The 57,671-nt window shown below is 70.6% G+C and carries 51 protein-coding genes (1 of these 51 running past the window's edge); 18 read left to right on the forward strand and 33 right to left on the reverse strand.

From position 1 onward, the window contains the following. Positions 1-231 precede the first annotated feature (231 nt). The 10 genes from EHW97_RS12650 to EHW97_RS12695 all read right to left on the reverse strand — a co-directional run bounded on the left by EHW97_RS12650 (position 232) and on the right by EHW97_RS12695 (position 13,270). Complete coding sequence (locus EHW97_RS12650) at positions 232-480, reverse strand: hypothetical protein (RefSeq protein WP_124237541.1); 249 nt, start codon at positions 478-480, stop codon at positions 232-234. Further along, positions 422-985, reverse strand: a complete 564-nt coding sequence (locus EHW97_RS12655; RefSeq protein ID WP_124237542.1) for a hypothetical protein — start codon at positions 983-985, stop codon at positions 422-424. Before EHW97_RS12655 ends, EHW97_RS12650 begins: the two co-directional genes overlap by 59 nt. A 55-nt stretch (positions 986-1,040) precedes the next feature. Further along, entirely contained in the window at positions 1,041-2,606 is a 1,566-nt protein-coding gene (locus EHW97_RS12660) for a metallophosphoesterase family protein (protein ID WP_124237543.1), read from the reverse strand. Further along, positions 2,606-4,702: a HelD family protein gene (locus EHW97_RS12665; protein ID WP_124237544.1), complete on the reverse strand. Its 2,097-nt coding sequence runs from the start codon at positions 4,700-4,702 to the stop codon at positions 2,606-2,608. The genes EHW97_RS12660 and EHW97_RS12665 overlap by 1 nt, the downstream gene beginning before the upstream one ends. Positions 4,703-4,785: 83 nt before the next feature. Then, positions 4,786-5,532 (reverse strand): enoyl-CoA hydratase-related protein, encoded by a 747-nt coding sequence (locus tag EHW97_RS12670; RefSeq protein WP_124237545.1) that lies wholly within the window; start codon positions 5,530-5,532, stop codon positions 4,786-4,788. A gap of 23 nt (positions 5,533-5,555) precedes the next feature. Further along, complete coding sequence (locus EHW97_RS12675; protein WP_124237546.1) at positions 5,556-6,716, reverse strand: acyl-CoA dehydrogenase family protein; 1,161 nt, start codon at positions 6,714-6,716, stop codon at positions 5,556-5,558. Then, the gene (locus EHW97_RS12680; RefSeq protein ID WP_124237547.1) at positions 6,713-8,656 is read right to left on the reverse strand and encodes an acetyl/propionyl/methylcrotonyl-CoA carboxylase subunit alpha; all 1,944 of its coding nucleotides are present in this window, start codon (positions 8,654-8,656) and stop codon (positions 6,713-6,715) included. Before EHW97_RS12680 ends, EHW97_RS12675 begins: the two co-directional genes overlap by 4 nt. 67 nt (positions 8,657-8,723) lie before the next feature. Continuing rightward, entirely contained in the window at positions 8,724-10,313 is a 1,590-nt protein-coding gene (locus tag EHW97_RS12685) for an acyl-CoA carboxylase subunit beta (protein ID WP_124237548.1), read from the reverse strand. 40 nt (positions 10,314-10,353) lie between these two features. Continuing rightward, positions 10,354-11,511 (reverse strand): acyl-CoA dehydrogenase family protein, encoded by a 1,158-nt coding sequence (locus EHW97_RS12690; RefSeq protein WP_124237549.1) that lies wholly within the window; start codon positions 11,509-11,511, stop codon positions 10,354-10,356. A 16-nt stretch (positions 11,512-11,527) separates the two neighbouring features. Further along, positions 11,528-13,270: an acyclic terpene utilization AtuA family protein gene (locus tag EHW97_RS12695; protein WP_124237550.1), complete on the reverse strand. Its 1,743-nt coding sequence runs from the start codon at positions 13,268-13,270 to the stop codon at positions 11,528-11,530. Between the two features lie 192 nt (positions 13,271-13,462). Here EHW97_RS12695 and EHW97_RS12700 point away from each other — a divergent pair, with 192 nt between their 5' ends. The 6 genes from EHW97_RS12700 to EHW97_RS12725 all read left to right on the forward strand — a co-directional run bounded on the left by EHW97_RS12700 (position 13,463) and on the right by EHW97_RS12725 (position 18,919). Further along, positions 13,463-13,651: a hypothetical protein gene (locus tag EHW97_RS12700; protein ID WP_124237551.1), complete on the forward strand. Its 189-nt coding sequence runs from the start codon at positions 13,463-13,465 to the stop codon at positions 13,649-13,651. A 115-nt stretch (positions 13,652-13,766) separates the two neighbouring features. Then, positions 13,767-14,543, forward strand: coding sequence for an ABC transporter ATP-binding protein (locus tag EHW97_RS12705; protein ID WP_124237552.1), 777 nt, complete (start codon positions 13,767-13,769; stop codon positions 14,541-14,543). Continuing rightward, positions 14,543-16,939 carry an ABC transporter permease gene (locus EHW97_RS12710; protein ID WP_124237553.1) on the forward strand — a complete coding sequence of 799 codons (2,397 nt, stop codon included), beginning with the start codon at positions 14,543-14,545 and terminating at the stop codon, positions 16,937-16,939. Before EHW97_RS12705 ends, EHW97_RS12710 begins: the two co-directional genes overlap by 1 nt. Before the next feature lie 86 nt (positions 16,940-17,025). After that, a complete protein-coding gene (locus tag EHW97_RS12715) occupies positions 17,026-17,601 on the forward strand; it encodes an ABC transporter ATP-binding protein (protein WP_124237554.1) in 576 nt (191 codons plus the stop codon). 17 nt (positions 17,602-17,618) lie between these two features. Beyond that, positions 17,619-18,329: an ABC transporter permease gene (locus tag EHW97_RS12720; RefSeq protein WP_243696441.1), complete on the forward strand. Its 711-nt coding sequence runs from the start codon at positions 17,619-17,621 to the stop codon at positions 18,327-18,329. Continuing rightward, positions 18,326-18,919 (forward strand): TetR/AcrR family transcriptional regulator, encoded by a 594-nt coding sequence (locus tag EHW97_RS12725; RefSeq protein WP_124237556.1) that lies wholly within the window; start codon positions 18,326-18,328, stop codon positions 18,917-18,919. Before EHW97_RS12720 ends, EHW97_RS12725 begins: the two co-directional genes overlap by 4 nt. 72 nt (positions 18,920-18,991) lie before the next feature. On the opposite strand, the gene EHW97_RS12730 is transcribed toward EHW97_RS12725, so the two are convergent. From EHW97_RS12730 to EHW97_RS12760, 7 genes are read right to left on the reverse strand one after another with little or no spacing between them, the layout of a single operon-like run. Continuing rightward, positions 18,992-20,122: an XdhC family protein gene (locus EHW97_RS12730; protein ID WP_124237557.1), complete on the reverse strand. Its 1,131-nt coding sequence runs from the start codon at positions 20,120-20,122 to the stop codon at positions 18,992-18,994. 12 nt (positions 20,123-20,134) lie between these two features. Continuing rightward, positions 20,135-21,250, reverse strand: coding sequence for a vWA domain-containing protein (locus EHW97_RS12735; RefSeq protein WP_243696442.1), 1,116 nt, complete (start codon positions 21,248-21,250; stop codon positions 20,135-20,137). Next, a complete protein-coding gene (locus tag EHW97_RS12740; protein ID WP_124237558.1) occupies positions 21,243-22,121 on the reverse strand; it encodes an AAA family ATPase in 879 nt (292 codons plus the stop codon). Before EHW97_RS12740 ends, EHW97_RS12735 begins: the two co-directional genes overlap by 8 nt. Continuing rightward, positions 22,118-22,696 carry a nucleotidyltransferase family protein gene (locus EHW97_RS12745; protein ID WP_124237559.1) on the reverse strand — a complete coding sequence of 193 codons (579 nt, stop codon included), beginning with the start codon at positions 22,694-22,696 and terminating at the stop codon, positions 22,118-22,120. Before EHW97_RS12745 ends, EHW97_RS12740 begins: the two co-directional genes overlap by 4 nt. After that, on the reverse strand, positions 22,693-23,904 hold the full coding sequence (locus tag EHW97_RS12750) for a CaiB/BaiF CoA transferase family protein (RefSeq protein ID WP_279432319.1): 1,212 nt from the start codon (positions 23,902-23,904) through the stop codon (positions 22,693-22,695). Before EHW97_RS12750 ends, EHW97_RS12745 begins: the two co-directional genes overlap by 4 nt. Then, on the reverse strand, positions 23,901-25,013 hold the full coding sequence (gene bar / locus EHW97_RS12755) for a barbiturase (protein WP_124237560.1): 1,113 nt from the start codon (positions 25,011-25,013) through the stop codon (positions 23,901-23,903). Before bar ends, EHW97_RS12750 begins: the two co-directional genes overlap by 4 nt. Then, the gene (locus tag EHW97_RS12760) at positions 24,997-25,980 is read right to left on the reverse strand and encodes a carbamate kinase (protein WP_124237561.1); all 984 of its coding nucleotides are present in this window, start codon (positions 25,978-25,980) and stop codon (positions 24,997-24,999) included. Before EHW97_RS12760 ends, bar begins: the two co-directional genes overlap by 17 nt. 410 nt (positions 25,981-26,390) lie before the next feature. On the opposite strand from EHW97_RS12760, the gene EHW97_RS12765 reads away from it, so the two are divergent. The 4 genes from EHW97_RS12765 to EHW97_RS12780 are packed head-to-tail and all read left to right on the forward strand — an operon-like array spanning position 26,391 to position 29,681. Next, complete coding sequence (locus EHW97_RS12765) at positions 26,391-27,092, forward strand: TetR/AcrR family transcriptional regulator (RefSeq protein ID WP_166367501.1); 702 nt, start codon at positions 26,391-26,393, stop codon at positions 27,090-27,092. Beyond that, positions 27,085-28,029 (forward strand): ABC transporter ATP-binding protein, encoded by a 945-nt coding sequence (locus tag EHW97_RS12770; RefSeq protein ID WP_124237563.1) that lies wholly within the window; start codon positions 27,085-27,087, stop codon positions 28,027-28,029. Before EHW97_RS12765 ends, EHW97_RS12770 begins: the two co-directional genes overlap by 8 nt. After that, positions 28,026-28,982, forward strand: coding sequence for an ABC transporter permease (locus tag EHW97_RS12775; protein ID WP_124237564.1), 957 nt, complete (start codon positions 28,026-28,028; stop codon positions 28,980-28,982). Before EHW97_RS12770 ends, EHW97_RS12775 begins: the two co-directional genes overlap by 4 nt. A 12-nt stretch (positions 28,983-28,994) precedes the next feature. Further along, on the forward strand, positions 28,995-29,681 hold the full coding sequence (locus tag EHW97_RS12780) for a hypothetical protein (RefSeq protein WP_124237565.1): 687 nt from the start codon (positions 28,995-28,997) through the stop codon (positions 29,679-29,681). A gap of 31 nt (positions 29,682-29,712) precedes the next feature. Here the strand turns inward: EHW97_RS12780 and EHW97_RS12785 are convergent, their stop codons facing one another. Continuing rightward, complete coding sequence (locus tag EHW97_RS12785) at positions 29,713-30,063, reverse strand: ArsR/SmtB family transcription factor (RefSeq protein ID WP_124237566.1); 351 nt, start codon at positions 30,061-30,063, stop codon at positions 29,713-29,715. Between the two features lie 86 nt (positions 30,064-30,149). Between EHW97_RS12785 and arsM the strand changes: the two genes are divergently transcribed. From arsM to EHW97_RS12800, 3 genes are read left to right on the forward strand one after another with little or no spacing between them, the layout of a single operon-like run. Continuing rightward, positions 30,150-30,926, forward strand: coding sequence for an arsenite methyltransferase (arsM, locus tag EHW97_RS12790; RefSeq protein WP_124237567.1), 777 nt, complete (start codon positions 30,150-30,152; stop codon positions 30,924-30,926). Then, complete coding sequence (gene arsB / locus EHW97_RS12795) at positions 30,923-31,987, forward strand: ACR3 family arsenite efflux transporter (RefSeq protein WP_124237568.1); 1,065 nt, start codon at positions 30,923-30,925, stop codon at positions 31,985-31,987. The genes arsM and arsB overlap by 4 nt, the downstream gene beginning before the upstream one ends. Further along, positions 31,984-32,385 (forward strand): arsenate reductase ArsC, encoded by a 402-nt coding sequence (locus EHW97_RS12800; RefSeq protein WP_124237569.1) that lies wholly within the window; start codon positions 31,984-31,986, stop codon positions 32,383-32,385. The genes arsB and EHW97_RS12800 overlap by 4 nt, the downstream gene beginning before the upstream one ends. Before the next feature lie 172 nt (positions 32,386-32,557). Here the strand turns inward: EHW97_RS12800 and EHW97_RS12805 are convergent, their stop codons facing one another. The 9 genes from EHW97_RS12805 to EHW97_RS12845 form a co-directional block, all read right to left on the reverse strand. Then, entirely contained in the window at positions 32,558-35,344 is a 2,787-nt protein-coding gene (locus EHW97_RS12805; RefSeq protein WP_124237570.1) for a hydantoinase B/oxoprolinase family protein, read from the reverse strand. Next, on the reverse strand, positions 35,341-37,434 hold the full coding sequence (locus EHW97_RS12810; protein WP_243696443.1) for a hydantoinase/oxoprolinase family protein: 2,094 nt from the start codon (positions 37,432-37,434) through the stop codon (positions 35,341-35,343). The genes EHW97_RS12805 and EHW97_RS12810 overlap by 4 nt, the downstream gene beginning before the upstream one ends. Positions 37,435-37,663: 229 nt before the next feature. Further along, positions 37,664-39,082, reverse strand: a complete 1,419-nt coding sequence (locus EHW97_RS12815) for an amidase (protein ID WP_124237571.1) — start codon at positions 39,080-39,082, stop codon at positions 37,664-37,666. A gap of 12 nt (positions 39,083-39,094) precedes the next feature. Continuing rightward, positions 39,095-39,751 (reverse strand): SRPBCC family protein, encoded by a 657-nt coding sequence (locus EHW97_RS12820; RefSeq protein ID WP_124237572.1) that lies wholly within the window; start codon positions 39,749-39,751, stop codon positions 39,095-39,097. After that, positions 39,748-42,153, reverse strand: coding sequence for an aerobic carbon-monoxide dehydrogenase large subunit (gene cutA / locus EHW97_RS12825; RefSeq protein WP_124237573.1), 2,406 nt, complete (start codon positions 42,151-42,153; stop codon positions 39,748-39,750). The genes EHW97_RS12820 and cutA overlap by 4 nt, the downstream gene beginning before the upstream one ends. Beyond that, positions 42,150-42,677, reverse strand: coding sequence for a (2Fe-2S)-binding protein (locus EHW97_RS12830; protein WP_124237574.1), 528 nt, complete (start codon positions 42,675-42,677; stop codon positions 42,150-42,152). Before EHW97_RS12830 ends, cutA begins: the two co-directional genes overlap by 4 nt. Then, positions 42,674-43,564: an FAD binding domain-containing protein gene (locus EHW97_RS12835; protein WP_124237575.1), complete on the reverse strand. Its 891-nt coding sequence runs from the start codon at positions 43,562-43,564 to the stop codon at positions 42,674-42,676. Before EHW97_RS12835 ends, EHW97_RS12830 begins: the two co-directional genes overlap by 4 nt. Next, positions 43,561-44,940 carry a uracil-xanthine permease family protein gene (locus EHW97_RS12840; protein ID WP_208002031.1) on the reverse strand — a complete coding sequence of 460 codons (1,380 nt, stop codon included), beginning with the start codon at positions 44,938-44,940 and terminating at the stop codon, positions 43,561-43,563. The genes EHW97_RS12835 and EHW97_RS12840 overlap by 4 nt, the downstream gene beginning before the upstream one ends. Before the next feature lie 341 nt (positions 44,941-45,281). Further along, positions 45,282-46,961 carry a PucR family transcriptional regulator gene (locus EHW97_RS12845; RefSeq protein WP_124237576.1) on the reverse strand — a complete coding sequence of 560 codons (1,680 nt, stop codon included), beginning with the start codon at positions 46,959-46,961 and terminating at the stop codon, positions 45,282-45,284. A gap of 109 nt (positions 46,962-47,070) precedes the next feature. Between EHW97_RS12845 and EHW97_RS12850 the strand changes: the two genes are divergently transcribed. The 3 genes from EHW97_RS12850 to EHW97_RS12860 are packed head-to-tail and all read left to right on the forward strand — an operon-like array spanning position 47,071 to position 50,770. Next, positions 47,071-47,880, forward strand: a complete 810-nt coding sequence (locus EHW97_RS12850) for an oxamate carbamoyltransferase subunit AllH family protein (protein WP_124237577.1) — start codon at positions 47,071-47,073, stop codon at positions 47,878-47,880. After that, entirely contained in the window at positions 47,877-49,367 is a 1,491-nt protein-coding gene (locus EHW97_RS12855) for an FdrA family protein (RefSeq protein ID WP_124237578.1), read from the forward strand. The genes EHW97_RS12850 and EHW97_RS12855 overlap by 4 nt, the downstream gene beginning before the upstream one ends. Beyond that, on the forward strand, positions 49,364-50,770 hold the full coding sequence (locus EHW97_RS12860) for a YlbE family protein (RefSeq protein ID WP_124237579.1): 1,407 nt from the start codon (positions 49,364-49,366) through the stop codon (positions 50,768-50,770). The genes EHW97_RS12855 and EHW97_RS12860 overlap by 4 nt, the downstream gene beginning before the upstream one ends. Before the next feature lie 89 nt (positions 50,771-50,859). Here EHW97_RS12860 and EHW97_RS12865 read toward each other — a convergent pair whose 3' ends face one another. Beyond that, positions 50,860-51,492 carry a hypothetical protein gene (locus tag EHW97_RS12865; RefSeq protein WP_124237580.1) on the reverse strand — a complete coding sequence of 211 codons (633 nt, stop codon included), beginning with the start codon at positions 51,490-51,492 and terminating at the stop codon, positions 50,860-50,862. A 42-nt stretch (positions 51,493-51,534) separates the two neighbouring features. Between EHW97_RS12865 and EHW97_RS12870 the strand changes: the two genes are divergently transcribed. Then, positions 51,535-52,359, forward strand: a complete 825-nt coding sequence (locus EHW97_RS12870; protein WP_124237581.1) for an EamA family transporter — start codon at positions 51,535-51,537, stop codon at positions 52,357-52,359. 214 nt (positions 52,360-52,573) lie between these two features. On the opposite strand, the gene EHW97_RS12875 is transcribed toward EHW97_RS12870, so the two are convergent. The 3 genes from EHW97_RS12875 to EHW97_RS12880 are packed head-to-tail and all read right to left on the reverse strand — an operon-like array spanning position 52,574 to position 54,367. Beyond that, on the reverse strand, positions 52,574-53,434 hold the full coding sequence (locus EHW97_RS12875) for a DNA-formamidopyrimidine glycosylase family protein (RefSeq protein WP_124237582.1): 861 nt from the start codon (positions 53,432-53,434) through the stop codon (positions 52,574-52,576). Positions 53,435-53,447: 13 nt separating this feature from the next. After that, positions 53,448-53,591, reverse strand: coding sequence for a hypothetical protein (locus tag EHW97_RS15360; protein ID WP_166367502.1), 144 nt, complete (start codon positions 53,589-53,591; stop codon positions 53,448-53,450). Continuing rightward, a complete protein-coding gene (locus tag EHW97_RS12880) occupies positions 53,588-54,367 on the reverse strand; it encodes a DUF1648 domain-containing protein (protein ID WP_124237583.1) in 780 nt (259 codons plus the stop codon). The genes EHW97_RS15360 and EHW97_RS12880 overlap by 4 nt, the downstream gene beginning before the upstream one ends. Before the next feature lie 71 nt (positions 54,368-54,438). Here EHW97_RS12880 and EHW97_RS12885 point away from each other — a divergent pair, with 71 nt between their 5' ends. After that, entirely contained in the window at positions 54,439-55,050 is a 612-nt protein-coding gene (locus EHW97_RS12885) for a GyrI-like domain-containing protein (RefSeq protein ID WP_243696444.1), read from the forward strand. Here EHW97_RS12885 and EHW97_RS12890 read toward each other — a convergent pair. Further along, positions 55,040-57,517, reverse strand: a complete 2,478-nt coding sequence (locus EHW97_RS12890) for an ABC transporter permease (RefSeq protein WP_166367503.1) — start codon at positions 57,515-57,517, stop codon at positions 55,040-55,042. The genes EHW97_RS12885 and EHW97_RS12890 overlap by 11 nt on opposite strands. A gap of 26 nt (positions 57,518-57,543) precedes the next feature. After that, on the reverse strand, positions 57,544-57,671 hold the end of the coding sequence (locus EHW97_RS12895; RefSeq protein ID WP_243696445.1) for an ABC transporter ATP-binding protein. The gene runs 442 nt beyond the window's last position; only the last 128 of its 570 coding nucleotides appear in the window; its start codon lies beyond the right edge, outside the window; it ends in the stop codon at positions 57,544-57,546.

Genomic DNA, 57,671 nt, shown 5'->3' on the forward strand with positions numbered 1-57,671 from the left:
GATGAAACGACTCATCGCCCGAGAACTCCACGGAGCACTCAAAGCCGACCTCAAAGCACTTGACGCACTATAGGAACGTCCAGATCTCGGTAAGTGGTCGCTGAGCGACCTCCTACGGCCGCGATAGGTGGTCGAGTAGCGCGAGGAACGAGGGGCAATGGAGCCGTGGCAACGAGGGCGATGGCTCCATGTCGGTCGCTGACCACCTCTGCCCGGGTGAGTGACGGTCGGTCAGCTGACGAGTCGGGCGGCGGCGATCGCGAGGTCGATACGGGCGAGGGCGGTCCCGGGACGAGGATCGTCGATCGCCAGGATCACGACACGTCGGTCCCCGATCGTGAGGCTGAGCGGCAGATCCTTGTGCGCCTGCACGAGTTCGCGAACGGCGTTCGCCCAGGACGGCTCGCCCGTCGCGGACGGCTTACCGCGCGACCAGGCCGGCCTGACGGTGAGCGGATCGATCGTCGGGACGTTCGACACAGTGAATCGCTTGCCGGCGGCCTCGCAGCCGACGCTCACGATCTCGCGGCGCGTCGGACGACGACGAGACCCGAGGGCTGGGTGAAGCACCCACGTCTCCACGCGTGCTTCCGTTCGACGAATCCGGCAGTCGAGCCGCCCCCGCCGCACCCACGACCCGCCATCCCGCTGGCAGCGCCAACGCCACCTCAGTGGGATCGGCGTCGCCGTCTGGAACGACGCTCCATCCCCGCTGACGCGCCCATGCGGACCGGGACTCGGCCACCCGACGCTGCACCACCTCGGGCCCCGAGCGGGAGCGCAGCAGCCCGAGGGCGATGCCGACGGCGATGACCACCAGAATGATGCCCGCCTGCAGCGCGAAGTCCATCGACGACGTCACCGCCACCGCGGCGCACACGGCCGCGACGATGGCGACGCCGACGACGGGGAAGATCGCCTCCGAGCGGATCCAGGCGCGTTGCGGCAGCCGTGGAGCACCGGCGATCGTCTCGACCTCAGTCACGGGTTCATCATCCACCAACTCCCCGCTCACCGGACCTTCGGCCACCGGATCGAGGTCACTCCGTCGTGGAGGTGGCGCTGTCGTCGTCGGGAAGATCGCTGAGGGTGAGTTCGGTGTAGTCGCCGACCTCGATGATCGCGCCCGGTTTGAGCGTGACGATCTGCAGACCGACCGGCCGGCCGTCGTCGAACGTCACGAGCGTGACCTGCGCGTCCCGGCGCAGCTTGCTGCCCAGCGCGAAGGCGTACACGGCACCGCCGGTCGACGCCGTCGTCAGCGATGTGGTGATGCCGTCGTCGCCCTCCGTCTCGGTCGGGCCGACCTGCCGGTGCAGGTGGCCGGACAGCACGAGGTCGGCGCACCCGCGTTCGACCGTCTCGCGCGCCGAGGCGGAGCTGTGCACCATGAGCACGCCGACACGCTCGTCGGCCTCGCACGCCGTCTCGGCGAGCGCCGTGCTCTGCTCCCCGATCGCGTCGATGTTCTCGCCCTCGTTGCCGGTGTACCCGGCGGTCAGCCCCGAGCTGCGGGGGTCGCTGTCCCCGAGCAGCGCGATGCCCTCGAACTCCTCGATCTCCCCGTCGAGCACCGTGAACCCCGCGCGCTCCATCTCCTCGCGGATATAGGGCCCTTGGTCGTGATTGCCTGCGACGGCGTACACCGGATAGTCCTCGAAGGTCGTGGCGAGCGAGCGGATGCTGAAGTCCTCCCAGCTCGCGCCGTTGGACGTGTCGTCGCCGAGGTCCATGACGAACGAGATGTCGGCCCGATCGGCGATGGCCTTGGCGACCTGGTCCATCGTGATGTTGTCGTGCCGGTCAGTGACGACGAGAGCGGTGACCTCGTCGCCCTCGGGAGCGCGGATGCCGTCGACGTCCTCCACCTTCGCCGCGAGGTCGCCGTAGAACTCGACCGACTCGCTGTAGGTGGCGATGGCGCCGTCGAGCAGGGCCTTGCCGCCGGTGACCGCCGCACCCTTGGACACCTCGACGCCGCGCAGAGCGCTGGTGTCGGCGGGGATGTCGTCGAGTTCGGGGAATTCCGCTGCGATCGGCACCCATGTGACGTTGCGGCCGTCGGAGTCATGCGGCAACGCCACCCAGACCGAGGCGACGAGGACGACGGCGAGCGTGCCGCCGACCGTCGCGGTGCCGCGGCTGGGCGGCCAGGCGGCCGCCAGCTCGGCGCGGCGGTCGCGCCCGACGAGACGCCAGACCACCACGATCGCCGTCACGGCCGCGATCCCCGCGGCGAGGCCTCGCACCGCCGACTCGAGGGCCACGTCGCGCAGCTCCGCCTCGACTTTGGCGATCTCACCTTCGGGAGCCGCGGCGATCGCGGCGTCGCGCGCGAGGATCTCCTCGAAGTTCGTGATCGGGCTGTCGTGGAGCACGATCGTCGCACCGATCCCCAGGGGCGCGCCGCTGGGCAGGCGGAACTCGGGGAGCAGAGGGCCGGCCTGCACGGTGGCGTGGCCGTCGAACGTTCCACTCACGGTGGCCGCGTGGGCGCCGACCGTCACCGAACGATCGGTGTGCAGGAAGGAGGCGGCAGCGACCCAGAGGCCGACCACCAGCCCCACGAGGACGACGAGACCGATCCGCAGCGCACGACGCGCCATCACACCTCCTGCAGCCAGCGGTCGGTCGTGCCCAGTGTCGCGAGCCGTTGAGTGGCGCGGGTCAGGACGACGTAGAGGGTCCGCCAGCCGGCCGGGGACTCGGCGACGAAGGCGTCCGGCTCCACGACGAGGACACCGTCGAACTCCAGACCCTTGGTGTCGAGACCGGTCAATAGTCGGACGCGCTCGGGAGAGACGTCGCCGAGGGCGTCGCGCCACCGCCTGAGCGCTGCGTGCGGAACCACGACGGCGACCGTACCGGCGGTCTCGGCGAGCAGCCAGTCGAGCAGTTCGCGCGCGCGTCCATCCAGCTGGCCGCTCTGGACCCGCTCGTGGCGCGGGTCGACCCCTGTGCGCCGCACCGCCTCCGCGAGATCCGGACGTTCGATCGTGCGGCGAGCGACCCGGGCACCGAGCTCGTAGATCTCCGCGGAGTTGCGGTAGTTCGTGGAGAGGCGGAAGCGGTGGACGGGCTTGTCGCCGAGCGCCTCGGCGCGCGCCTGGGAGGCTTCCTCCGGCAGCGGCCAGGAGGCCTGGGCGTCGTCGCCGACGATCGTCCAGCTCGCCAGCCGGCCGCGACGGCCCAGCATGCGCCACTGCATGGGCGAGAGGTCCTGCGCCTCGTCGACGAGGATGTGCGCGAAGCTGTCGTCCTCGATGCTCGAGGTGGCGCGGAGCCGCTCCTCGGCCGCCTCGCGCTCGCGCCGCTCGAAGCTCATGAGCTGGCGTGGCGCCCCGGCGTCGAGGTCGATCTCCGGGGGGACCTCGCCGACGAGGTGGCGCAGCTCGTCGATGAGCGGCACGTCCTCGATGCGCGGAGCGCCGGTGCTCCACGTCGCGCGCAAGGTGGCGATCTCCTCGCCGCTGAGGAGGTCGCCGGCGAGCTCGCCGAGACGGTCGGGCAGCGACCGCCACAGCTCGACCGCGTCGACCTCGGGCCACCACGACTCGACGAAGTCGATGAACCGGGCGTCGCCGAGCATCGCGTCGATGAACGCGTCCTCGCCCTTCTCCAGCGCGCGCTCGGCCGTGACCTGCGACCAGAGCGCCTGGAGGACGACCCCGGGCGCTTGACGGTACACGCGGTTGTGCGGGCCCTGCTGCAGCAGCCTGCGGCGCAGCCGCTTGAGGTCAGCACCGGCGAGGTGGAGGCGCGCATCGCGGTAGAAACCGGTGAACTCGCGCGGCGCGTCCGCCACCGGTGAGCGGGACAACCGGCGCAGCACCGTGGCCATGCGGGCCGATCCCTTGACCGCCGCCGCCTCGGGCACGTCGTGCTCGTCGGCGCGGATGCCGTCGACGACCTCGCCGATCGCCCGCAGGGTCACGGCGGTCTCGCCGAGGCTCGGGAGCACGCGCTCGATGTAGTTCATGAACACCGCCGACGGTCCGACGACGAGCACGCCGCCGCGCTCGAACCGCCGGCGGTCGGTGTAGAGCAGGTAGGCGGCACGGTGCAGGGCCACGACGGTCTTACCTGTGCCCGGTCCGCCCGCGATGATCGTGGCGCCTCGGCTGGGAGCGCGGATCGCCTCGTCCTGCTCCTTCTGGATCGTCGCGACCACCGAGTGCATCGCGTCGTCGCGGGCTCGGCTGAGGCTGGCGAGCAGGGCGCCCTCGCCGGCGACCACCATGTCGTCGGGCGCGTGGTCGGCGTCGAGCAGGTCGTCCTCGATCCCGACGACACGGTCGCCGCGCGAACGGAGCACGCGACGGCGGACCACGCCGGACGGCTCCTGCGCGGTGGCGCGATAGAACAGCGAGGCGGCGGGGGCGCGCCAGTCGATCAGCAGCACCTCGCGGTCCTCGTCGCGCACGCCGATCCGGCCGATGTAACGCTTCTCGCCGTCACGGAGGTCCAGCCGACCGAAGACGAGGCCTTCATGCGCTGCGTTCAACGCCGAGAGCCGGCGCGTGGCCTGGTACACCATCGCGTCGCGCTCGACGAGGCCTCCTTCGTGACCGATGTGGCCGCGTGCCATGCCCTCGGTGACGAGGGCTCGTGCGGTGTCGGCAGAGACGTCGAGTCGCTCGTAGACGGTATCGACATAGGCCTGCTCGGCCGCGAGTTCCGCGCGCTCCTCAGGGCTGGGCAACCGATCTCCTCCACAGGGCAGTCCGAACGATCGATTGTACGCTGCCCCTCCCACACGGACCGGCTCCGAGCGCGTCGCGTCCGTTACTTCTTGCGGGTGAGGAACGCGGTCATCGCCGCTCGAGCCTCCTCGCTTCCGAACAGTTCGGCGGACTGCCGCGCCACCTGTTCCCCGTCGCGATCGATCCGGGCGACGAGGTCGGCGTTGAGCAGTCGCTTGGTCTCGCGCAGGCCCTGCGGTGATCCCTCGGCGAGTTCGCCCACCACGCCCCGTACGGCGTCCTCCAGCTCATCGTCCGGGACGGCCCGCGTGACCAGTCCGATCGTGGCCGCTTCGGCGGCTCCGAAGGTCCGCGCCGAGAGGAGAAGATCGCTCGCGGCACGCGGGGACAGGCGCGTGAGCAGGCTGAGGGAGATGACCGAGGGGGCGAGGCCGAGCCGGACCTCGGTGAGGGCGAAGTTCACCGACTCCGCCGCGACGACGACGTCGGCCGCGCCGACGAGACCCAGCCCGCCCGCGCGGACGGGTCCCGCGAGTACGACGACGACCGGCTTGGCCGAGGTGGCGATCTGTCGTTGCAGGGCGACGAGCCGCTGCGCGCCCTCCTCCATCGCGCCGTCCTTCGCCTCGGAGAGGTCGGCGCCGGAGCAGAACACCCGGTGGGCCGACCGCAGCACGACGACGCGCGCCGCATCGTCCTGCTCGGCGGCGGCAAGCCTCTCCCCCAGCTCGGTCACGAGCTGGCGACTGAGGGCGTTGCGGTTGTGCTCACTGTCGAGGGTGATCGTGGCGACCCGGTCCGCGACCTCGAGGTGGACGAGTTCGGTCATGACGCTCCTTCTTCCGCGGGCGGTCAGTAGGACTTCGGGAGGCCGAGTGAGAACTGGGCGACGAAGTTGAGGGCCATCTCGCGGCTGACGGGAGCGATGCGCGTCAGTCGCGATGCCACGAGGGACTGCACGAGACCGTACTCGGTCGCCAGTCCGTTGCCGCCGTGCGTCTGGATCGCCTGGTCCACGGCGGCGCACGCCGCCTCTCCCGCGGCGTACTTCGCCATGTTCGCCGCCTCGCCCGCCGCCAGCAGGTCGCCCTCGGCGTACAACGCGGCGGCTTTCTGGGTCAGCAGCCGGGCCATCTCGATCTCGACGTGCAGCTTGGCCAGCGGGTGCGCGATCGCCTGGTGCGCACCGATCGGCTTGCCCCACACGTCGCGCTCCTTGGCGTACGCGACCGCCTTGCGAAGCGCCCAGCGCGCCGTACCGGTCGCCATCGACGCCGCCATGATGCGCTCCGGGTTGAGGCCGGCGAACAGTTGATCGAGGCCCGCGTCCTCCTTGCCCACGAGCGCGTCCGCGGGGAGGCGGACATCGTCGAAGAACAGCGTGAACTGCTTCTCCGGGGACGTCAGCCCCATGTCGATCTCCTGCCAGGTGAACCCGCGGGCGTCGGTCGGCACCATGAACAGAGCGGGCTTGAGCTTGCCCGTCTTCGCGTCCTCGGTGCGCCCCACGACGAGCACGTGACTGGCCTCGTCGACGCCGCTGATGTAGGTCTTGCCGCCCTTGAGCACCCAGTCCGTCCCGTCGCGGCGCGCGGTCGTCGCGATGTTGTGGGAGTTGGAGCCGGCGTCGGGCTCGGTGATGCTGAACGCGTACGTCGCGCTGCCGTCGGCGAGCCCGGGGAGCCAGCGACGTCGCTGCTCCTCGGTGCCGTACTGGGCGATGACCGTGCCGACGATCGCCGGTGAGACGACCATCAGCAGCAGCGGGCAGCCGGCGGCGGCGAGTTCCTCGCAGACCGCCGCGAGGTCGCCGATCTCCCCGCCGCCACCGCCGTACTCCTCGGGGATCGAGACCCCGAGGTAGCCGAGCTTGCCGGCCTCGCTCCACAACTCGGTGGTCTTCCGCCCTTCGTTCGCGGCGGCGTAGAAGTACGACTCCCCGTACTTCCGGCCCAGGTCACGCACCGCCTGACGCAGCGCGCGGCGCTCCTCGGACTCGACGAAACCGCTCATGCCTCATCCTCCTCGATCACCGCGAGCACCGCGCCCGCTTCGACTTGCTGACCCGAACTCACCGCCAGCTCGGCGACGACGCCGTCCGTCGGCGCCGCGATGGTGTGCTGCATCTTCATGGCCTCCAGGACGACCACAGCATCGCCCTTGGCCACCTTGTCGCCGACGTCGACCGCGACCGCGGTGACCGAGGCGGGCATGGGAGCGAGCAGCGAGCCCTCCGCCACGACGTCGGCCGGGTCGACGAAGTCCGGGACGACCTCGAAGCCGAAGCCCCCGGCCGGGCCGTCGACGTCGACGACGCCGTCGCCCAGCGTCACCCGGTACGTCTCACGGACGCCACCGTCATCGAGGATCACCCGATCGCCGTGAGCGTCAGCCACAGCAACGCCGTGGAGCCAGTCCGAGACGAGGGCGCGCCCCTCGGCGCCATACGAGACCGCGAGCTCCGTGTCACCACGGCGGTAGGTGCGAATGCGCGGCTGACTCGGCACGTTCCGCCAGGCCGCGGGTATCCGCGACATCACCCTCGCCCGCGCGGCGGTCTGCGTCGCCTGACCGATGGCCGCGGCCAGAGCTGCCTTGCGGACGACACGGTCGTCGTTCGCGGCCGACCAGGTCTCGAGGCGTTCGTCGAGCAGCGCTGTACTGAGGCGCGCCGCCACGAAGTCCGCATCGTTGAGGATCGCGCGCAACAACTCGAGGTTGGTGGTGAGGCCGTGGACCCGGGCGCGGCGCAGGGCGCCGTCGAGCATGCGGAGCGCCGCCTGGCGGTCCGGGCCGTACGCGACGATCTTGGCGAGCATCGCGTCGTAGTGGATGCCGACCTGGCTGCCCGGCTCGACACCCGAGTCGATGCGCACACCGTGGCCCTCGGGCACGGTGAAGCGTGCCCCGTCGAGGTCGAAAGCCCGGATGGTCCCGGTCTGCGGCGCCCAGTCGTCGCCCGGGTCCTCCGCGTAGAGACGGACCTCGACCGCGTGCCCGGAGGACTCAGGGGCGTCACCGGGCAGGGGCTGACCTTCGGCGACCGCGATCTGCAGCGCCACCAGGTCCAGGCCGGTGACGCACTCGGTCACCGGATGTTCGACCTGCAGCCGGGTGTTCATCTCGAGGAAGAACACCCGGTCGCCGTCCACGAGGAACTCCACCGTGCCGGCGCCGCGGTAGCCGACCGCTTCCGCCGCCGCCCGGGCGGCGATGTGCAGCGTCGTGCGCGCCTTGTCCGAGAGGTCCGGCGCCGGAGCTTCCTCGACGACCTTCTGATGCCGCCGCTGGGTCGAGCAGTCCCGGTCGCCCACGACCCAGGTCCGTCCGTGCGTGTCGCTGAGCACCTGCACCTCGACGTGACGCGCCCGAGGCAGGTACGGCTCGACGAACACCGTGCCGTCGCCGAAGGCCGATCGCGCCTCGGCCTCCGCCGTGGCGAGTTCCGCGTCGAGCTCGTCGAGCGACTCCACGACGCGCATCCCTCGGCCACCGCCGCCTGCCGACGCCTTGACCAGGAGCGGGAACTCCGCCGGGGTGATGCCGTCCAGGTCGACGTCGAGGATCGGCACGCCCGCGCGAGCCATGATCTGCTTGGCCCGGATCTTGCTGCCCATCGCCTCGATCGACTCGGGTGTGGGGCCGATCCAGGTGAGGCCGGCGTCCTCGACCGCCCGCGCGAAGTCGGCGTTCTCGGACAGGAACCCGTACCCGGGGTGGATCGCGTCGGCACCGGCACGACGTGCGGCGTCGATGACGAGGTCACCGCGCAAGTAGGTGTCGGCGGGCGCGTCGCCGGGAAGCCGGACGGCCCGGTCGGCCTCGTGCACGAACGGCGCGTCAGCGTCGGCGTCGGAGTGGACGGCGACGGTCGCGATACCGAGGTCGCGGCAGGTGCGGAACACCCGGCGGGCGATCTCGCCGCGGTTGGCGACCAGCACGCTGCGGATCATCGTCGTCCTCCTCGTGAGGCGGTCTGGTGCGGAGAGAAGAGTGCGATCACTCGGCGGCTGCGACGGCTCATAGGCGGAACACCCCGTAGCCGCGGGCGCCCTCGACGGGCGCGTTGTGGATGGCCGAGAGGCAGATACCGAGGACCGTGCGGGTGTCCCGCGGGTCGATGACGCCGTCGTCGTAGCCGAGCCCGGACGTGAAGTACGCGAGCGACTCGTTCTCGATCTGCTGCTCGACGAAGGCGCGCATCTGCGCGTCGCCCTCCTCGTCGTACGGCTGTCCCTTGGCCTCGGCCGCCTGCCGAGCGACGATCGAGATGACGCCGGCGAGCTGCGCCGGGCCCATGACGGCGGACTTCGCGCCGGTCCAGCTGAACATGAACCGCGGGTCGTACGCGCGGCCGCTCATCCCGTAGTTGCCCGCGCCGTACGAGGCGCCGAGCACGACGGAGATGTGCGGGACCTGCGAGTTCGAGACCGCGTTGATCATCTGGGCGCCGTGCTTGATGATGCCGCCCTGCTCGTACTCCGCGCCGACCATGTAGCCGGTCGTGTTGTGCAGGAACAGCAGCGGAGTGTCGACCTGGTTCGCGAGCTGGATGAACTGCGCGGCCTTCTGGGCCTCCGCGCTGAACAGGACGCCCTGCGCGTTCGCGAGGATGCCCACCGGGTAGCCGTGCACCTGCGCGAAACCGGTCACCAGGCTCGGCCCGTACAGCGGTTTGAACTCGTCGAACTCGCTGCCGTCGACGAGGCGGGCGATGACCTCGCGCGGGTCGAAGGGGATCTTGAGGTCCGTGGGGACGATGCCGAGCAGCTCCTCCGGGTCGAACAGTGGCTCGGCGTAGTCGACGGCCGGTGCCGGCCCGTGCTTGCGCCAGTTGAGCCGCCGCACGATCTGGCGGCCGAGCCGGATGGCGTCCCGCTCGTCGACGGCGAGGTAGTCGGCGAGCCCGGACTGCCGTGCGTGCATCTCGGCGCCGCCGAGCGATTCGTCATCGGCTTCCTCACCGGTGGCCATTTTGACCAGCGGCGGGCCCCCGAGGAACACCTTCGCGCCCTCCTTGACCATCACGACGTAGTCGCTCATGCCCGGGATGTACGCGCCGCCGGCGGTGGAGTTGCCGAAGACGAGGGCGATCGTCGGGCGCCGGTCCGCGCTGGCCTCGGTGAGGTTGCGGAAGGACTTGCCGCCGGGGATGAAGATGTCCTTCTGAGTCGGCAGATCGGCCCCGCCGGATTCGACGAGGTTGATCGTCGGCAGGCGGTTCTCGGCGGCGATCTGCGCGGCGCGGAACCCTTTCTTGACGGTGACCGGATTGCTGGAACCACCCTTCACCGTCGGGTCGTTGGCGACGATCATGCACTCGACGCCCTCGACGACGCCGATGCCGGTGACGATCGATCCGCCGACCGCGAAGTCCGTGCCCCAACCGGCCAGCGCGCCCAGTTCGAGGAACGGCGAGTCGGGGTCGAGAAGGAGTTCGATGCGCTCGCGGGCGGTGAGTTTTCCTCGCCGGTGGTGGCGCTCGACGTACCGCTCTCCGCCGCCGGCGAGCGCTTTCGCGTGCTGCTCGGCGAGGTCGGCGACGCGTTCGAGCATCGCGCTGCGGTTCTCCTCGAACGCCGGTGACGTCGGCTCGATCGCGGTCTTCATGGCATCTCCTCCGTCGTCGGCTCGTGCTGTGTGCGCGGCATCAGTACCCCAGCAACTTCGCGGCCAGATCGTTGAGCACTTCGGTGGCACCGCCCCCGATGCCGAGCAGGCGGGCGTCGCGGTAGTGCCGGTCGATCTCCGACTCGCGCATGTAACCCATGCCGCCGAAGATCTGCACCGCCTCGTTCACCACCCATTCGACGGCTTCGACGGCCTGGTTCTTGGCGATCGCAGCGTCGAGGATGAGCTGCGGGTCGGTCGTGTCCCCGCTGTCGGCGGCTCGTTCGACCGCCCGGCGCGTCAAGGCGCGCGCGGCTTCGGTCCGCCGGTGCATGTCGACGAGCTTGTGCCGGATCACTTGTCGGCTGATGAGCGGACGGCCGAATGTCTCCCGCTCTCGGGCGTAGCCGACCGCGAGGTCGAGGGCGCGCTGGCAGGTGGCGTAGGCCTGCACCGCGAGCGACAGCCGCTCGGTGACGAACTGCTGCATCACGAGGTAGAAGCCGCCGTTCTCCTCGCCGACGAGGTTGGCGGCCGGGACCCGGACGTCGTCGAAGGCGAGTTCTCCGGTGTCCGAGCAGTGCCAGCCCATCTTGCGCAGGTTCCGGCTGACCGAGAAGCCCGGCGTGTCCGTGTCGATCACGATGAGGCTGATGCCACCGTGTCCCGGATCGCCCGTGCGGACCGCAGTCGTCACGAAGTCGGCGCGGACGCTGGAGGTGATGAAGGTCTTGGCGCCGTTGACGACGTAGTGGTCGCCGTCGCGTACCGCTCGGGTGCTGATGCCAGCGACGTTGGAGCCGCCTCCGGGCTCGGTGATGCCGAGCGACCCGATCAGTTGACCGGCGAGAGTGGGGCGCACGTACCGGTCGATGAGCTCGCGATCGCCTGTGTCGACGATGTGCGGGAGGGCGATGCCGTGCGTGTAGAGGGAGGCCAGCAGCCCCGTCGAGCCACCGTTCTCGACGATCGCCTCGGAGACGATCGAGATGTCGATGAGATCGCCGCCGTCGCCACCGACCGACTCGTCGAAGCCGATGCCGAGGAAGCCGGCTTCGGCCGTCTCGCGGTGCAACGACCGCGGCAGCTGACCGTCGTCTTCCCACTGCGGAAGGTGCGGGGCGATGCGGTCGCGGGTGAACGCCGCCACCGCTTGGCGCAGGGCGATCCGCTCCGGCGTAGCCCATCGATCGGTCATCGGATTCTCCTCACCCTCACACGAGGAGTTCGCGGGGAATGTCGACGAGCCGGGCGCGGAGCCACTCACCGACGGCCTTGGCCTGCGGATCGAAACGCGTCGACGACGCGACACCGTCGCCGAGCAGCCCGTCGATGACGACGTTGACGGCCGCGAGGTTCGGCAACGGGTGGACGGTCACGGGCAGCCCGGCAGCTTCGGGCAGCAGTTCGCGCACCCGAGCGGCGTCGAGCGTGTCGGCGAGCCAGGCGAAGGCATCGGCCCGGCGGGGGTGGTCGGCCGGGATCCAGACGCCCACGTTGGCCGCGCCGCCCTTGTCGCCGGAGCGCGCGTAGGCGAGCCGGCCCAACGCCTTGCGCACGGTCTCGCCGAGTGGTGCAGATTCGTGGCCCTCCGGGCTGCCGTACCGCGAATCTGCACCACTCGCGGGGGACGGCGAGGTGTCGGATGCGGCGTGTTCCGGGGGCGGGATGTCGATGCGGGTGCCGTCGGCGAGCACCACGACGTGCGGCACGTCCGACTGGGGCAGGTAGACCGCGCGATAGATGCCGAACGGCGACGCGGCACTGGGCGGGGCGGTGACATGGAAGCCCGGGTACGAGGCGAGGGCGAGTTCGACCGCCGCGCCGCTGAACGCCCTGCCCGCTGCCGCGGGATCGCTGCTCTTGACGTGGCAGCGCAGGAGAGCCGCGGCTTCGGGCTCGGTGGCGGGGTCGGGCCGGTCGGTGCGGACCAGTTCCCACGAGATCTCGTCGATCGCGACGCCGCGGAGCGCGTCCTCGAGTTGGGCGCGCACCCACGCTGCCTTCTGCTCGATGTCGAGGCCGGTGAGGACGAACTCGACCTGGTTGCGGAAGCCGCCGAGACTGTTGAGTGCGACCTTGGTCGTGGGCGGCGGAGCCTCTCCCCGGACGCCACTGATGCGCACCCGATCGTCGCCGTCCTGCTCGAGACGGATGGTGTCGAGGCGGGTCGCGACGTCGGGGTTGAGATAGACCGGACCGCCGATCTCGTACACGAGCTGGGCGGTGACGGTGTCGACGGTGACGGCTCCCCCGGTGCCCGGGTGCTTGGTGATGACGCTCGTGCCGTCCTCGGCCACCTCCGCGATCGGAAAACCGAGCGGGCGGCTCGTGTCGATGTCGGCGAACCCGGAGAAGTTGCCGCCGGTGGCCTGCGCCCCGCATTCGACGACGTGCCCGGCCACGACCGCCCCGGCCAGCCGGTCCACGTCCTCGCGGCCCCACCCGAACTCGGCGATCGCCGGGCCGACGACCACGGACGCATCGGTGACCCGGCCGGTCACGACGATGTCGGCACCGTGGCGCAGCGCCTCGGCGATGCCGAAGGCGCCGAGATAGGCGTTGGCGGTCAGCGCCCCGTCCCACCCGTACCCGCCGGCCTTCGCGACCAGGTCGTCGCCTTCGACATGCGCGACGACCACCTCGACGCCCTGCTCCGCCGCCACCTCGCGGACGCGCTGCGCGAGGCCGGCGGGATTGAGGCCGCCGGCGTTCGCGACGATGCGCACCCCGCGTACCTTGGCGAGGGCGAGGCAGTCGGACAGCTGACGCAGGAAAGTCCTGGCGTAGCCGAGGTCGGCGTCCTTCATCCGGTCCTTGCCGAGGATGAGCATCGTCAGCTCGGCCAGGTAGTCGCCAGTCAGGTAGTCCAACGGGCCGCCCTCGAGCATCTCGCGCATCGCCGACAGCCGGTCGCCGTAGAAGCCCGAACAGTTGCCCACGCGGATGGTTCGCACGCGCTCAGCCTTCCGCGGATCTCACAAACAGTCAACCCTGCTTGTTTTTTCTTAGCCCCCTACCGCGTGGACAAGCGCGCTCGGCCTGCCGCCGCTTCTCACCTAGCCTGGATTCATGAACGACGCGCAGACGTGGACCGTGATCGGCAGTCTCGTCACGCTCATGCTCGCGTTCACGGCCCTCAGGTCGGCATGTTCAGCCACCCGCTCGACGCTCGGTTCGACGCGCTCACCACGCTCGTGACTGTCAGGTTCGAGCAGGTCGATGGGCGCTTCGAGCACGTCGAGAAGCGCCTCGACCGCATCGAGCACCGGGTCGACAATCTCGACCGCGACGTCACCGCCATCACCCGTCGACTCATGGGCGGCGCGGAGGACTGATCGCCTGGAGTCATCCCGTGGGATGACTCCAGCACCGCTTCTCCTCCTCCGGAGGCACGCGGCTTCCACCTCATGGCCGACGAAGCGAGGGGTCCGGAATTTCTACGGTCGAGTTATGACTCAGACCTCTGCCACCCACTCCCCCTCGGCAACGGCCGACGGCATCGCCGCGCGCGCCCGGGCGCTGACCAAGACCTACGGCCGCGGCGCCACCGAAGTGCAGGCCCTGCGCGGGGTCGACCTCGACCTCCCGGCCGGTCGCTTCACCGCCATCATGGGCCCGTCCGGCTCCGGCAAGTCGACGCTCATGCACTGCCTGGCCGGACTGGACACGCCCACCTCCGGTGAGGTGACCGTCGGCGGCCAGCAGCTCGAGCGCCTCGACGACACCGCGCTCACCCGCTTCCGCCGCGACCACATCGGGTTCGTCTTCCAGGCGTTCAACCTGCTGCCGATGCTGACCGCCGAGCAGAACATCCTGCTCCCGATCGACCTCTCCGGACGCAAGCTGAACGCCTCGACCCAACATCGGTTCGACGACGTCGTCGACGTCCTGGGCATCCGTGAACGCCTCGGGCACCGGCCGAGCGAACTCTCCGGCGGGCAGCAGCAGCGCGTCGCCATCGCCCGCGCCCTGGTCACCGAGCCGGACATCGTCTTCGCCGACGAGCCCACCGGCAACCTCGACAGCGAGTCGTCACGCGAGGTGCTCGACTTCCTGCGTCGCTCGTGCCGCGAGTTCGGCCAGACGGTCGTCATGGTGACGCACGAGATCGACGCGGCATCGTACGCCGACGACGTCCTCGTGCTCGCCGACGGCCAGATCCGCGCACATCTGGAACGCCCGACGTCCGAGACCCTCGTGTCGGCGCTGCAGGGGGTGCGCGCCTGATGCGCACCGTCACGCTGGCGTCGCTGCGGCTCTACACGCGCCGCTATGTCGCTGCCTTCCTCGCGGTCGCCATCGGCGTCGCGTTCATCATCACCATCGGCGCCCTCAACGCCTCGGCCAAGGACGGTCTGACCGCCGGTGCGGGCCAGCCTTACCGCGGCTCGACCCTCGTGGCCTCGGACGTCTACGAGGTCGCGGACGCTCGCACGATCGTCGAAGCCGTCGAGGCCGACGGCGGGGCGGCCACCGTGCTCGGCTACGCGATGGAGCCCTTGCGGGCCGGCGCGTCCAACGGCGACTCGACGATCGGCGTCGTCGCCGACGACGCGGCGCTGCGATGGCAGGAACTGGTGGGCGGCTCCTGGCCGCGCGCACCGGGCGAGGTCCTGGTCGACGAACAGGCCGCGAAGAGCAACAACGTCTCAGCCGGTGACACCGTGCAGATCGGCGGACGAGAGTTCGACGTCGTCGGAGTCGCCAGCGCAGGCGAGGCCCTGACCAGTTCGGACTTCTATGGCCTGTGGGCGGACGTCAGCACCTTCGAGAAGAGCCTGTGGATCGACTCGCTTCCCCTGAGGGGCATCGAGGAGGGCGCTATCACCTCCGTGGCGCCTGAGGCCGTCGTGATGTCGACCGACGATCACGTGCGCGAACTGCAGGCCGAGATCACCCGGGGAGCGGACACGTTGACGCTCATGCTGCTGGTCTTCGTGACGGTGGCCCTCACTGTCGCGGCGATCGTCATCGCGAACACCTTCTCGATCCTCTTCGCTCAACGCACTTCCGACATCGCGATGTTGCGCTGCGTGGGTGCGACGCGGGCGCAGGTGCGTCGTTCGGTGCGCCTCGAGGCGTTGGCCATCGCGATCGCCTCCTCGGTCGTCGGACTGCTGGCCGGTGTCGGCTTCGGGTACGGGGTCGTGGCTGTCATCCGGTCGTTGTTCCCGGCCGTGGGTCTCGGCGACGCTGCCGTCGCACCGCTGTGGTTCGTCGCGGCCTTCGCGGTCGGGGTCATCGTCACCGTCGCCGCCGCGTGGCTTCCCACCCGCGCCACGACCCGCATCAGTCCGCTCGCCGCGATGCGACCGGCTGGAGACAGCGACGTCCGCACGACGGCAGGCAAGGTGCGCGTCGCGATCGGGGCGATACTGCTCGCGGCGGGCGCGGTGCTCCTCGCGCTCGCGGTCGCCGGGGCCAACGTGGTGGCCATGCTCGGCGGCGGCGTGCTCTTCTTCGTGAGCGTGCTCGTCCTCGGCCCGGTGATCGTCCCGCCGCTGATCCGCCTGGCCGGAAAAGTCGCCGGCCCGCTCACGGGAGCCACCGGACGGATCGCGACCGACAACGCGATCCGGAATCCGAAACGCACAGCCACGACCACCTCGGCGCTGCTCGTCGGCGTGACCCTGACGAGCGCCGTCGTGGTGGGAATGTCAAGCGCCGGGGCCGCTGTGGACGAGGAGAGCCGCGCGAGTTATCCGATCGACGCGGCGCTGACCTCACCGAGCCCGTTGCGCGCCGACGCCCTCGACCGGGTGCTCGCGGTGCCGGGTGTCGAGGAGGCGGTGGCGCTCGACGGAGTCACCGTCACCGTGGACGGAGTTGCCACGCCGGTCGTCGGGCTCCCACGCGACACCAGCGTGATCGATGGCGACCGCAGCACGTTGCCGGGCGAAGCGGAGATCGCCCTGCCGTTCGAGATCCTCGACGAGCTCGGCTGGCCCGAGACCGTGACCGTCGAAGCGGGCGGCCGGACGATCGAGCTGCGACCGACCGAGAGCTCCAGCCCCTGGGGCCCGACTCCCGTCGTGGACACCGGCACGCTGCGTTTCCTCACCGAGCGCGCTGAACCGCTCGCCCTGTGGATGCGCACGGACGACGGCACCGACGTCAACGACCTTGTCGGCGACCTCGAGGCCGTGGCCACGAGCCTGGACGCGACCCTGTTCTCCACCATCGAGAAGCAGGACTTCATCGCGACACAGTTGTCGGTGATGACCGCCGTCGTCGTCGGCCTGCTCGGCATCGCGGTGCTCATCGCGTTGGTCGGCATCGGCAGCACGCTGGGGTTGTCGGTGCTGGAACGCCGCCGTGAGAACGCGCTGCTTCGCGCGCTCGGCGTCACCCGACGTCAGCTGCGCGCCACGCTCGTGGTGGAAGCGCTCCTGCTCGCCGGAGCGGCGGCCGTGCTCGGGGTGGCGATCGGAACGTTCTTCGGCTGGATCGGCGTCAAGGTGATGATCGAGCAGATGGTCTCCTCGGGCTCCGTGCTCGCCATTCCCGTCGGCCAACTGGCCGCCATCGTCGCCATCGCGGCCGTGGCCGGGGTCTTCGCGTCGGTATTGCCCTCCCGCAAGGCGGCCCGCACGGCACCCGCCGCCGGTCTCACCCTCGAGTAGGCCCCAGATGTGCGCGCCATTCGTTGACGGGAGTACGGCTCCGTTGACGGATGGCGCGCACATCCCGATAATTCAACACGACGCTCATCCGGTGCATCGCGGGCGTTCAGATCACCCGGTCCGGGACCGTGCGCGTGCTCGGCGAGCCAGCCGGGACGCCGGCGAATCGCGCGCACGTCGGCTACGTGACCCAGGCAAGTTCGGTGTACCCCGATCTGACGGTCGAACAGAACCTGCGCTTCTTCGCCGACCTCGCGAGCGCCGACCGCGACCGCGTCGCCCAGGTCCTGAGCGCGGTCGACCTGACCGACCAGCGACGCGCACTCGTCGGCAACCTCTCGGGCGGACAGCGCACCCGCGTCTCGCTCGCCGCCGCCCTCGTCGCCCGGCCGCAGGTCTACCTCCTCGACGAACCCACCGTCGGGTTGGATCCGGTCCTGCGCCGCGACCTGTGGCAGCTGTTCGCCGAGCTCGCCCGCGACGATGCCACCTTGCTCGTGTCCAGCCACGTGATGGACGAGGCCGCGCGCTGCGACCGGGTCCTCCTCCTGCGCGAGGGCCGGCTCATCGCCGACGCCACACCGGGCGAGTTGCGCGCTGAAGCCGGCACCGACGACCTTGACGAAGCGTTCTTGCGGATCGCAGAACGGGAGGCGGCCTGATGTCCCGGACTTTCGCCATGACCCGGCGCGTCCTTCAGCAGCTGTCGCACGACGCACGCAGCATCGTGCTGATCCTCGCGATGCCGTCGGTGCTGCTGGTGGTCTTCCGGTATGTCTATGACAGCCAGCCGCAGGTCTTCGACCGCATCGGGCCGCAGATGATCGGCCTGTTCCCCTTCATCATCATGTTCCTCGTCACCTCGGTGACGATGGTGCGCGAGCGGACGTCCGGAACGCTCGAGCGACTGCTGACCACCCCGCTCGCCCGTGGGGAGCTGATCGGCGGTTACGCCCTCGCGTTCGCCGCCGCGGCACTCGTGCAGGCCTCCCTCACGAGTGCCTTCGCGCTCGGGGTGCTGGGGCTCGACATCGAACTGCCGTGGGCGCTGCTGGCGTTCGCGGTCCTCGGGGCCGTGGTGGGCACGGCACTCGGGCTGCTGGCCTCGGCGTTCGCTCGCACGGAGTTCCAGGCCGTGCAGTTCATGCCGCTCGTCATCGTGCCGCAGATCCTCCTGTGCGGCCTGCTCATCGCGCGCGATCAGATGCCCGACGTCCTCTACGGCCTCTCGTGGGCGCTCCCGATGAGCTACGCCACCGACGCGTTCACCGAGCTCACGACGTCGGACGCGTTCAGCGGCGAGCTGCTCGTGGATCTGCTGGCTCTCGTCGGGTTCGCGCTCGCGGCCGTGCTCGGCGCCTCGCTCACCCTGCGCCGGCGCTCCGCGTGAGCTCCCCACGGCGAAGGGGTCGGCCGCGCGCCGACGAGACGGTCGACCGCCGCGCCGCGATTCTCCAGGCCGCACGACGCAGGTTCGCCGTCCGGGGGTTCGCCGGGACGACGGTTCGAGCGATCGCGGCCGATGCCGGCGTCGATCCGAGTCTCGTCGCGCACTACTTCGGCACCAAGCAGCAGTTGCTCGTCGCATCGCTCGAACTGCCGGTCAATCCATTGGAGAAGCTGGCCGGCGTGGTCCATGACGGTGTGCCGGGCCTCGGCGAGCGCCTGGTGCGGACGTTCGTCAGCTCGTGGGACCCGCACCGGGAGGTCATTGCCACGCTGATCCGCGGAGCGATGGCCGGCGACGACGCCCACCCGCCGATCCTCCTGGTCCCGCGCGACGTGCTGATCGCGACCCTGAGCGAGGTCATCGACGGCACCGACCGCGAGGTGCGGGCGGAGTTGATCGCCTCACAGGTGGTCGGCCTGGCGACCCTGCGCTACGTCGTCGCTGTCGAGCCGCTGGCGTCCGCGCCCGTCGACGAGGTGGTGCGCTGGTACGCCCCCGCCATCCAGTCCGTCGCCGACAATCCCGCCTGAGGAGACCCCAGATTTGCGCGCCATCCGTCAACCGACGGGGGTCTGGGTCAGCGGATTGGGCGCAAATCTGGGTCAGCCCTCGGCGTGGATGGACTGGTCGGTGTCGGTGAGCGGCTTGCCGGTGCCTCCCCAGCGCAACGCGACGAGCTCGGCCGCCACCGCCACGGCCGTCTCCTCCGGGGTGCGTCCCCGCAGGTCGAGGCCGATCGGGCTGTGGAGGCGGGCGAGCAGATCCGGCCCGAGTCCGGCCTCGCGCAGCCGCTCCATGCGTTCGTCGTGCGTGCGGCGCGAGCCCATGGCGCCGATGTAGAAGGGGCGCTGCGACCCTTCCAACCGCAGAGCGACGTCGAGCAGCGGCACGTCGAACTTCGGGTCGTGGGTCAGTACGCAGATGACCGTGCGGTTGTCGATCCGGCCGGCGTCGACCTCGGCCTTGAGGTAGCGGTGCGGCCAGGCGACCACGACTTCCTCGGCGGCGGGGAAGCGCGCGTCGGTGGCGAAGACCGGCCGGGCGTCGCAGACCGTGACTCGGTAGCCGAGGAAGGCGCCCTGGCGGGCGACGGCGGCGGCGTAGTCGATGGCGCCGAAGACGATCATCCGCGGGCGCGGCTGGAAGGACGAGACGAACAGCTGCATCTCGGTCTCCATGCGCTGGCCCTCCGGCCCGTAGCGCAGCAGTTGCGAGCGCCCGGCTTCGAGCAGCCCGTGGGCGTCGTCGAGCACCGCATCATCAGCCCGCGCGGAGCCGAGCGACCCCTCCGCACCGTCAGGGCGGATCACGAGGTGGCGCCCGACGCGCTCGGGGTCCGGGTGGGCGACGACGGTGGCGACCGCGACCGGACGGCCCGCCGCGACGTCCTCCGCGATGCCGCCGAGCTCAGGGAAGGTGCGCTGGTCGACCGGCTCGACGAAGACGTCGACGATACCGCCGCAGGTCAGGCCGACGGCGAAGGCCTGATCATCGCTGTAGCCGTAGCGACGCAGGGCGGGACGGCGGTCGGCCACGACGGCCTGGGCGAGCTCGTAGACGTCGCCCTCCACACAACCACCGGATACGGAACCGACCACCGTCTCGTCCGGCAGCACCACCATCGCGGCGCCGGGTTGCCGCGGCGCCGACCGCGCCGTGCCCACCACGGTGGCGAGGCCGACCGTCGCGCCGGTCTCCCACGCCCGGACGAGGTCAGTGAGGATGTCGTGCATCGTTCTCCCTCCTCATGCTCGCGCCGCCAGCTCCAGGACCTCGGCGAGCGTCGCGAGCGAATGGCCCGCGACGAGCTGGTCCACGGACGGCAGCGCGGCCGCGATTCCCGACTGGATCGGCTCGTAGCCCGCCTTGCCCCGGTGCGGATTGGCCCAGACGACGCGGTGCGCGAGGCGGTGGAGCTGCGCGACCTGCTCGCCCAACAGCTGCGCGTCGCCGCGCTCCCACCCGTCGCTGGCGATGATGACGACAGCCCCGCGCGCGACGCCGCGCCGTCCCCACCGGTCGCCGAAGGCGCGCAGCATGTCGCCGAGTCGCGTGCCACCGGACCAGTCCGGGACGAGTTCCCCGGCGGCCGCGAGCGCGCGGTCCGGGTCCTGCAGGCGCAGCGCCGGGGTGATGCGCGTCAGCCGGGTGCCCATCGTGAACACCTCGGTGGTGCGCGGCGCCGACTGGAAGGACCGGTGGGCGAGTCGCAGGTAGCTGTCGGCGTACGGCTTCATCGAGCCCGAGACGTCGATGAGCCACACGACCCGCCGCGGGCGCGGGCGCCGCTCGCGGCGCAGGAGCGGCCCGGGCTCACCGCCGCGTCGCAACTGCTCGCGTGCGGTGCGGTTGAGGTCGATCGAGCCTCGATGACTCGGCGCGGTGCGGTGCCCGCGTCGTTGCGGCGGGCGGGCGGGCAACGCCGCGAAGGCGCGTGCCAGCTCCCGCCGTTCACGTGCGTCGAGGGCGGCGACGTCGCGATGCGCGAGCCGTTCGCGTGCCGAGGCGAGCGCCGGCGCGTCGGCGGCGTCGCCGTCGTCCCCGGACGCGGCGTCATCGGCGCCGAGACCGAGCGGCCGCTCGACCGTGACCGTCATCGGGTTCATCCGCTCCCCCACACCGGTCTCACCGAACCAGCGCGCGAACACGCGGTCGTAGACGGGGAGCTGGGCGGGGTCGTCGCAGAGCGTGGCGCGGCCCGCTCGGTACACGTCTTCGCGTGCGCCGACGTCGAGCAGCCCGACCGCCTCGATGAAGTCGGTGGAGGTGGCCGATCGGATTCCCGCCGACCGCAACGCACGGACGAAGCCGACGAGCCGGTCGATCTCGTCGCGCCGATCGGAGGCCAGCGACTCAGCCACGCACCGTCGCCTCCACGAACGCGCGGACTTGATCGCCGTCCTCGCGGTACTTGCAGACCACGCCGACGGTGGCGGCTGCTGCGTCCACGTCGAGGTCGTCGTGGCCGAGCTGGTGCAGAGCGCGCGCCCAGTCGAGCGTCTCGGCGACGCCCGGAGCGCGGATGAGACCGACTTCGGAGCGCAGACCTTGGACCACCTCGACGATCCGGGTGGCGAGCTTCTCGCTGACGTCAGGCATCCGCGCGCGGACGATGGCGATCTCGCGTTCGAGCGTGGGGTGCTCGAGCCAGTGGTAGAGGCAGCGGCGTTTGAGCGCGTCGTGCAGGTCGCGGGTGCGGTTGGAGGTCAGCACGACGATCGGCGGCTGGGGTGCGCTGATCGTGCCGAGCTCGGGGACCGAGACGCGGTAGGTCGACAGCACCTCGAGCAACAGCGCCTCGAACTCGTCGTCGGCGCGATCGACCTCGTCGACGAGCAGCACGGCGGGCGACTCGCGCAGCGCCCGCACGACCGGACGTGCCAGGAGGAAGCGCTCGTCGTAGAGGGAGTCCTCGACGGCCTGCGGATCGTCCACGCCGCCGGCGGCTTCCAGCGTGCGCAGGTGGAGGATCTGGCGAGCGAAGTCCCAGTCGTAGAGCGCCTGCCGGGCATCGATGCCCTCGTAGCACTGCAAGCGGATGAGCGGCAGCTCGAAGGCGTCGGCGAGCGCCTCGGCCAGCGCGGTCTTGCCGGTGCCGGGGTCGCCCTCGAGCAGCAGCGGGCGCTGCATCGTCAAGGCGAGGTAGCCGACGGTCGTCAGGTCGGTGTCGGCGAGATATCCGGTCGAGGCGAGCCGGTGCGCCAGCTCGGTCACGTCGTGTACCGCGGTCATGGCGCCAGCCTAGGGTCGAGGTCCTCCGGACCGTCCTTGTCGAGGCCGGTGGCGAGATCGCCGCACTCGATCAGCTCGACATCGTGCGAGGCGAGATAGCGGCGGGCGCCCTCGTCGCCATCACCGTCGGCGAGCTCGGGCCAGTGGTCGCGGCCGAGCAGCACCGGGTGCCCGGGCCGGTCGCGATAGGCGGCGCGGGCGAGGACGGAGGGCCCGGTGGCCCGGGCGAGCACCCGCGCGACGACGTCCGCACCCACGTCAGGCAGGTCGACGAGATGGACGAGCGCCGCGTCGACGGATTCTGTCTCGAGCGCGGCGAGTCCAGCGGCCAGCGAGGCGCCCATCCCGCGCTCCCAGGCGTCGGCGACCACGATACGGGCGTCCCCGACGAGGGGTCTCGCCGCGTCGGCCTCGGCTCCGAGGACCACGACGACGTCGTCGCAGCCGCCGTCGACGAGGGCTGCCCTGGCGGCGGCCACCCACGGGGTGCCGTCGGCCGTGCGCAGTAACGCCTTCGGCCCGCCCATGCGGCGTCCCGCACCGGCGGCCAGGAGCAGCCCCGTCACTCGGCTCATCGCGGCCCTGCGGCCTCCTCGTCGATCTCGTCCAGCCAGCGCCGGATCGAGTCGTTGTGCTGACCCAGCGTCGGCGGCGCGATGTTCTCGCGCCGGCCGCCGGCATAGTCGTTATCGTCGAGGCGCAGCACCGGACCGGGCAACCGAAGCCGACCCTGCGTGGCGTGGTCGACCTCGATGAGCAGCCCCTGCGACTGCACCTGCTCCCACGCGTAGACCTCGTCGAGCGTGCGGACCTTGCCCGACGGCACGCCCGCCTCGTCGAGCAGTGCGAGCCAGTGCTCGGCCGGCTGCGTCGCGAAGATGCCCTCGAGCTGCTCGATGAGCTCCTCGCGATGCGCGACGCGGTCGCCGTTGGTCGCGAACTGCGGGGTGGCCGGGTCGATGCCCACGGCGGGCGCGAACTTCTGCCACAGCGATTCCGATCCGCAGGACAGCTGGATCGGCGAGGTGGCCGTGTGGAACAGCCCGTACGGCGCGATCGAGGGGTGGTGCGAGCCCGAGAGCCCGGGCACCTCGCCCGCCACGGTCCACCGCGTGCCCTGGAAGGCGTGGATGCCGACGACGCTCGCGATGAGCGACGTGCGCACCACGCGCCCGCGGCCCGTGCGTTCACGCTCGTAGAGGGCCGCGACCGTGCCGAACGCGCCGTTCATGCCGGCGAGCAGGTCGGCGATCGGCACGCCGACCTTGGTCGGTTCCTCCGTGCCGGTCAGGCTCATCAACCCGGCCTCGCCCTGGGCGATTTGGTCGTAGCCCGCCCGGGTGGCCTCGGGGCCGTCGTGCCCGAAGCCGGTGATCGACAAGATCACGAGCCGCGGGTTGATCTCGTGCAGCCGGTCGAAACCGAACCCGAGCCGGTCGAGCACGCCGACCCGGAAGTTCTCCATGAGCACGTCGGCCTGGCGGACGAGCCGCGTCATGACCTCGCGGTCCGCGTCGTCCTTGAGGTCGAGGGTGATCGACTCCTTGTTGCGGTTGGCCGCCATGAAGTACGTCGATTCGCGTTCCTCGCCCTCGCCGACGAACGGCGGACCCCAGCCGCGGCTGTCGTCGCCGCCCTTGGGGCTCTCGATCTTGATGACGCGGGCACCGAGGTCGCCCAGCATCATCGCGGCGTGCGGGCCGGCGAGTGCCCGCGTCATGTCCAGGACCAGCGCCCCGTCGAGGGGCGCTGGTCCGTGGGACGCGGGAGTCGAGTCGGTCACTCGTTCCCCATGTCGACGATCGCGGCGACGGGTCCGCCACCCTCGGGGCCCTGGTGGGCGGCCGAGACGGAGACGAACACGGCCGGGTCCCCGGTGACCGCGGCGGTCACGCCACCGACGGCGGCCTTGATCTGGCGGTGCCAGTGGACGTCGGAGTCGTCCAGCATCGCGTTGCGGCGGCCGCGGACCTGGCCGTCCTGGCTGGCCTCGCACTTGAGGAACACGTTGACCAGGCGACCGTCGAGATCGGTGTGGTGCGGTCGCTCCGGCAGGTCGAGTCCGGCGTCGCGGATGGCGTTCCAGATGCCGTCCTGGTCGAGCGCGTCGTTCATGACCGAGTGGCCGATGCGGTAGCGGCCACCGATGCCGCGGGCGTTGCCCACCACGACGACCTGAGCCTGGTCGAGCTCCACGCCCGAGGAGCAGGAGGCGACGGCCGAGTAGAGGTCGCGGTTGTGCATGACGTCCTCGTCGGTCGGCATCTCGATCTCGCCGAGCGCGACGGCGATGCCGAGCGCGGTGACGCCGTTCGAGAGGTCCATCGACTCGTGCGTGTGCTCGGTCCAGACCGTCTTGCCGCGGCTCTTGGCGTCACGGATGGTGTGGATCGTCAGCAGCGGGGTCTTGGTCTGGACGTAGTGGACGTCGGCCGGGTCGGTGATGCCGGCGCGCTCCATGGCGACCTTGACGGCGTCGGCGACCTTCTCGATCATCGGCGTGCGGCCGATCTCCTCGGGAAGGAGCTGCTCGCTCATCGCGAAGCCGACGCTGAGGCGCGGCTCGTCGGTCTTCGGCGCCTTGTCCTCCGGGAGGGTCGCGAAGATCGTCGCGTGGGGGCTGATCACGCCGTCGGTGCCGCCGGACCACACGATCGGGACCTGACGGACCTCCTCGATCGACCGGGAGCCCTTCTCGACGAGCACCTCGCGGAAGGCACGGTCGGCGATGATGCGGGTGTAGTCGTTGACGCCGCCGTTGCCCTCGGTCTTGCCGATGATGGCGATGACGCGGTCGGCCTCCATGACCCCGTCGTCGATGAGCTTGGCCAGCTCGCTGGCGTCGGCGACCGAGTGGATCGGGACCTTGCGGACCTCAATTGCGGAGGGCATGTGACGTTTCCTTCCTGGTTGGGTTGCTGGGCTGATCGGGAACGACGCGCGTCCCGACGAGTCCTTGAGCGGCGGCCGCGATGCGGGCCAGTGAGGTGATGACTCCGACGCCGGTGCCGCTCTCGGCGAACGACGTGACGGCCTCGACCTTGGGCCCCATCGAGCCCGCGGCGAAGTCCTGGTCGGCCGCGATCGAGCGCATCTCCGCCGCGGTCACCTCGCCGATGGGCTTGGCGTAGGCCGTGCCCCAGTCGGCGATGACCGAGTCGACGTCGGTCGCGATGATCAGCATGTCGGCGTCGACCTGCTGAGCGATGAGCGACGCGGTGAGATCCTTGTCGATCACGGCGTCGGCGCCGACGAAGGCGCCGGTGCGGTCCTTGACCGTGGGGATGCCGCCGCCGCCGGAGCAGACGACGACGAAGCCGGCGTCCATCAGCGCGATGGCGGTGGGGCTGTCGAGGCATTCGCGCGGCGTGGGCGAGGCGACGACGCGACGCCAGCCGCGATCGGGCACCTCGACGAACTGCTGACCGCTGTCGATGAGCGGCTGCGCGTCCTCGCGGGTGAGGTAGCGGCCGATGGGCTTGGTGGGCGACGAGAAGCGCGGGTCGTCGGCGTCGACGAGCGTGCGCGAGACGACGGCGGCGGACCGGCGGTCGAGGCCGCGCTCGGCGAACTCCTCGTCCAGCGCGTTGATGATGAGCATGCCGATCGTGGCCTGCGTCTGGGCGCCGCACCAGTCGAGCGGAACCGGCGGGACCTGGCCGGCGGTCAGCTCGTTCTTGGTGAGCAGGTTGCCGACCTGGGGGCCGTTGCCGTGGGTGAGCAGCACGTCATGGCCGTCGGCGACGAGGTCGACGATCGGACGCGCCGCGAGGCGGATCGCGGCCCGCTGGTCTTCGGGGCGCGCGCTGCCGTCACTGGACGTCATGGCGTTGCCGCCGAGAGCGATCACGATGCGCATGCGTCGAGGCTAGGGGAGCAGCACTTTGGCATGCATGGTCAAAAAAGTCCGAGCTTGTCCGCCGATTCAGGCAAGAGCTGCCAAACCCCTGTGGCCCGCACCACCGGAGTTCGCGTAACGGGCGCGACAGCCGCCCCTCTCGCGACTTTTGTCCAGTTGCGGCCCTCCCCCGGCTTTTGGCCAGTTGCGGCCCTCACCGGGGCGTCGGCCGGGCCACAACTGGCCAAAAGTCGGTCGCCTGGGCCGGCGCGTCCGCATCACGACATGCCCGCGATCTAGACCCCCTCGATTGAACGGAACGCCCTCGGAATTCAGGCCTCTTGCCACCCCACTTCGGGGCGCTTACCGTGAGGATCCGAGCCACTGAACGCCCGTTCAGCCCTCGATCACGACGACGAAGAAGAAGGCCAGTGGATTACCGGTACGGCGGCTCACGGCGCGGAGTCACAGCAGTCACGGCGGAGGACGTCCCGGCATCCGAACGAATCCTCCATGCTGCGATCGGACTGTACGGCGAGCACGGCTTCGACGGCGTCACGTTGAAGCAGATCGCCGAGCAGGCCGGCGTCTCGACGCCGCTCATCCTCCACCACTTCGGCTCCAAGGCCGGGCTCCGCGTCGCGTGCGATCGACACGTCGCCGAGGAGTTCCAGCGGACCAAGACGGAGTCGGTCAGACAGGCCACGCCGATACCGCGCAACCGCTTCGTCGAGTTGATGCAGCAGAACCGACACCTCGTGAAGTACCTCCTCCGCGCCTTCCTCGCGGGAGGACCCGAGATGGATGAGCTCTTCGACCGGCTCGTCGAGGACTCGCTCCGCTACATGGCCGAAGCCGAAGCGATCGGCCTGATGTACCCGAGCCGCAACCGCCGGGACCGGGCCGTGATCCTGCTGCTGTCCTCCTTCGGCATGCTCCTGCTGCACGAGCAGGTCCGACGGCAGTTCGGCGCCAGCATCATCGACGACCCGCCCGAGAATCTGCTGCCGTACGTCGCAGCCCTGATCGAGCTCTACACGCAGCCCGTCTTCAACGCCGAGCTGTACGAGCAGCTCATGAACCAGGCCACTCCCCCTTCCACCTCTGCAGAAGAACGAGGGACTCATGACTGACACCACCCCGGTCATCCACACCCGCGACCTGGTCAAGGACTTCGGTCCGGTCCGGGCTCTGGATCATCTCGATCTCGAGATCGCCCCGGGCGAGGTGCACGGCTACCTCGGTCCGAACGGCGCCGGTAAGTCCACGACGATCCGCATCCTCCTGGGTCTGCTGCGGCCGGATGCCGGCACCGTCAGCGTCTTCGGGCGCGATCCCTGGCGCGATGCGGTCGAACTGCACCGGCGCCTCGCGTATGTTCCCGGCGACGTCGAACTGTGGCCGAACCTCAGCGGCGGTGAGGTCATCGACATGTTCCTCCGACTTCGCGGCTCCTATGACCGGCGTCGACGCGACGAGCTCATCGAACGCTTCGACCTCGATCCCCGGAAGAAGACACGCACCTACTCCAAGGGAAACCGGCAGAAGGTCGCGCTGATCGCGGCTCTCGCGGCCGACGTCGACCTCCTGCTCCTGGACGAACCGACAGCCGGCCTCGACCCGCTGATGGAGGTCGTCTTCCAGGACGTCATCAGGGAGGCGAAGTCGGCGGGGCGCGCCGTCCTGCTGTCGAGCCACATCCTCGCTCAGGTCGAAGCCCTGTCGGATCGGATCTCGATCGTGCGCGCCGGACGTATCGTCGAGTCCGGTTCCCTGTCGCAACTCCGGCACGTGACCCGGACGACCATCGAGGTCCACACGACGCAGCCCGCCGACGGGCTCGCCGAGATCACCGGGGTTCACGACATGCGGGTCCACGGCGAGCGCATCGCGTTCGACGTCGACGGCGAACATGTGGACGAGGTCATGCGACAGCTGGCGCCCTTGGGCGTGACCTCGATCGTCGCGCATCCGCCGACCCTCGAGCAGCTGCTCATGCGGTATTACGGCGACTCGATCGAACGGCCTACGACGCCGGCGGTCACGGCGACCCGAGGGCCGAGCCAGTGACCGCCTCGGCGACGCTGCCGCCGGCGCACCGACTGGTGGAGACCTCGGACGCATCGGCCACGGTCGGCGCGTGGACGTTGCTGCGCTTCATGCTGCGACGCGATCGCGTGCGTTTGAGCTCCTGGGTCGTCGGCATCGGGCTCCTGACGCTCTACTTCTCACTGGCGGTTCGGACAGTCGCACGTGATGAGGCCCAGCTCGCCCAGCTCGCCGGGATGCTGTCCGATCCGGTCGGCCGGCTCATGACCGGGCCGGCGTTCGGCATGGAGCAACCGACCTACGCGCGGTTCTTCTCCGCCGGCTACGCCTTGTTCCGCTACATCTTCATCGCGTTGATGAGCGCCTTCACCGTCGTGCGGCACACCCGGGCCGAGGAGCAGAGCGGCCGAGCCGAACTGATGCGCGCGAACGTCGTCGGCCGGCATGCGACCTTGACCGCGGCCTTCCTGCTCACCGCGATCGCGAACGTCGCCATCGGCGTCCTGATGCTCGCAGCGACCCTCGCTGCCGGCTTCGCCCCGGCCGGGTCGGCACTCGTGGCGACGGCCGGCGTCGCGGTCGGCGTGTTCTTCGCCGCCGTCGCGGCGGTCACCTCGCAGCTGAGCGAGTCCTCGCGAGGCGCGTCCGCGATGGCCGGCGGGCTGCTCGCGCTGGCGTACCTGATCCGCATGGGCGGCGACATGAGCGAGGCCGGAGGAAGCACCCTGTCGTGGTTCTCCCCACTGGGCTGGGCCCAGCAGACCGCACCCTACGTGGAAGATCGGTGGTGGCCGCTGCTCCTGCTGCTCGTCCTCGCGGCAGCACTCACCGGCGCGGGGTTCTGGCTCTCGACGACGCGTGACGTGGGAGCCGGCCTTCTCGCGCCTCGGCTCGGCCGGAGCGAGGCCAAGCCCGCGCTGGGGACTCCGCTCGGGCTTGCCGCGCGGGTCTTGCGAGGAGGTCTGCGCGGCTGAGGCATCGGCCTCGTGCTCGCCGCGCTCATGTTCGGAAGCTACGCCCAGGCGCTGGTCGACGCGGCGGACGATCTCCCCGAGGAGTTCCACCAGCTGTTCCCCGGTGACGCGATGGTGCTCGGCTACCTGGCCTTCAGGGGCCTCTTCCTCGCCATCTTCGTCGCAGCGGCCGGAGTGAGCGCCCTGGGGCAGCTTCGCAGCGAGGAGCTTCGCGGTCGCGCCGAACTCGCCCTGTCGGCCCCGGTGGGCCGTACGCGCTGGCTCGCCTCGCATCTGTGTGTACTGCTCGGCGGGCTCATGGCGATCCTCCTCGCGGTCGGGATCGGGACAGCCGTCGGCGCCGTCCTCGTCCTCACGGACGGCGGCCACTACGTCGACGAGCTCATCCTCGCCAGCGTCCATCAGGCGCCCGCCGTGCTGGCGGTGGTGGGGATCACCGCCGCCCTGTTCGGGTGGTTACCGCGCGCCGCGAGCCCGGTCGGCTGGCTGATCATCGGCTATGCCGCGTTCATGTCCAACTTCGGCCAGCTGCTGGACCTGCCGAAGTTCGCCGCCGAGTTCGACGTCTTCGGCCACCTGACGCGCTACCCCGTGGAGGACGTCGCTTGGACTCCCGTCTGGGCGTTGACCGCGGTCGGTGCCGCCGGCCTCGTCCTGGGGCTCGTCGGGTGGAGTCGGCGCGAGGTGAACCGAGTCTGACGTTGATGCGGCAAAGCCGAGCGCAGCGGCGTCAGCGCGGGGTGAGCGCCTCGGCGAGGTGGTCGAGGGCCCCGGGAACGACCCGGTAGAACGCCCAGCGTCCGCGCTGTTCGCGCTCCACGAGGCCGGCGTCGCCGAGCTTCTTCATGTGGTGCGAGACGGTCGGCTGGCTCAGCCCGACCGGTTCGGTCAGGTCGCAGATGCAGGCCTCACTGCCTTCAGCGGCAGCGATCAGTGACAGCAGCCGGACGCGCGTCGGGTCGCCGAGCGCCTTGAACATCGCCGCCAAGCGCACTGCCTCCTCCTCCGTCAACGACGGCGCGAGCACGGGAGCGCAGCACACGGACGACGAGTCGTCGAGGAGCGGCAGGTCGGCCTTCATGCCGACCATCCTGCCACACAGATTGACAAACGTCGATATATCGAAGAAGGTCGATGCATCGACAACCATCGATCGAAGGGGCCACGATGAACGCGGACGATGTCAAGGAACTGGTGCGGCAGCGATACGCGGCGGCGGCCGTGCGAGTCGCGGGCGGCGCGCCCAACGAGCACGTGCTCGACGCGACTGAGGACTCCTCGTGCTGCGGCGGCACCGATGTCCAGGTCGACGCCCGCTTCGGCGCCGGTCTCTACTCCGCGGACGAGGCGAGCACCCTCCCAGCCGAAGCGGTCGCCGCAAGCCTCGGCTGCGGCAATCCGCACGCGGTAGCGGCACTCAACCCCGGCGAGCGTGTCCTCGACCTCGGCTCCGGCGGCGGCATCGACGTCCTGCTTTCGGCCCGTCGCGTCGGCCCCACCGGCTTCGCCTACGGCGTGGACATGACCGACGAGATGCTCGATCTCGCCCGCACCAACGCGGACAAGGCCGGGGCGACGAACGTGGAGTTCCTCAAAGGCTCGATCGAGGACGTCCCCCTGCCCGACGCCTCGGTCGACGTCGTCATCTCCAACTGCGTCGTCAACCTGTCGACGGACAAGCCCGCGGTGCTCCGCGAGATGTACCGCGTCCTGGTTCCCGGCGGCCGCATCGGCATCTCCGACGTCGTGGCCGAGGACCATCTCAGCCCCGAGGAACGCGCCGCTCGAGGCTCGTATGCGGGATGCATCGCGGGTGCGCTCAGCCGCGCTGAGTACCTCACCGGGCTCGCGGCCGTAGGCTTCACCGACGTGGAGGTCGAATTCACGCACGAGGCGGTGCCGCAGATGCACGGCGCCATCATCCGGGCGGTCAAGTCCGCATGAGCGCAGCGCACACCGAGACGATCACGGCACGGCTCGGGACCGTCGACCGCTTCCTGCCCGTGTGGATCGGCGCGGCGATGGTGCTCGGGCTGCTGCTGGGCCGCACCGTCCCCGGCCTCGACGACGCACTCAGTGCGGTGGAGATCGGCTCGGTGAGCCTGCCGATCGCGATCGGTCTGCTGGTGATGATGTATCCCGTCCTCGCGAAGGTGCGCTACGACCGCATGGGCGTGGTGCTGGGCGATCGACGGATGATCGTGCTGTCGCTCGCGCTGAACTGGCTCGTCGGGCCGGCGCTGATGTTCGCCCTCGCGTGGTCGCTGCTGCCCGACCTCCCCGAGTACCGCACCGGCCTCATCATCGTGGGGCTCGCGCGGTGCATCGCGATGGTGCTGATCTGGAACGACCTCGCCTGCGGTGACCGCGAAGCCGCCGCGGTACTGGTGGCGGTCAACAGCGTGTTCCAGCTCGTCGCCTTCGCCGCCCTCGGGTGGTTCTATCTCCAGGTCCTCCCCTCCTGGCTCGGGCTGCCCACCACGTCGGCCGAGTTCAGCGTGGGTGCGATCAGCCTGAGCGTGCTCGTGTTCCTGGGAGTGCCCTTGGCCGCCGGGTTCGCCACTCGGGTTCTCGGGGAACGCCGCCGGGGACGTGAGTGGTACGAGGAGCGCTTCCTTCCTCGGGTCAGCCCGCTCGCGCTCTGGGGTCTGCTGATCACGATCGTGCTGCTGTTCGCGCTGCAGGGCGACGCGATCACCCGCTCGCCGTGGGACGTCGCCCGGATCGCGCTCCCGCTCCTCGGGTACTTCCTCGGCATGTTCGCCCTCGCGTGGGGTGCGGCGCGGTTCGTGGGCCTCGGTTACGCCCGCACCGCCACCGTCGCGTTCACCGCCGCCGGCAACAACTTCGAGCTGGCGATCGCGGTCGCCATCGGCACGTTCGGCGCCACCTCCGGACAGGCTCTGGCCGGCGTCGTCGGCCCGCTCATCGAGGTCCCCGTGCTCGTGGCGCTCGTCTACGTCGCTCTCGCGCGCCGTCCCCGATCCGAGGAGAAGGTCTCATGACCCGTCCGACCGTGCTGTTCGTGTGCGTGCACAACGCCGGCCGCTCTCAGATGGCCGCGGGCTACCTCACCGCGCTCGCCGGCGACCGGGTGGACGTACGCTCGGCCGGGTCGATGCCCGGCAACCAGCTCAACCCGGTCGCCGTCGCCGCGATGGCCGAGGAAGGCATCGACATCAGCGCCGCACAGCCCCGTCTACTCGACGACGCGTCGGTGCAGGAAGCCGACGTCGTCATCACGATGGGCTGTGGTGACGCGTGCCCGTACTACCCGGGCAAGCGCTACGAGGACTGGGAGCTGGACGACCCCGCCGGTCAGCCGATCGAGCCGGTCCGCGGCATTCGTGACGACATCCGGCGCCGGGTCGAGACGCTCATCGCCGAGATCGCACCGGAGTAGGCCGCTCCCGCGCTCGTCCGGCCGCCGAGTGGTGCACATGTGTTCGCGAGTGGTGCAGTGTCGCGACGATCGCGTTCGTTCGGTCGCGACATTGCACCACTCGCGGCTGCCCGGCGGCTGCGCCGTGCGGCGGGCGGGCGGACCGGGCGGGGTCACGTGCGCCCGCGGCGGTTCAGCCGAGTTCGGCGCGGAGGGTGGTGTCGAGGTCGTGGGCCGGGCGGCCGAGGAGCTCGCGCAGCGGCAGGGGGCCGCACGGCAGTCCGTGCTTGTCGTAATAGTCGAACATCCCGAGCAGCCACGTGCGCTCGCGTTCGCCCAAGCCGGCGCCCGGACCGGCGGCCCAGTCGCTCGCGGCGATCTGCGCCAGGCGGACAGGACGTCCGAGCACCCGCTCGGCGGCGGCCGCCAGGTCGCGGACCGACACCGACGTCGGTCCGCCGAGCTCGTAGGTCGCGCCGACGTGTGACGGATCGAGCAGCGTGATCGCAGCGGCCTCGCCGACGTCGTTGAGGTCGACCAGACCGAACGGCCGATCGAGGTCGTACACCGCCTCGACGGCAGGCTCCTCCGCGCGCAGACCCGCCAGGAAGTTCTGCACGTACGCGCACGGCTGCAGGATCGTCCAGTCCAGGCCGCTGCGGCGGACGAGGTCCTCGCTCACCGCCTTGCCGACGTGATGCGGCATCGCCGGCGCGTACGGGGCGCAGACCGAATGATAGACCACCCGGCCCACGCCCGCTGCGCGTGCGGCGTCGAGCAGCGAGGTGACGAGCGCGGGCTCGTCCTCGGCCATGTTCGGCGCCATGAGATACATCGCCTGGCAGCCCTGCAGCGCGGCGACCGGATCGGCCATCTCGGACCGACCGACCGGCCGCACGGCGACCCCCCGGGTGCCGAGGGCCGCGGCGACGGCGTGCCCCGTCTTGCCGCGACCCCCGACGACCGCCACCTCGGCGACGGTCATCCCGTGCTGGGTGTTCGCCCAGTCGACCTCGGCGGCGAGGTGTCCACCGCTGAGCGCGGCGTAGCCCGGCCCGCGGTCGAAGAACGGCTCCTCAGGACGCTCGGCCCGGATGCGCTCGCGCTCGCGCTTCGTGGCCTCCGCGTCGTAGCCGAGATCGTCCGTGGCGACGCTGCCGGTCAGGACGACGCCGTAGTCCTCGAGCGCCTTCTCCTCCGAGACCTTGTCCCACAGGACGTCGCGGACGACCATCTCGGGGTCGCGGTCCAGCGGGTCGCCCCAGCCGCCACCGCCGGTGGTGCGGATGCGGATGGTCTCCCCGGCCTTGATCGGCTCGGCGTCCGCGAGCGCGTCGATTTCACGCTCCTCGGGCGTGCCCGGGTTGACGACGACCTGGAACGGCGCGCCGGCCTTGCCGCCCTTGACGCCCCAGCACGCGAGGATCGAACGGTCCGCGATGGACATGAAGTTCGCGTCCTTGAGCATGCGGATGTGCTTCTCGTAGCCGAGACCGCCGCGGAACTGCCCGGCACCGCCGGAGTCCTTGGCCAGGCCGAGCTTCTCCACGATGAACGGGAAGCGCGACTCGGTGAACTCGGTCGGCAGGTTCCGCGAGTCCGGGACGACGTGGATCGTGTCCTCGCCGTCGGCGTAGTACCGGCCACCGGCGCCGCCGCCGAGCACCTCACGCATGAGGTACGGACGGCCTTCCATGTCCTCGCCGTACACACCCGTGTAGCGGATCGTCTCCTGGTCGGCCGGCATCCGGCCGTCGACCGCCTTGGCGATGACGCCGGCCAGCACGCCGAGCAGACGCAGGATGACGAAGGTGCGCGCGTTCGTCGGCGCCGGGAACTCCGGCGTCAGCAGCGTGCCCTTGGGCGGGAACCGCATCTCGATGAGCGGCACGATGCCCTCGTTGACGTCGAGCTCGGCCATCCGCTCGGGCGTGTCCGCGAGGTTGCGCAGGATCGGCGCGAGCCACTTCTTGAGGAAGACGCCGTCGGAGTAGTCGCCGCAGTGGTTGATCGGCCCCTTGGCCTGCGGCGACGTGCCCGCGAAGTCGAGGATGAGGCGCTCACCCTCGGGGTCGTCCTCCGGCGTGCGGGTCAGCGTGATGCGCTGCGTGTGCAGCTTGGGGTCCTCGACACCGTCGTGCTCGGCGTAGTCCTCCCACACCCAGGTGCCGACGGGGATCTTCGACAGGATCTCGCGGCGGTAGGTGCGCGTGGTGTTGTCGATGATCGCGTCGAAGGCCGACTCCACGGCGTCACGGCCGTAGCGGTCGAACAGCTCGCCGAGTCGCTGCGCACCCATGAGGCAGGCCGAGCACTCGGCGTCGAGGTCGGCCGCGAGCGCCTCGGGCGTCCGCGAGTTGCGGGTCATGATGCGCAGCGCCGAGCGCACCGGCACACCGGCATCCCACAGCTTGATCGGCGGGACGGCCAGGCCCTCCTCGTACACCGAGGTGGCGTTGCTGGGCATCGAGCCCGGCACGGCACCGCCGATGTCGTCGTGGTGACCGAAGGCCTGCACGAAGGCGACGACCTCCTGCTTGCCGGTCTCGGGGTTCAGGTGGAACACCGGGACGGTCACGCACAGGTCCGGGAGGTGGCCGATGCCGCCCTCGGACTCGTAGACGTCGTTGTGGAAGAACACGTCGCCGGGCACCATCTCCTCGAGCGGGAAGTCCCGCGCGATCGGGTGCACGAGGGCGCTGTAGGAGCGCCCGGTGAGCTTGCGCAGCTTGCGGTCGTGGATGCCCGCGCGGAAGTCGTGGGCGTCGCGGATCATGGGCGAGCGCGAGGTGCGTGCGATCGCCGTCTCGACCTCCATCTCGACGGCCGCGAGGCTGCCCTGGACGATCTCGACGAGGACCGGGTCCGCACTGGCCCCGCCGTCCGCGGTGAGGGTGCCGAACGGGAACTGGGTCGGTGCACGCCTCGACGCGGTGGCACCTGCGTCCACGGAGCTCTGCTCAGTGCTGAGGGACGTCATGAATCGGCTCCTTCACGGGTCACGATGATGTTGCGGTAGGCGTCGACGCGAGCGACGAAGCCCGGGTGGAGCGGCACGGTGGAGCCGAACTCCTCGATGATCGCCGGGCCGGCCACCTGCGCGCCCGGCGCGAGGTCGGGGCGCCAGTAGACCGGGGTGTCGACGTAGCCGGCGGCCGGCTCGAAGCACACCGCCCGGCGCGAGGCCTCGACGACCTCGGGGTTCTCCTGGACCTCCTCGGACCGCACCTCGGGGCGCTTGATCGGGCCGATGCCCGAGACGCGGAGGTTGACCCACTCGACCTGCTGCTCGTCGTTGCCGCGGAAGTCGTACCCGTAGAGCGCGCGGTGCTCGTCGTGGAAGCGCTCCGCGACGGCCTCGGCGGCCGCCTCGTCGAACGGGCCGTCGTCGACCGACACCCGCACCTCGAAGGCCTGACCGAAGTAGCGCAGGTCGGCGGTGCGGACGAACTGGTGGTCCTCGGGCGCGAAGCCTTCGAGCTCCAGCGCCGCGGCCGCACGCTCGGTGAGCTCGTCGAAGAGCTTGCCGGTGCCGACGATGTCGAGCTTCTCGTGGAGGCTGACCTGGGTCTGCACGTAGTCGTTCTTGACGTCGACGGTGAGCAGGCCGAACGCCGACAGGTTGCCCGGGTTGAGCGGGACGACGACGGTGCCGATGTCGAGGATGTCCATCAGGCGGCACAGCAGCAGCGAACCGGAACCACCGAACGTCGTGAGGGCGAAGTCGCGGACGTCGAGACCGCGCTTCACGGTGACCTGGCGCAGCGCGTTGGCCTGGTTCCAGGCGGAGATCTCGAGCACGCCCACGGCGCACTCCTCCAGGCTCATGCCGAGCTTGCCCGACAGCTCCTCGAGCGCGGTGCGGGCGCCGTCCACATCGAGCGGGATCTCACCACCGAGCAGGTGGGGCGGGATCCGCCCGAGCACGACGTGCGCGTCGGTGATCGTGACGTCCGTGCCGCCCTTGGCGTAGCAGACCGGTCCCGGATCGGCACCGGCCGAATGCGGACCGACCTTGAGGGTGCCTTCGGCGGACAGCCACGCGATGGAGCCACCGCCGGCACCGACCGTGACGACGTCGATCATCGGGATCTTGCTCGGGTAGACGCCGACCGAACCCTCGGTGGTGAGGGTGGGCTCGCCGTCGATCACGACCGAGACGTCGGTCGAGGTGCCGCCGCCGTCGCAGGTCAGGATGCGGTCGAAGCCGGCGATCTTGCCGATCAGCGCGGCACCGAGCGCACCGGCCGCGGGGCCGGAGAGCACGGTGGTGATGGGCTGGTGCACGACCTCGTCGGCGCTCAGCACACCGCCGTTGGACTTCATGACGTAGAAGGGGACGGAGCCCTCCTCGGCCGTGAACTCGTCGAGGCGGCGCTTGATGTTGTTGATGTAACGCGAGAGCTTGGGCTTGACCGCGGCGTCGACGAGCGTCGTCATCGAGCGCTCGTACTCGCGGTACTCGCGCAGAACCTCCGACGAGACCGAGACGACGGCCTCCGGGTGCTCCTCGGCGACGATCTCGCGAAGGCGCTCCTCGTGCGCGGGGTTGGCGTAGGCGTGCAGGAGGCAGATGCCGAGGGTCGTGATGCCCTGGTCACGGAACCAGCGCGCGACCTTGCGGGCGCCCTCCTCGTCGAACGGCCGGATCTCGACGCCGTTGTGATCGATGCGGCCGGCCACGCCCTTGACGAGGTCACGGGGGACGATGCGGTCGGGCTTGACCCAGAAGTAGGAGTTGCCGTAGCCGTCGGGGACGGACTGGCGGGCGATCTCGAGGACGGACTCGTAGCCCTCGTTGGTGATGAAGCCGAGCCGGTCGACCTTGCCCTCGAGGAGCTGGTTGGTGGCGACGGTCGTGCCGTGGCTGATCGCGCTCAGCGCGCTGCCGTCCTCGCCGAGGATGTCGAGAACCTTGGCGACACCGGCCAGGAAGCCCTCGGCGGGATCGCTGGGCGTCGACGGCGTCTTGGTGGTCACCATCGTTCCCGACGCCTCGTCGAACGCCACCACGTCGGTGAACGTCCCTCCGGTGTCGATGCCGATCCTGATATGGCTGTCGTTGGGCACCTGCGGACCTCCTGTTGTCGTTGCCGTCACATTCCATCGCGTCCCGAGGCGCGATTCCACGTCAACTCCTGACGAGGAAGGCCCCCTTTGTTGTCACTTCATGCCGAGAAGGGAGCCCTCGGTATTCACACCGAAGGCGGTGAGTAGGCGTCCATTCCGGGCCGCGGAATGGACGCATACTCACCGCCCAGTGCGGAGAACGGACGTTTACTCACCGCCCGTCCCCTGGTCAGAGGCTCGGTCGTCGCTGACCGGCCTGCGTCAGCGCTTCGATCGCGCGGCCGATCGCGAGGAGTCGGCGCTCGGTGTTCGGGGCCGTGACGATCTGGATGCCGACGGGCCACCCTTCCTGCGTGAATCCGGCCGGCACCGAGAGCGCGGGGCACCCGGTGACCGTGATGAAGTACGCCGAACGCATCCAGTCCAGGTAGGTCTCCTGAGGCTGGCCGTTGATGTCCGCCGGGTACTCCTGATCGGCGCTGAACGGCGGCACCTGGCTGACCGGCAGCACGAGCGCGTCGACGTGCTCGAAGAACTGCCGCATCCGTTCCGCCAACGCGGTCCGCTGACGGTAGGCGCGTGCCACGTCGTGGCCGGTGAGGTTCTCCCCGGCGCGGATGTTGTCGGCGAGTGACGCCTTGAAACCGTCCGGATGCTCCGCGAGCATCGCCCCGTAGCTGGCCTGGAAGTGCCACGCCCGCAGCGTGCGGAACGTGTCCTCGGCCTCGGCGAGCTGGGGCGCTTCATCGACGACCGTGGCACCGGCACCCTCGAGCACGGCCCGCTGCGCGCCGACGATCCCGGCCACCTGATGGTCCACCTGGAAGGCGCCGTTCAGGTCGATCGAGAGGGCGATGCGCAGCCCGTGCAGCGAGAGGTCCTCCACGTCGGCGAAGACCGAGCCGGGCGTCTCCTGGCCCAGCGGATTACGCGAGGTCGGTCCGGCCTGCACCGAGAGCAGCAGGGCGAGGTCCTCGACGTTCCGTGCCATCGGGCCCTGGACCGAGGTGGTCTCCCACGTGTTGGGGTTGGGCCACTGAGGCACCCGCCCGAACGAGGGGCGCAGCCCGACGACGTTGCAGAACGAGGCCGGGTTGCGCAGGGAACCGCCCATGTCGCTGCCGTCGGCGAGGGGCACCATGCCGCTCGCCAGCGCGGCCGCCGCTCCCCCGCTGGACCCGCCGGCCGAACGCGAGGGGTCGTAGGGGTTCACGGTCGTCCCGAAGATCGGGTTGAACGTGTGCGATCCGGCCGCGAACTCGGGCACGTTGGTCTTGCCGATCGTGATCGCGCCGGCCTTGCGCACGCGCTCGACGACGAGTTCGTCCCGTTCGGGCACATGGTCCGCCCGCAACGGCGAGCCCGAGGTGCTGCGCCAGCCGCCGACCTCGTGCGTGTCCTTGAACGCGAACGGCAGACCGTGCAGCGGCCCGACGTCCTCGCCGCGGGCGAGCCGCTCGTCGGCCTCGGCCGCCTCGCTCAGTGCCCGGTCCGGGTCGAGGCTGACGACGGCGTTGATGGTGCCGTTCGTCTGCTCGACCCGGTCCAGGTGCAGCTGGACGAGTTCGCGAGCGGAGATCTCCTTGGCCCGGACGGCGTCGCGCATGGCGCGGGCCGTCGAGTAGGGGCCGATCTCGTGCTGCGTCATGAAGACCCCGGCTCAGCGACGCCGCGCCGCGACGGCACCGGCGAGCACGCCGAGCAGCGCGACGGCCGCACCGACCACGACGCCCTTGAGGAAGGACTCCGAGTCGCCCGGAGCCGCGACCGGCGCCGTGACGACGCCCTGCGGCTGCGTGGCCGCACCCGCAGCGGCGGCAGCGGCGACGGTCTCCTCCGTCGGTGCGGCAGCGGCACCGGGCGCGGCGACCGGAGTCTGACCGGTCAGCACCTTGTTGACCGAACCGAAGAACTCCGCGGCCATGCGCTTGCTGACCGAGGTGAGCATGCGCTGACCGACACCGCCGATCATCCCGCCGACGACAGCGTCGGCGTCGTAGCTGATCTGGGTGCTGCCGTCGGGGTTGGGCTCGAAGCGCACGGCGACGTCGACCGAGATGGTGCCGGGCGCGCCCGACCCCTCGGCGTGCATCATGAGCGACTCGTGCGGCTTGAGATCCGAGAGGCGCACCGCGCCCTTGTACGTGCCCTTGATCGACGCCACACCAGCGGTGATGACCGCGGAGTACGAGTTCTCACCGGTCTCCTCGAGCCGCTCGCATCCGGGAATCGTCTGCACGAGGACCTCGGGCGACAACAGGGACTCCCAGACCTTCTCGACTCCCGCTTCGAGCCGTGCGGTTCCGGATACCTTCATGACGCCGTCCTTTCGTGGGAAGTGGTGCTGCTGTGGGCGAGCCGCAGAGCGTACAGCTCGGAGGGAGAAATCGGCATGGCCGTGATCGGGATGCCCTCGGCGTCCTCGATCGCCGCGGCGAACACCGCCGACGACGGAATGACGCCCGCCTCTCCGGCACCCTTGATCCCGAGCGGGTTCAGCGGGGACGGAGTCTCCAGGTGGTCGATCTCGATGCTCTCGGGCACCTCGGTGACGTAGGGCATGAGGAAGTCCATGAACGAGGCGTTCTGGAGCTGCCCGGTCTCGTCGTAGGCCATGCGCTCGTACAGCGCACCGCCGACGCCCTGGGCCACGCCGCCGTGCACCTGCCCCTCGACGATGCGGGGGTTGATGAGCGTGCCGCAGTCGTGGACGACCGCGTACTTGAGGATGCGGATCTCGGCCGTCTCCGGGTCGGTCTCGACGATGACGGCATGGATGCCGCTCGCGAAGGTCGACCGGGGCGGCGAGTAGTAGTCCTTGCCCTCGAGTCCGGGCTCGTCGTCCTCGGCCACCGGCGGCTTGCTCGGGTCGCCGACGGCGAACTGCGTGGCCGCGCGCGACGCCTCGTCGAAGGCGTACCGCAGCGGGTTGGAGAGCACGGCGAGGGTGCCGAGCGCGATCTGGCTGTCCGGCGCGCCCTTGACGCGAACGATGCCGTCGACGATCTCGAGGTCGTCGACGTCGGCCTCGAGCGCGTCGGCGGCGAGCCGGAGCGCCTTGGCGCGGGCGTTGCGAGCGGCCAGCGCGATCGCCGAACCGCTCATGACCGCCGCGCGGGACGCGAACGTGCCGACCGAGTACGGCGAACGACGCGTGTCGCCGGTGACGACCTCGACGTCCTCGAACCGGACGCCGAGTTCGTCGGCGACGATCTGCGCGAACGCGGTCTGGTGCCCCTGGCCCTGGGTGGTCAGACCCGTCGACACCTTGACCTTGCCGCTCGTCTCGATGTGCACGTGGCCGCCCTCGTACGGGCCGACCCCGGTGCCTTCGACGTAGCAGGCGATGCCGATGCCGACCTTACGGCCTTCCTTGCGCGCCTCGTCGCGGAACTTCTCGAACGACGGCCAGTCCACGAGGTCGCGGGCCTTGCGCATCATCTCCGGGTAGTTGCCGGAGTCGTAGATCAGCGGGCGGCCGTCCTGGAACGTCAGCTCGCCGTGCGCGTAGGGGAAGTCGTCGGGCTGGATGAAGTTGTTCTCGCGCACGACCGTGCGGTCCATGCCGAGCTCGGCGGCGATGGCGTCCATCGTCCGCTCCATCGCGTACACGCCCTGCGGCCGGCCGGCGCCCCGGTACGGCGTGACGATGACCGTGTTCGTGTACAGGCTCTCGAAGACCACCTTGTAGTTCGGCAGCTTGTACGGACCGAGCAGCTGCGTCGACGTGATGATCGGGACGATGAGGCCGTACGGGGTGTAGGCGCCGTTGTCGTGCCAGAACTTGACCGACATGCCGAGCACGCGGCCCTCGTCGTCGAAGCCGACCTCGATGTGCTGCTGCTGGCCGCGCTCGTGCGCCGAGGAGATGAAGTGCTCGCGGCGGTCCTCGGTGAACTTGACCGGACGGCGCAGCGCCTTCGCGGCCATCGGGACCAGCAGTTCCTCGGGCCAGGGGTGGACGATCTTGACGCCGAAGCCGCCGCCCACGTCGGGCGTGACGACGTCGACCTGGCCGAGGTCGAGACCGAGCTTGGTGGCGACGGCGGCACGGACGCCGGTGGAGGTCTGGGTGGAGGTCCAGACGCTCATGCGGTTGAGGTCCTCGTCCCAGCGGGCGACGGTGCCGCGGCCCTCCATCGGCATGCAGGCGCTGCGCTCGACGGTGAGGTCGAGGCTCAGCCGGTGCGGGGCGGAGGCGATCGCGGCCTCGGCGTCACCGAACGACTGCTCCATGACCGCGGCGACGTTGCCCGGCACGTCCTCGTGCACCAGGTGCTCGGCGGCCCGGGCGGCGTCGATGCCCACGACGGGTGGCAGGAAGTCGTACTCGACCTCGATGCGGCTGACGGCGTCCTCGGCCAGGTAGCGGTTGTCGGCGACGACGACGGCGATCGCCTCGCCGACGTAGTTGACCTCGTCCTTGGCCAGGGCGTACTGGGTGCGCCCGTGCGTCAGCGCCGGGTGCGGGATCAGCAGCGGCAGGGGCTCGGCCATCGGCCCCTCGAGGTCCTCGTAGGTGTAGACGGCGTGGACGCCGGGGACGTCGAGGACCGCGTCGACGTCGATCGAGCGGATGCGGGCGTGCGCGTGCGGGCTGCGGAGCACCGCCATCTCGAGCGCGCCGGGCATGAGGTCGTCGGCGTAGCGGCCCTTGCCGGTGACGAGGCGGTCGTCCTCGACGCGGGCGACGGGCTCGCCCATCAGCTTCGTGGTCACTGTCCGGCCCCCTCTCCGGTCGGGTTCTCGCGCTTGAGCTCAGCGGCGCGCCGCACCGACTTGACGATGTTCTGGTAGCCCGTGCAGCGGCAGAGGTTGCCCGAGATCATGTCCCGCGCCTCCTCCGGCGTCGGATCGGGGTTCTCCTCCAGACCGGCCTCGATCGTGGTGATGAAGCCGGGGGTGCAGAAACCGCACTGCAGGCCGTGGCAGTCCTTGAACGCCTGCTGGACGGGGCCGAGGCTGCCGTCGGGACGGGTCATCCCCTCGACGGTGGTCAGCTCGTACTCCTGGGCGGCGATCGCGAACATGAGGCACGCCCGGGTGGGCTGCCCGTCGACCAGGATCGTGCAGGCACCGCAGACGCCGTGCTCGCAGCCGACGTGCGTGCCGGTGAGGCCGAGGTCGTGCCGCAGCGCGTCGCTCAGCAGCCGGCGCGGCGGGACGTCGACCTCGTGGGTGACGCCGTTGACGCGCAAGCGGATGGTCTCGGTCTGCTCGGCGGTCGATCCTGGGGTGGTCATGCGGTCACCTCCGCGTTCGCGCGAGCGCCGGCGTCGGCGTGGGCCGCGGCGACGACTCGGGTGGTCAGGGTGCGGGCGAGTTGCGCCCGGTACTCGGCGCTGGCGTGGATGTCCGCCTCGGGCTCGAGATGGGTCAGCGCGAGTTCGGCGGCGTCCTTCAGCCCCTGCTCGGTGAGCTCGCCGTCGGGGAAGCAGCCGGTCAGGTCGACGACCGCGGGCGTCTCGCTGACCGAGACGTACCCGGCGCGGACGTGCTCGATGGCGCCGTCGGCGTCGAGACCGACGATCGCGCCCACACCGCACAGGGCGTAGTCGCCGTGGCGCCGGGCGATCTCGTCGAAGGCGACGCCGTGCCGGGCCGGCAGGGCGGGGACGAACGCCTCGACGGCGATCTCCCCGGCCTGCAGGCTCGTCTCCAAGGGACCGATGAACAGGTCCTCGGCGGTGATCTCCCGGCGGCCCTCGACGGACGCGACGGTGAGAGTGCCACCCAACAGCGACATGATCATCGGCATCTCGCCCGACGCGTCCGCGTGGACGATCGAGCCGACCGTGGTCCCTCGATTGCGGATGGTGGCGTGCGCGACGTGGCTCAGTGCTGCGTGGAGCAACGGCTGGACCTCGCGCGCTTCGGCGTGCGCGTGCAACTGCGCGTGGCGCACGATGGCGCCGAACCTCACCCCCTGACCTCGCTCGACGTGGATGTGGGACAGCTCCTCGATCCCGTTGATGTCGATGAGCTCCGGCACGCTGGTCAGGCGCATCGACATCAGGGGGATGAGGCTCTGGCCCCCGGCGAGCACCTTGGCCTCAGGTGCCGCGGCGTACGCCGCGAGCGCCTGAGTCAAGGTCGTCGGTCGTTGGTAGGTGAAGGCTGCGGGTTTCACGTGTACGTCGGATCCGTCTTCTCGGGGTTGGAGTTGGTCGTCTTGTCCGCACGGTTGACCAGGTGGTACAGGATCACCAGCAGGACCGAGCCGAAGCCGATGCCGCTGAGCACGAAGCTGTCGGTGATCCGCAGGGTGACGTCGCCGATACCGATGATCAGGCCGACCGCGAGCGGGACGATGTTGCCGGGCTTGGTGAAGTCGACGTTGTTGTCGACCCAGATCTTCGCGCCGATGAGGCCGATCATGCCGTAGAGCACGACCGTCACACCGCCGAGCACACCGCCGGGGATCGCGTTGACGATGACACCGAACTTGGGGCAGAGACCCAGGATGATGGCGAAGATCGCGGCGACGTAGTACGCGGCGGTGGAGTAGATCCGGGTGGCCGACATGACGCCGATGTTCTCGGCGTACGTCGTCGTGGGCGAACCACCGAAGGAGCTGGCGATCGCCGTGGCGAGGCCGTCGGCACCGAGGGCGCGTCCCATGTACGGGTCGAGATCCTTGCCGGTCAGGTCGGCGATGCTGCGGACGTGACCCGTGTTCTCGGCGATCAGTGCGATGACGCCCGGCAGGACGAGCAGGGTGAACGTCAGCGAGAAGCTCGGGCCGTGGACGACCGAGACACCATCGGCGAGCGTGCCGGACGGGAGCCCGAACCACGCCGCATCGCTGACACCGGAGAGGTCGACGCGGTCGCGCACGACCTCCTCGCCGTTGACGATGGCGGTGACCGGTCCGGCCGTCAGGTCCAGGATCCACGAGAGCGCGAAGCCGAACAGCAGGCTCAGGAAGACCGCGACGCGCGCCCAGAAGCCGGGGAACAGCACGGCACCGAGGACGAGGAACACCGCGGTGGCCAGGCCGACCCACTGATCCTGCGGCCAGTAGACGCCGGCCACGACCGGGGCCAGGTTGAAGCCGATCAGCATGACCACGGCGCCGGTGACCGCGGGCGGCAGCACGGCGCGCAGGGCGCGGGTGCCGGCGAAGTGGACGAGGACGCCCACCAGCATCAGCACGATGCCCGCGGTGAGGATCGCACCCGTGACGTCGGCGGAATCGCCGCCCTGGCTACGGATCGCTGCGACGGCGCCGACGAAGGCAGCCGACGTGCCCAGGTAGCTCGGCACCCAGTTCTTGACGATGACCAGGAACAGGATCGTGCACAGACCCGAGAACAGGATCGCCAGGTTCGGGTCGAGACCCATGACGACGGGGAACACGAACGTCGCACCGAACATCGCGACGACGTGCTGTGCGCCGATACCGATGGTGCGACCCCAGCTCAACCGCTCCCGGGGACCGACCGCCTCTCCTGGTGGTGGTGTCTTCCCCCCGTGGACGACTTGCCAGTTGAACATGCTCGACATGCGGACTCCTCAATGTCCGTCGGGACCTCGTGGCCCGACTGTAGTGCTGAGCGTCACACAGCCTCATTAGCGACATCTCACAAACAAGTAACGAATCCGTTATCGAGTGTTCTGGGCGCGGTCCTCGCCGGTTGTGCTACCGATCACGTTCGCCCCTGTCCCGCCAAGGAAAACCGCCCCGCCGAGCCCCACTCGCCCCGCCCGCAGCGCGTGGCTGGAGGATTACCAGGTTCAGTAGTTTTCTTGTCACTCCTCCAGGTGAACTCTCCCGGAGGAGTGACAGAACACCCGGAGAGGTGAAGAAAACCTCCATAACCTGGTAATCCTCACCGCGCCGCGCGTCAGCGCTGGATCTCGCGGACCTGGAGGGCGACGGCGAGGTTGAGTCGGAGGTTGGCGTCGGTCGTGAACGGGCCGAGCAGCTGCTCGAGCTTGCCGATCCGGTACCGCATCGTGTTGTAGTGCACGAACTGCAGGCGCGAGGCCTCGGCGACGTTGAGGTTGGTGTCGAGCAGCACCCGCAGCGTCTCGCGCAGTTCGGCGGCGTCCGGCGTGTCCTGCGCGAGTTCACCCAGGACGTCCTCGGCGAAGGCGGACAGCTCGCTGCGGTCCGGGATGAGGCCGATGAGCCGGTGCACGCCGAGATCGTCGAAGTGGAAGGTGCTGCTGCCGCCGCTGAACCGCCGGCCGACCTCGGTCGCACGCCGGGCCTGCTGGTAGGCCACCGGAAGCTCGTCGAGACTCGTCACCAACCGGCTCGCGCCCACCGAGAACGGCCGCCGACCGCCACCCTTGTCACCGGCGACGGACTTGACGATGCGGGCGACGAGATCGCGCAGGCCGGCCGCGGCGCGCTCGGGGTCGTCGCGCATCCCCTCAGGTGCCGATAACACCGTCACCACGGCCTCGGAGAAGTCGGCCATCGGCACGTGGGGCGCGAACGAGCCGACCACCTGCGTCCACGCGGCGAAGAACCGCTCCTGCCAGGACCGCCGCACGCGGGCGGGCACGCGAGCTTGATCCGGGGACGGCGGATCGAGCTCCGCGGTGACGACGATGGCGGGGAATTCCAGCCGCCAGTCCAGCGTCTTGGCGTGCTCGATCACGTGCTCGGGGTCTCCCCCGCGCCCGTCGAGCACCTCCCGCAGGAAGTCCCCGCGGTAGCGGCTCTCGACGGCGTTCAGCGCCTGCTGCTGGGTGATGAGCAACGCCGCGACGGTCGAGGCGCGCTGCAGCGCGTTGAGGTCGTCCTTGGAGATCGCGCGGTGCGGGTCGTACGCGACGAGCCGGGCGAGGTCGCTGCTGCCGGCGACGACGGGCTGCACCAGCACCTGCCCCTCCCCGATGTCCATGGGCTGCAGACGCGGACGCTCGATTCGGAAGCGGCCCGTCGGGTCGAACAGGTCGGCCTCCTCGAGTGCCACCCGCATGTCGTCGGTCAGCGCACCCGCCTTCTCGCGACCGTCGATCGAGGTGACGAGGATGCCGACGCCGAGCACGTCGGCGATCCGGCTGGCGATCTCCTGCAGTCCGGCGCCCTCGAGCACGAGCCCCTCGAGCGCCGCGTGCAGCGCGTCGGTGCGCTGCAGCACGTCGGCTTGGACGTCGGTCAGCCGGATGTGCACCTCCTCCAGCAGGTCGTCGAAGGCCGTCTCGGCCGAGAGTCCGAGGATCGGGAAGCCCAGCTCGTCGGCGAGATGCAGCACCGGCGCGGGGACCTCTTCGAGGAAGCGGCCCACTTTGATGCCGAGTCCGGCGACGTCGAGCTCGTCGAGGCGACGGACCAGCTCCACGAACTCGCTGTGGCCCGGGTCGCCGTCCACGTCCAGGCCCATGAGGGGGTAGCCGCTGGTCACGAGCAGCGCGTGCGGGCGCACCCATTCGACGATGTCGGGCACTTCCATGACGTTGAGCCGCGTGACGACGCGGTCGAGGCCTTTGCTGCCGGCCAGCACCGTCGTGTTGCGCAGGGTGTCGACCTTGAGCACGTCCCGCAGGGGGACTCGATAGCTATGTCTCATCAAGATCTGGACAACTCCCCGTCGATCCTTGGCAACATCTGACGTCGGCTCAGCGTAGCAGCGCCGATTAGGGTCCGAATGACGACAAATCTCGACCCGTGGAGATCCGATGGCCGCCCGTACCGCTGTGCTCGCAGCGGCTTCGCCCTGGGTGCGCGACCGATTCGCCGAGCCGGCGCGCGACGGCGTGGTCCTCCACGGCGGCGCGCAGGCGGTCTACGTGCGCGTCGACGACACCGTGCTCGCGGTCGTCGCCCGCGGCGGCGTGCAGGTGCCGTGCGGCGCCCACACCACCCTGGCCTCGCTCACCGGCCTCGACGGCAGTGGAGGTCTCCCGGCGGCCGGCGCGCCCGTGCGGCTCGGTGACGGCACCCTGTCCATCGGCAAGGCCGACGTACGCGTGGCCCGGCTCGTCGACGCCAGCGCTCCCCGCTTCGACGCCACCGAGGCCGCCGAGATGCTCGCTCGTCTTCGTACCGTGCCCCTCGACCCGGCCGTGGTCGGCGAACTCCCCGCCGATGCGCTCGACCGGTTGCGCGACGGCGACCAGACCGCCCTCGACGACCTCCTCGGCCTCGGCAGCGGCCTGACCCCGCTCGGGGACGACGTCACGTGCGGCTGGCTCGCCACGATGGTCGCGGCGGCGCAGCCGGCTGCCGCGCCCGTGCGCGACCGCGTGCTGGAGATCGCGACCGCGCGGACCACCGCTCTCTCGGCCACCCTGCTGCTCCGGGCGACCGAGGGCGACGTCCTGCCGGACTTCGCCCGGGTCCTCCGCCAGCTGCGGCGCCCCACGTCCCCCGAAGAGCCCGCGGCCTCGGTCGCGGCGCTCGCCCGTATCGGTCACACCTCGGGGACGGGCCTGCTGCTCGGCCTCACGCTTGCTCTCGATCATCTCGTCTCAAGGAGTTGCCCATGACGACATCCACCGACCACGTCGCGCTGCGGCCCGGTGCCTACGCCGACTCCGTCGCGCTGCTGCAGGTCAGCAAGGACGTGGCCGCCGTCGACGGTGTGCTGGCCGCGCAGGTCGCGATGGCCACCGAGCTCAATCGCGAGGTCATCGCGCAGATGGGCTTCGAGCTGCCGGACACGACGCCGAACGACATGATCGTCGCGATCCGCCTCGAAGACCCGTCGCGTCTCGACGCCGCCCTCGCTGCCGTCGACGCGGCCCTCGCGGCGGCCTCGCGCCGCAGCGACGGTGAAGCGTCGGTCGAGGATCCGCCCCGCACGATCGGCCGTGCGCTCGAACGCGGCGACGCGGGGCTCGCGCTCGTCTCGGTCCCGGGACAGTACGCCGCCGTGGAGGCGATGGACGCCCTCGACGCCGGCCGCGACGTCATGATCTTCAGCGACAACGTGCCCGTCGAGCAGGAGGTGGCGCTCAAGCGCGTCGCCGCCGAGCGCGATCTCCTCGTGATGGGGCCCGACTGCGGCACGGCCATGGTCGACGGCATCGGCCTCGGCTTCGCCAACACCGTCCAGCCCGGTCCGGTCGGCATCGTCGCCGCCTCGGGCACCGGCTGCCAGCAGCTCATGTGCCTGCTGGACCAGGCGGGCGTCGGCATGACCGCCGCGCTCGGCGTCGGCGGACGCGACCTCAGCGTCGACGTCGCCGCGCTCTCCACCAAGCAGGCCATGAAGCGGCTCGACGCCGACGAGGCCACCGAGCTCATCGTCGTCGTGTCGAAGCCCCCGGCGGAGGAGGTGGCCGCCGACCTGCGCGCGTTCGCCGAGCAGCTGTCGACGCCCGTGCACTTCGCACTCCTCGGCAAGGGACAGCCCGATCTCACCGCTGCGGCCGAGGGTGTGCTCGCGGCGCTCGGCCGCGAGGTGCCCGAGTGGCCGCGCTGGGGCGAACCGGCGGCGACCCCGACCGCGGGCCAGCTGCGCGGACTGTTCGCCGGCGGAACGCTGTGCGACGAGGCGATGCTGCTGACGCAGGACCGCCTCGGACCGGTGTGGAGCAACATCCCGCTCGACCCGGCGTACGCGCTCGGCTCCGACCTGCAGGCCGACGGACCGCTGATGATCGACTTCGGCGACGACGGCATGACCAGCGGCCGCGCCCACCCGATGATCGACCCCTCGCTGCGCCTGGACTACCTCGCCCGCACCTCGCGGGACGCGTCGACGTCCGTGATCCTCATGGACGTGGTGCTCGGTCACGGCGCCGACGCCGACCCCGCGGCCACGGCGGCCCCGGCGATCCGCGACGCGATCGCGGCCGCCCGGAAGGCCGGACGCGACCTGGCAGTCGTCGTCGCGTGCGTCGGTACGCAGGGCGACCCGCAGCAGCTCGACCGGCAGGCGGCCGCGCTCGCGGACGCCGGCGCCGAAGTGTTCTTGTCCAACGCCCAGGCCACGCGCCGGGCACTCTCGCTGATGGGAGCGGCAGCATGACTTCCACGCACACCCCCGCCGACGGCGTCGTCGCGAGCGGCGTCAGCATCTTCGCCGACGCGCTCGACGCTCAGGCCGTCCCGGTCTCCCGGGTGGACTGGCGTCCCCCGATGGAGGGCACCGCGGACGACCTCGCCACCGTGGCCACCGACCCCTTGCGCGTCGACGCCAACCGCCGTGCCGCCGAGGCGATGATGGCCGTGCAGGCGATGATCGTCGACGTCGCCCCGGCCAGCGAGGTCCTCGGCCTCGAGAAGGGCCAGTTCCTCCACGCCGGCCCGCCGCTGGCCTGGGAGAACGCGTCCGGCCCGATGCGCGGCGCCCTCATGGGAGCGGCTGCCCTCGAAGCACTCGTCGACGATCCGGAGGACGCCGAGGCGCTGTTCGCGTCCGGCCAGTCGGTGAGCCTCGAGCCGTGCCATCACCGCAGCGCGGTCGGTCCGATGGCCGGTGTCGTCTCGCCGTCGATGTGGATGTGGGTACTCGAGGACCCGACCGACGGACGCCGCACCTACTGCTCACTCAACGAGGGTCTCGGCAAGGTGCTGCGGTACGGCGCCTACGGACCCGAGGTGCTCGAGCGGCTGCGGTGGATGTCCGACGTGCTCGGTCCGTTGCTGTCGAAGGCCGTCCGCGGCAGCGAGCCGGTCAACGCGACCAGCATCCTCGGCCAGATGCTGCAGATGGGCGACGAGGCGCACAACCGCAACCGCGCCGGCACGCTGATGCTCATGCGCGACCTCGCGCCCGCGATGGTCAACTCGGGCGCGGACGCGGCCGACATCGCCAAGGTCTTCGAGTTCATGGGCGGCAACGACCACTTCTTCCTCAACGTCGCGATGCCGGCGTGCAAGCTCGCGCTCGACGCCGCGCGCGGCATCGAGGGATCGACGATGGTCGTGGCGATGGCGCGTAACGGCACGGAGTTCGGCATCCAGACCGCCGGCACCGGCGACGAGTGGTTCACCGGACCGGCGCAGATCGCCGACGGCCTGTACCTCGGCGGTTACGGGCCCGACGACGCCAACCCCGACATCGGCGACTCGGCGATCACCGAGACGGCGGGCATCGGCGGATTCGCGATGGCCACCGCCCCGGCGATCGTGCGGTTCGTCGGCGGCTCCGTCCCGGACGCGCTGGCGACGACCCGCCGGATGCGCGAGATCACACTCGCGGAGAACGATCGCTGGCCGATCCCGGTGCTCGACTTCATGGGGACGCCGACGGGCATCGACGTGACCAAGGTGTGCCGCACGGGCGTGCTGCCGCAGATCAACACCGGCATGGCCGGTCGCGTCGCGGGCACGGGTCAGGTCGGCGCCGGCCTGGTCACCCCTCCCGCGGAGATCTTCCCGAAGGCGCTCGCCGCCCTCGCTGCACGGACCCGCGCTCGCCAGTCCTGAGGTCACCAAGGCCCCAGATTTGCGCCCAGTCCGTCAACCCCGGCCCCGGCCGGTTGACGGATGTGGCGCAAATCTGGGGCCTTCGTGCGTCAGTTGGCGAGTGCCGCGATGCCGAGCAGGAGGAAGGCGACGAACGCGATCGGGACGAGCCAGGCCGCGGCCAGGGTGAACGCGACCGTGGTGCCGACGCGCGGCGGGAAGAAGTAGCGGGCCCGAGGTAGATCGCCGACGCTGTCGATCCAACGACCGCTGAGGCCGACGGTGTTCCACACGCCGCGCAACCGGTTGAACACGCGCGGGCCGCTCCCACCGCCCGAGGTGATCTGCAGGAGCGCGCCGCGGGCATCGTCCACCTTGCCGCTCATGCTCACGGCGATGCCGAGCTCGGTCGCGAGCTTGTCCGGATCCTCGACGGCTTGGAGGATGCGCCAGCGCCGTACACCGAATGTCGCGGAGACGACGGCCATGACCAGTGCGATCACGAGCGCCGCCCACCGAACGCCGCCGTCCTCGAGCAGACCGATCAACGCGACCGCGGCGATGAACGGCAACGGCACGACGAGCAGTGCCAGACTCGGCCACCGCAGCAGGCGCACGGCCATCGTCAGCACCTGCGAGGCACGGCGGGCCGCGTCGGCGGTCTGCCCGTCGATGCGAGACGCGAAGTCGTCCACCGCACGGTTGGCACGAGCACGGATTCCTGGCTTGCGACGATTGCGCATGCCCTCAGCCTAATGAGCGGCCCCAGGCACTAAGGTGCGTCCGTGGCCGTCGTCCTGTCCCTCGTCTCCGCGCTCGCCTACGGCGTCTCGGACTTCCTCGGCGGCATCACCGCCAAGCGGGCGACGGCCTGGCAGGTCGCGGTCATCGGACAGAGCACGGCGGTCGTGCTGATGACACTCGTCGCGCTCATCGCCGGAGGCTCACCGAGCTCGCACGACCTGGGAATGGCTGCCGCGGCGGGCGTCGGCAGCGGGCTCGGATGCGCCTTCCTCTACCGCGGGCTCGCCGGCGCGCGGATGGGAGTCGTCGCGCCGATCTCCGCGGTGGGGACCGCGTTGCTGCCGGTGATCGTCGGCGTCACGCTCGGCGACCGCCCGCATGTGCTCGCGACGATCGGCATCATCCTGGCCTTCCCGGCGATCGTGCTGATCTCCCGCACCAACGACGCCGACGACGCTCACCGCAGCGGCGTCGTCGACGGGCTCCTCGCCGGGCTCGGGTTCGGTGTGCTGTTCAGCTTCGTCGCGCAGGTCGACGACGCGGCCGGCATGTGGCACTTCCCGCTCATGTATCTCGTCTCGACGCTGACCGTGCTGGTGACGGCGATCTCGCTGCGCCAGGTGTGGCGACCGAGCCGGGACGCGCTGCCCGCCCTGGTGATGGGACCGATCAGCGTGGTCGCGGTGGTGGCGTTCTACCTCGGAACGCGGCACGGGCTGCTGTCGATCGTCGCGGTGATCTCGTCGCTGTATCCGGCGGCCACGGTGCTGCTCGCCGCGCTGCTCCTCAAGGAGCGGATTCAGCCCTGGCAGGCGGTCGGACTCGCCTGCGCCACCGCCGCCGTCACCCTGGTCGCGCTCGGCTGAGCGGGCGGACCGGCCGGTCGGCGCGGGCGGGCTTCCGAGCTCACTCGACCGGCCCCGCTCCTCGCCGAGTGGCGCAAAGTGATCACCGAGCGGCGCAGAATGGGGGCGGAATCGCCGGATTCTCCCCCACCTTGCGCCACTCGCGGAACCGGGCGCGGAGCGCACGGCGGGTCGCGGAACCGGGCGCGGAGGGGACAGCGCGGGGGTCGGCTTCCTACTTGAGGAACTTGCTGGTGGTGCGGTCCTTGAGGATCTTGCCGCCGGTCTGGCAGGTGGGGCAGTACTGGAGCGAGGTGTCGCTGAAGACGACCTCGCGGATGGTGTCGCCGCAGACGTCGCAGGTCTCCCCCGCGCGGCCGTGCACGCGCATTCGTGCGCGTTTGGCGTCCTTCAGCTCGGCGGCCGGCTTGCCCGCAGCCTCCGCCATCGCCTGCGCCAGCACCTCGTGCACGGCCGTCTCCAGCCGATCGATCTCGTCGTCCTCGAGCTGCTCGGCGATCGCGAACGGTGACAGGCGGGCCGCGTGGAGGATCTCGTCGCTGTAGGCGTTGCCGATGCCGGCGATGATCTTCTGATCGCGCAGCAGCCGCTTGACCTGCATCTTGCGCTTCAGCAGCGGGCGCAGGTCGAAGTCCGGTGCCATCGGATCCGGCCCGAGTGCCGCGATGCCGGGAACCTCCTGCGGGTCGCGCACGGCGTACACCGCCAGCCCTTTGCGGGTGCCTGCCTCGGTGAGGTCGAAACCGACGTGCGGACCGTCGCCTGCATCGAGGCGCAGCCGCATCGCGAGTGGTCCGTTGCCCATCTTCAACCGGCTGTCGGCCAGCTTGTCGGACCAGCGGATCCAGCCGGCCTTCGCCAGGTGGATCACCAGGTGCAATCCGTCGACGTCGAGGTCGATGAACTTCCCGTGCCGGACGACGTCGGTGACGGCCAGACCCGCGAAGGCCTGAAGCGGCGGGTCGTAGGTCTTGAGTACGGCGAACGACACGAGCTCGATCTCGGCGACGACCGCACCCACGCACTTATCGCGCAGGAAGCCGACGAGTGCGTCGACCTCGGGCATCTCGGGCATGCGCTCAGCCTAATCAGGAAGCGCGCACTCGGGAGTTGATCGCAGCGGCAGCGCCCTCGGCGTCGTCGATGACCACGATGAGCGGGCGGGCGTCCCGTCGATGGACGACGATCGCGTCGCCGGCCGACAGCACGATGCCGGTGCCACGTGGACTCATCCGCACACCCCAGCCGCCGAAGTCGCCGAGAGCGCTGATGTGCTCGACTTCAGCGCCCTGAGCTGGTCGGGACGGACACGGATTCTCGGCCAGCCGAGTGCCGAGCGGACCAGAACGCCACGGTCGTCGACGGTGACCTTCCACCACGCGGTGGCGGCGAGCGCTAGTGCCACGGGCAGCAGGATGTAACCGATGATGTGCAGCGGCGTGACGAGCGAGGCGAGTCCGACGAGTGCCACCAGGCCGGTGATCGCGAGCATGACGTCGCTGCGCACGACACCGGCCCACGTACGCGGCGCGTCGGCGCTGGCAACGGGTGACGCGGGCACCGAGCCCTCGAAGCGATCCCGCGGCGTGACGGCCGCTGCGATCAGAGCGGCGAGGAGCGCGATACCGATGCTCGCCGCGATCCACCCGCCCTGGATCGTCACATCTCCCGCATCGTCGAGTCCGCGTTGCGGCGCGAGGGTGCTCAGCATGACCGCCGCCAGGAAGGACGACAGTCCTGCGCCTGTGGCGGCGGTGCTGCGGCTCGGCAGTCCGAGCGCGAGGAACAACCCGCAACAGACGAGCGGGATCACCGCGCTCAGCGCGCCGATCATCCACGGGAGAGCGCTGCGCGACGTGAAGCCGTCGGGTTCGTCCCCGCTCCCCCAGTGGGTGGCGACCTGCGCGGGGAGATCGGGCATCCAGGCCAGCACGACGAGGACACCGACGGCAGCGATCACCACCGGGAGACCCAGCACGATCGGCATGGACCAGCGGTGACGCGTCATGACGTCACGCTATCGATCGCCCCCGCCCCGAAAACGGACGGGATGTCACCGGGCGGTGCCAGACTGACGCCGTGAAGGTCAATGTCGTCAAGGAGCTGGACTCGTATCGGGCGAAGCGGGGCGAGTTTCGCGTCCTCGAGGTGCCCGAACTGCGGTACCTCATGATCGACGGTCACGGCGATCCGAACACGTCATCGGACTACGCCGACGCGCTCGCGGCGCTGTATCCGGTCGCGTACACGCTGAAGTTCGCCAGTAAGCGCGAGCTCGAGCGCGACTATGTGGTCCCGCCGCTGGAGGGCCTGTGGTGGGCCGACGACATGAGCGTCTTCACCTCCGCGCGCGACAAGTCGCGTTGGGACTGGACGATGATGATCCTCGTCCCGGAGTGGATTCCCGCCGAGCTCGTGAACGCGGCGGTCGACCAGGTGGCCGCATCGCGGCGCCCGGCCCGGCTCGACGACGTCCGGCTGGAGTCGCTCAGTGAAGGCCGGTGCGTCCAGACGTTGCACGTCGGGCCGTTCGACGACGAGGCCGGTGTGCTGGCACGGATGCATGACGAGTTCATCCCGGGCCAGGGATTCCGCATGGTCGGCAAGCACCACGAGATCTACCTGAGCGACCCCCGGCGCACCGCGCCTGAGCGCCTACGGACGATCCTCCGCCAGCCGGTCACGGACTGACCGAGCGGCGCAGCAGTCTGCCGGTCGTTCCGCGCATGGATCCGACCGCGATCACGACGAGGATCGTCGCGATCGCGGGCAGGACCCACAGCGGTCCTTGCGGCCAGGGGCGGCCCAGCACGCCCGCACCCAGGATCGACATCGGCAGTACCGCCACGCCGATCCCGGCAGCGACGGCGAGACCGGAGAGGAGCACCGCCTCGCGCGTGACCATCGAGAGCACCTGCCGTGGCGTGGCGCCCAGCATCCGCAAGGTCGCGAACTCCTCACGCCGACGGCGCGTCGTGGTGCGCAGGCTTGCGGCGACCGCGACGAGAACGTACCCGAGCATCGGGATCAGCACGACCACCCCGAGCCAGCGCTCGAGCCACGGACGTTCAGTCGTCAGCGCCGCGTCGGCCGTGAGCGGCGTGACGCGCTGACCAGGACGGTCGTCCGCCCACGCCTCGAGCCCGTCGATCGCCTGAGCGTCACCCTGGACGAGGACGGTGTCATACGAGCGGGCGAGCCCATGCATCGTCAGCAGATCAGTGGAGGCGACGACGGTGCCGAACCCCAGTCCACGCTGATAAGTCGCCACGACGACCGGGTCGACCTGCTCGCCGTTCCCGAGTCGCAGCGCGACCTGCTCGCCGACACCGACCCCCCAACGGCGGGCGGTCGTGGCGTCCAGCGCCACGCTCTCACCCCGCAGCGCGGCCAGATCGCCCGCGACCGCGTCGAGATCGAGGACACGATCGGCGTCGGGACCGACGGCCAGGGCCGAGAAGCGCTCCGTGGTCGTCTCACCCAGCCACCGGTTCGACCGGAGGACGGAGGTCGACACCATCGGCACCGCCGCCTCGACCCCGTCGACCTCGGCGACGTCGGCGAGATCGACCGGTGTCATCGCGCCCACGATCCTCGCCGCCGCAGTGACCCCGTCGGTCTGCTCGTGCGCCGTGGCCCTCTCGAGGGTCGACTGGGCGTAGACCTGGACCGCGGTGACGCTGAACGCCAACGCGAGCACCGTGACCGAGCCGGCTGAACGCAGCGCGTGGGCGCGGGTCTGCCGCACAGCCAGCCACCGGGTGACCGGCGCGCCTTCACCGGTGCCGCGAGCCAGCCGACCGGTGACCGCCCGCACCAGGACCGGCCCGGCCAGCGCAAGCCCGACGATGCCGGCCAGCGTTCCGCTCGCGGCCGAGAGGAAGGCGTCCTCGCCTCGGATCACGAGCGCCGCGAACGCCGGGATCACGCCGAGACCCAACAGGGCGAGCCCGAGGCCGGTGCGCACCCGCGTGGGCGGCCGCGGCTCGACCTGGGCCTCGCCGATCGCCTCGGTCGCGGGCCGTCGGGACGCGCGCAGCGCCACGGCGCGCGCCGACACCCGAACGATGGTCAGCGTCAGCAGGGCGACCACGGCGCCGGCCAGCGGCGATACGACAACGGGAAGCTGGACGGAGACGACGCCGGCGGCGGCCAGCTTCGTGTTGCACCACCCCGCCAGCACGTACCCCAGCAGGAGCGCCGGAGCGAGCCCGACAGCGGCCGCGACCGTGGCCTGACCCGCGACCAGGTCCCGGACCTGACGCGGGGTCGCGCCCACAGCCCGCAGCAGCGCGAGCTCACGTCGCTGGCCCGCAATCGCTGTAGCGAGGGCACTTGCGGTGATGCATCCGACGAGCAACGGCAGCGTCCCTGCGATCGAGGTGGCCAGAGCGAGCAGCTCGAGACGGGCGTTGCCGACGCCGAGCGCCTCCACGGCTCCACGGGCGTCTCCCGTGGTGACCACGAAGCCCGGCCCCACCGCGTCGCGCACCGCCTCGGCGACGGTGTCCGTGTCGGCGCCGTCGTCCAAGCGGACCGCGATGAGGTCGACCCGCTCCCGCGTGATCGACGCGACCGTTGCGGTCGAAAGGTGGACAGCCGCTCCCGGCGCGTCGACGATTCCGGCGACACGAACCTCGCGCCGTGTGTCCCCCAGGCTCAGGTCGACCCGGTCCCCCGTCTCCAGGGCCCCCGTGGACAGGGACTCGCCGAGATCGGTGGCCAGCTCTCTGGTGAGCACGATGGAGTCGGCGGCGGGGGCGGAACCGTGCAGGGGCGGTGAGGCGAGGGCCGCGACGGCCCAGTCGTGGGCGTCGGCGGTCAGTGCCGACCGGACCCTGGAATCCGAGATGGGGCTGACCGAGACCGGCAGGGTCACGTCGGCCGCGGTGGCCTCGACGCCCGGCACCCGCGCGATGCGCTCGGCGAGATCCGCCGGAACGGGCTCGCGGTCCAGCAGGCGAACGTCGAAGTCCTCGTCCACCGGGACGCGCTGGGGCGCTGAGACGAGGAGCTGCGCGTGGGCCAGCCGCTCGGGCGGGACCTGCGCCCGCAGCCCGGTCTCGGTGAGCACGGCACCTGCCGTGACCAGGGTTCCGCCGCCGAAGACGGCGAAGGCAAGGGCCAGGAAGGCGCCGACGTGACCGCGAGAGAACACCCGCGCTCCGAGCCGTGACCGCCGCATCACTGGCTCTCCACCACGTCGCCGGCCGGGACGGCCGCCGGTCGCGCCATCGACGGGGCGGTGCTGAAGCGTCCATCAGCGAGCATGAGGGTGGCGTGCGCCCATTGAGCGGCCCGCGGGTCGTGGG

Source organism: Aeromicrobium camelliae, assembly GCF_003850045.1.
Taxonomy (GTDB): Bacteria; Actinomycetota; Actinomycetes; order Propionibacteriales; family Nocardioidaceae; genus Aeromicrobium; species Aeromicrobium camelliae.

Excerpts from the sequence above, each read along its gene's own strand:
- EHW97_RS12800 (WP_124237569.1), top strand. The coding sequence starts at position 31,984 with ATGACCCGTCCGACCGTGCTGTTCGTGTGCGTGCACAACGCCGGCCGC.
- bar (WP_124237560.1), bottom strand. The coding sequence starts at position 25,013 with ATGCCCTCCGCAATTGAGGTCCGCAAGGTCCCGATCCACTCGGTCGCC.
- EHW97_RS12740 (WP_124237558.1), bottom strand. The coding sequence starts at position 22,121 with ATGACCGCGGTACACGACGTGACCGAGCTGGCGCACCGGCTCGCCTCG.
- arsB (WP_124237568.1), top strand. The coding sequence starts at position 30,923 with ATGAGCGCAGCGCACACCGAGACGATCACGGCACGGCTCGGGACCGTC.
- EHW97_RS12660 (WP_124237543.1), bottom strand. The coding sequence starts at position 2,606 with ATGGCGCGTCGTGCGCTGCGGATCGGTCTCGTCGTCCTCGTGGGGCTG.
- EHW97_RS12830 (WP_124237574.1), bottom strand. The coding sequence starts at position 42,677 with ATGACCACCCCAGGATCGACCGCCGAGCAGACCGAGACCATCCGCTTG.
- EHW97_RS12685 (WP_124237548.1), bottom strand. The coding sequence starts at position 10,313 with ATGAAGACCGCGATCGAGCCGACGTCACCGGCGTTCGAGGAGAACCGC.
- EHW97_RS12865 (WP_124237580.1), bottom strand. The coding sequence starts at position 51,492 with ATGCGCAATCGTCGCAAGCCAGGAATCCGTGCTCGTGCCAACCGTGCG.
- EHW97_RS12840 (WP_208002031.1), bottom strand. The coding sequence starts at position 44,940 with ATGTCGAGCATGTTCAACTGGCAAGTCGTCCACGGGGGGAAGACACCA.
- EHW97_RS12670 (WP_124237545.1), bottom strand. The coding sequence starts at position 5,532 with ATGACCGAACTCGTCCACCTCGAGGTCGCGGACCGGGTCGCCACGATC.
- EHW97_RS12820 (WP_124237572.1), bottom strand. The coding sequence starts at position 39,751 with ATGAAGGTATCCGGAACCGCACGGCTCGAAGCGGGAGTCGAGAAGGTC.
- EHW97_RS12855 (WP_124237578.1), top strand. The coding sequence starts at position 47,877 with ATGACGACATCCACCGACCACGTCGCGCTGCGGCCCGGTGCCTACGCC.
- EHW97_RS12730 (WP_124237557.1), bottom strand. The coding sequence starts at position 20,122 with ATGCACGACATCCTCACTGACCTCGTCCGGGCGTGGGAGACCGGCGCG.
- EHW97_RS12675 (WP_124237546.1), bottom strand. The coding sequence starts at position 6,716 with ATGAGCGGTTTCGTCGAGTCCGAGGAGCGCCGCGCGCTGCGTCAGGCG.
- EHW97_RS12745 (WP_124237559.1), bottom strand. The coding sequence starts at position 22,696 with ATGAGCCGAGTGACGGGGCTGCTCCTGGCCGCCGGTGCGGGACGCCGC.
- EHW97_RS12760 (WP_124237561.1), bottom strand. The coding sequence starts at position 25,980 with ATGCGCATCGTGATCGCTCTCGGCGGCAACGCCATGACGTCCAGTGAC.
- EHW97_RS12860 (WP_124237579.1), top strand. The coding sequence starts at position 49,364 with ATGACTTCCACGCACACCCCCGCCGACGGCGTCGTCGCGAGCGGCGTC.
- EHW97_RS12700 (WP_124237551.1), top strand. The coding sequence starts at position 13,463 with ATGTTCAGCCACCCGCTCGACGCTCGGTTCGACGCGCTCACCACGCTC.
- EHW97_RS12710 (WP_124237553.1), top strand. The coding sequence starts at position 14,543 with ATGCGCACCGTCACGCTGGCGTCGCTGCGGCTCTACACGCGCCGCTAT.
- EHW97_RS12705 (WP_124237552.1), top strand. The coding sequence starts at position 13,767 with ATGACTCAGACCTCTGCCACCCACTCCCCCTCGGCAACGGCCGACGGC.
- arsM (WP_124237567.1), top strand. The coding sequence starts at position 30,150 with ATGAACGCGGACGATGTCAAGGAACTGGTGCGGCAGCGATACGCGGCG.
- EHW97_RS12815 (WP_124237571.1), bottom strand. The coding sequence starts at position 39,082 with ATGACGCAGCACGAGATCGGCCCCTACTCGACGGCCCGCGCCATGCGC.
- EHW97_RS12880 (WP_124237583.1), bottom strand. The coding sequence starts at position 54,367 with ATGACGCGTCACCGCTGGTCCATGCCGATCGTGCTGGGTCTCCCGGTG.
- EHW97_RS12680 (WP_124237547.1), bottom strand. The coding sequence starts at position 8,656 with ATGATCCGCAGCGTGCTGGTCGCCAACCGCGGCGAGATCGCCCGCCGG.
- EHW97_RS12850 (WP_124237577.1), top strand. The coding sequence starts at position 47,071 with ATGGCCGCCCGTACCGCTGTGCTCGCAGCGGCTTCGCCCTGGGTGCGC.
- EHW97_RS12845 (WP_124237576.1), bottom strand. The coding sequence starts at position 46,961 with ATGAGACATAGCTATCGAGTCCCCCTGCGGGACGTGCTCAAGGTCGAC.
- EHW97_RS12875 (WP_124237582.1), bottom strand. The coding sequence starts at position 53,434 with ATGCCCGAGATGCCCGAGGTCGACGCACTCGTCGGCTTCCTGCGCGAT.
- EHW97_RS12785 (WP_124237566.1), bottom strand. The coding sequence starts at position 30,063 with ATGAAGGCCGACCTGCCGCTCCTCGACGACTCGTCGTCCGTGTGCTGC.
- EHW97_RS12805 (WP_124237570.1), bottom strand. The coding sequence starts at position 35,344 with ATGACGTCCCTCAGCACTGAGCAGAGCTCCGTGGACGCAGGTGCCACC.
- EHW97_RS15360 (WP_166367502.1), bottom strand. The coding sequence starts at position 53,591 with ATGAGTCCACGTGGCACCGGCATCGTGCTGTCGGCCGGCGACGCGATC.
- EHW97_RS12690 (WP_124237549.1), bottom strand. The coding sequence starts at position 11,511 with ATGACCGATCGATGGGCTACGCCGGAGCGGATCGCCCTGCGCCAAGCG.
- EHW97_RS12720 (WP_243696441.1), top strand. The coding sequence starts at position 17,619 with ATGACCCGGCGCGTCCTTCAGCAGCTGTCGCACGACGCACGCAGCATC.
- EHW97_RS12770 (WP_124237563.1), top strand. The coding sequence starts at position 27,085 with ATGACTGACACCACCCCGGTCATCCACACCCGCGACCTGGTCAAGGAC.